The organism is Streptomyces sp. NPDC039465 (genome assembly GCF_055639315.1).
The window spans coordinates 1,020-56,367 of record NZ_JBVKAP010000012.1 but is presented as its reverse complement, the minus strand read 5'-3'; the positions used below and the strand labels follow the sequence as shown (position 1 = coordinate 56,367).

Annotated in this window: 52 protein-coding genes and 1 pseudogene (1 of these 53 running past the window's edge); 15 read left to right on the top strand and 38 right to left on the bottom strand. The window is 73.3% G+C overall.

Annotation, left to right across the window (positions count from 1 at the left end):
• Positions 1 to 557 carry the end of an aa3-type cytochrome oxidase subunit I gene (gene ctaD, locus ACZ7LT_RS30330; RefSeq protein WP_471239437.1) on the top strand. Its footprint begins 1,144 nt before the window's first position, so 557 of the gene's 1,701 nt are visible here — the last part of the coding sequence; its start codon lies off the left edge, out of view; the stop codon is at positions 555 to 557.
• On the opposite strand, the gene ACZ7LT_RS30325 is transcribed toward ctaD, so the two are convergent.
• The 5 genes from ACZ7LT_RS30325 to ACZ7LT_RS30305 all read right to left on the bottom strand — a co-directional run bounded on the left by ACZ7LT_RS30325 (position 514) and on the right by ACZ7LT_RS30305 (position 5,424).
• Entirely contained in the window at positions 514 to 1,476 is a 963-nt protein-coding gene (locus tag ACZ7LT_RS30325; RefSeq protein WP_471239314.1) for a helix-turn-helix transcriptional regulator, read from the bottom strand. The two genes, ctaD and ACZ7LT_RS30325, sit on opposite strands and share 44 nt — an antisense overlap.
• Before the next feature lie 53 nt (positions 1,477 to 1,529).
• Positions 1,530 to 2,267 carry a hypothetical protein gene (locus ACZ7LT_RS30320; RefSeq protein WP_471239313.1) on the bottom strand — a complete coding sequence of 246 codons (738 nt, stop codon included), beginning with the start codon at positions 2,265 to 2,267 and terminating at the stop codon, positions 1,530 to 1,532.
• On the bottom strand, positions 2,264 to 3,547 hold the full coding sequence (locus tag ACZ7LT_RS30315; RefSeq protein ID WP_471239312.1) for a glycosyltransferase family 4 protein: 1,284 nt from the start codon (positions 3,545 to 3,547) through the stop codon (positions 2,264 to 2,266). The genes ACZ7LT_RS30320 and ACZ7LT_RS30315 overlap by 4 nt, the downstream gene beginning before the upstream one ends.
• Positions 3,548 to 3,617: 70 nt before the next feature.
• Positions 3,618 to 4,904, bottom strand: coding sequence for an ABC transporter substrate-binding protein (locus ACZ7LT_RS30310; protein WP_471239311.1), 1,287 nt, complete (start codon positions 4,902 to 4,904; stop codon positions 3,618 to 3,620).
• Positions 4,882 to 5,424, bottom strand: coding sequence for an MTB12 C-terminal domain-containing protein (locus tag ACZ7LT_RS30305; protein ID WP_471239310.1), 543 nt, complete (start codon positions 5,422 to 5,424; stop codon positions 4,882 to 4,884). Before ACZ7LT_RS30305 ends, ACZ7LT_RS30310 begins: the two co-directional genes overlap by 23 nt.
• A gap of 118 nt (positions 5,425 to 5,542) precedes the next feature.
• Here ACZ7LT_RS30305 and ACZ7LT_RS30300 point away from each other — a divergent pair, with 118 nt between their 5' ends.
• Genes ACZ7LT_RS30300 through ACZ7LT_RS30290 form a run of 3 tightly spaced genes read left to right on the top strand, consistent with a single transcriptional unit; the run spans position 5,543 to position 9,479 of the window.
• Positions 5,543 to 5,977: a hypothetical protein gene (locus tag ACZ7LT_RS30300; RefSeq protein WP_471239309.1), complete on the top strand. Its 435-nt coding sequence runs from the start codon at positions 5,543 to 5,545 to the stop codon at positions 5,975 to 5,977.
• A complete protein-coding gene (locus ACZ7LT_RS30295) occupies positions 5,965 to 8,814 on the top strand; it encodes an ABC transporter permease subunit (protein ID WP_471239308.1) in 2,850 nt (949 codons plus the stop codon). Before ACZ7LT_RS30300 ends, ACZ7LT_RS30295 begins: the two co-directional genes overlap by 13 nt.
• Positions 8,811 to 9,479, top strand: coding sequence for an ATP-binding cassette domain-containing protein (locus tag ACZ7LT_RS30290; protein WP_471239307.1), 669 nt, complete (start codon positions 8,811 to 8,813; stop codon positions 9,477 to 9,479). The genes ACZ7LT_RS30295 and ACZ7LT_RS30290 overlap by 4 nt, the downstream gene beginning before the upstream one ends.
• Here ACZ7LT_RS30290 and ACZ7LT_RS30285 read toward each other — a convergent pair whose 3' ends face one another.
• On the bottom strand, positions 9,480 to 10,076 hold the full coding sequence (locus tag ACZ7LT_RS30285) for a LysM peptidoglycan-binding domain-containing protein (protein ID WP_471239306.1): 597 nt from the start codon (positions 10,074 to 10,076) through the stop codon (positions 9,480 to 9,482).
• 211 nt (positions 10,077 to 10,287) lie between these two features.
• Between ACZ7LT_RS30285 and ACZ7LT_RS30280 the strand changes: the two genes are divergently transcribed.
• Together ACZ7LT_RS30280 and ACZ7LT_RS30275 are read left to right on the top strand one after the other, a co-directional pair.
• On the top strand, positions 10,288 to 11,091 hold the full coding sequence (locus ACZ7LT_RS30280; RefSeq protein WP_471239305.1) for a hypothetical protein: 804 nt from the start codon (positions 10,288 to 10,290) through the stop codon (positions 11,089 to 11,091).
• A 179-nt stretch (positions 11,092 to 11,270) separates the two neighbouring features.
• Complete coding sequence (locus ACZ7LT_RS30275; RefSeq protein WP_471239304.1) at positions 11,271 to 11,552, top strand: hypothetical protein; 282 nt, start codon at positions 11,271 to 11,273, stop codon at positions 11,550 to 11,552.
• A gap of 68 nt (positions 11,553 to 11,620) precedes the next feature.
• On the opposite strand, the gene der is transcribed toward ACZ7LT_RS30275, so the two are convergent.
• The 5 genes from der to aroH all read right to left on the bottom strand — a co-directional run bounded on the left by der (position 11,621) and on the right by aroH (position 16,520).
• Positions 11,621 to 13,072, bottom strand: a complete 1,452-nt coding sequence (gene der, locus ACZ7LT_RS30270; RefSeq protein ID WP_471239303.1) for a ribosome biogenesis GTPase Der — start codon at positions 13,070 to 13,072, stop codon at positions 11,621 to 11,623.
• Between the two features lie 82 nt (positions 13,073 to 13,154).
• On the bottom strand, positions 13,155 to 13,847 hold the full coding sequence (locus tag ACZ7LT_RS30265; RefSeq protein ID WP_471239302.1) for a lysophospholipid acyltransferase family protein: 693 nt from the start codon (positions 13,845 to 13,847) through the stop codon (positions 13,155 to 13,157).
• The gene (gene cmk, locus ACZ7LT_RS30260; protein ID WP_471239301.1) at positions 13,805 to 14,488 is read right to left on the bottom strand and encodes a (d)CMP kinase; all 684 of its coding nucleotides are present in this window, start codon (positions 14,486 to 14,488) and stop codon (positions 13,805 to 13,807) included. The genes ACZ7LT_RS30265 and cmk overlap by 43 nt, the downstream gene beginning before the upstream one ends.
• A 584-nt stretch (positions 14,489 to 15,072) precedes the next feature.
• The gene (locus tag ACZ7LT_RS30255; protein ID WP_471239300.1) at positions 15,073 to 16,161 is read right to left on the bottom strand and encodes a prephenate dehydrogenase; all 1,089 of its coding nucleotides are present in this window, start codon (positions 16,159 to 16,161) and stop codon (positions 15,073 to 15,075) included.
• Positions 16,158 to 16,520, bottom strand: coding sequence for a chorismate mutase (gene aroH, locus ACZ7LT_RS30250; RefSeq protein WP_471239299.1), 363 nt, complete (start codon positions 16,518 to 16,520; stop codon positions 16,158 to 16,160). Before aroH ends, ACZ7LT_RS30255 begins: the two co-directional genes overlap by 4 nt.
• A gap of 105 nt (positions 16,521 to 16,625) precedes the next feature.
• Here aroH and ACZ7LT_RS30245 point away from each other — a divergent pair, with 105 nt between their 5' ends.
• The 3 genes from ACZ7LT_RS30245 to ACZ7LT_RS30235 are packed head-to-tail and all read left to right on the top strand — an operon-like array spanning position 16,626 to position 18,224.
• Positions 16,626 to 16,961, top strand: a complete 336-nt coding sequence (locus ACZ7LT_RS30245; protein ID WP_471239298.1) for a DUF952 domain-containing protein — start codon at positions 16,626 to 16,628, stop codon at positions 16,959 to 16,961.
• A gap of 47 nt (positions 16,962 to 17,008) precedes the next feature.
• Complete coding sequence (locus ACZ7LT_RS30240) at positions 17,009 to 17,476, top strand: Rieske (2Fe-2S) protein (RefSeq protein WP_471239297.1); 468 nt, start codon at positions 17,009 to 17,011, stop codon at positions 17,474 to 17,476.
• A 10-nt stretch (positions 17,477 to 17,486) separates the two neighbouring features.
• Positions 17,487 to 18,224, top strand: a complete 738-nt coding sequence (locus ACZ7LT_RS30235) for a nucleotidyltransferase domain-containing protein (protein WP_471239296.1) — start codon at positions 17,487 to 17,489, stop codon at positions 18,222 to 18,224.
• Here the strand turns inward: ACZ7LT_RS30235 and ACZ7LT_RS30230 are convergent.
• The 13 genes from ACZ7LT_RS30230 to ACZ7LT_RS30170 form a co-directional block, all read right to left on the bottom strand.
• Positions 18,156 to 18,329 carry a hypothetical protein gene (locus tag ACZ7LT_RS30230; RefSeq protein ID WP_471239295.1) on the bottom strand — a complete coding sequence of 58 codons (174 nt, stop codon included), beginning with the start codon at positions 18,327 to 18,329 and terminating at the stop codon, positions 18,156 to 18,158. The two genes, ACZ7LT_RS30235 and ACZ7LT_RS30230, sit on opposite strands and share 69 nt — an antisense overlap.
• A gap of 41 nt (positions 18,330 to 18,370) precedes the next feature.
• A complete protein-coding gene (locus ACZ7LT_RS30225) occupies positions 18,371 to 19,393 on the bottom strand; it encodes an ADP-ribosylglycohydrolase family protein (protein WP_471239294.1) in 1,023 nt (340 codons plus the stop codon).
• Complete coding sequence (locus ACZ7LT_RS30220; protein WP_471239293.1) at positions 19,390 to 20,133, bottom strand: NUDIX hydrolase; 744 nt, start codon at positions 20,131 to 20,133, stop codon at positions 19,390 to 19,392. The genes ACZ7LT_RS30225 and ACZ7LT_RS30220 overlap by 4 nt, the downstream gene beginning before the upstream one ends.
• The gene (locus tag ACZ7LT_RS30215; protein ID WP_471239292.1) at positions 20,130 to 21,086 is read right to left on the bottom strand and encodes an AAA family ATPase; all 957 of its coding nucleotides are present in this window, start codon (positions 21,084 to 21,086) and stop codon (positions 20,130 to 20,132) included. Before ACZ7LT_RS30215 ends, ACZ7LT_RS30220 begins: the two co-directional genes overlap by 4 nt.
• A gap of 133 nt (positions 21,087 to 21,219) precedes the next feature.
• Complete coding sequence (locus ACZ7LT_RS30210) at positions 21,220 to 22,383, bottom strand: pseudouridine synthase (RefSeq protein ID WP_471239291.1); 1,164 nt, start codon at positions 22,381 to 22,383, stop codon at positions 21,220 to 21,222.
• Positions 22,383 to 22,973, bottom strand: a complete 591-nt coding sequence (gene scpB, locus ACZ7LT_RS30205; RefSeq protein WP_471239290.1) for an SMC-Scp complex subunit ScpB — start codon at positions 22,971 to 22,973, stop codon at positions 22,383 to 22,385. Before scpB ends, ACZ7LT_RS30210 begins: the two co-directional genes overlap by 1 nt.
• Positions 22,970 to 24,046, bottom strand: a complete 1,077-nt coding sequence (locus tag ACZ7LT_RS30200) for a segregation and condensation protein A (protein ID WP_471239289.1) — start codon at positions 24,044 to 24,046, stop codon at positions 22,970 to 22,972. Before ACZ7LT_RS30200 ends, scpB begins: the two co-directional genes overlap by 4 nt.
• 47 nt (positions 24,047 to 24,093) lie before the next feature.
• On the bottom strand, positions 24,094 to 24,636 hold the full coding sequence (locus ACZ7LT_RS30195; protein WP_471239288.1) for a hypothetical protein: 543 nt from the start codon (positions 24,634 to 24,636) through the stop codon (positions 24,094 to 24,096).
• A complete protein-coding gene (locus ACZ7LT_RS30190) occupies positions 24,621 to 25,697 on the bottom strand; it encodes a ParA family protein (protein WP_471239287.1) in 1,077 nt (358 codons plus the stop codon). The genes ACZ7LT_RS30195 and ACZ7LT_RS30190 overlap by 16 nt, the downstream gene beginning before the upstream one ends.
• Before the next feature lie 382 nt (positions 25,698 to 26,079).
• Positions 26,080 to 27,195 (bottom strand): alanine dehydrogenase, encoded by a 1,116-nt coding sequence (ald, locus tag ACZ7LT_RS30185; RefSeq protein WP_471239286.1) that lies wholly within the window; start codon positions 27,193 to 27,195, stop codon positions 26,080 to 26,082.
• Positions 27,196 to 27,342: 147 nt separating this feature from the next.
• The gene (locus tag ACZ7LT_RS30180) at positions 27,343 to 29,334 is read right to left on the bottom strand and encodes a tetratricopeptide repeat protein (RefSeq protein ID WP_471239285.1); all 1,992 of its coding nucleotides are present in this window, start codon (positions 29,332 to 29,334) and stop codon (positions 27,343 to 27,345) included.
• 157 nt (positions 29,335 to 29,491) lie between these two features.
• Complete coding sequence (locus ACZ7LT_RS30175; RefSeq protein WP_471239284.1) at positions 29,492 to 30,121, bottom strand: NUDIX domain-containing protein; 630 nt, start codon at positions 30,119 to 30,121, stop codon at positions 29,492 to 29,494.
• A 70-nt stretch (positions 30,122 to 30,191) separates the two neighbouring features.
• Entirely contained in the window at positions 30,192 to 31,862 is a 1,671-nt protein-coding gene (locus tag ACZ7LT_RS30170; protein WP_471239283.1) for a CTP synthase, read from the bottom strand.
• Positions 31,863 to 32,242: 380 nt separating this feature from the next.
• On the opposite strand from ACZ7LT_RS30170, the gene ACZ7LT_RS30165 reads away from it, so the two are divergent.
• Together ACZ7LT_RS30165 and ACZ7LT_RS30160 are read left to right on the top strand one after the other, a co-directional pair.
• A complete protein-coding gene (locus ACZ7LT_RS30165; RefSeq protein ID WP_471239436.1) occupies positions 32,243 to 34,045 on the top strand; it encodes a glycoside hydrolase family 15 protein in 1,803 nt (600 codons plus the stop codon).
• Positions 34,046 to 34,122: 77 nt separating this feature from the next.
• Positions 34,123 to 35,514 (top strand): FAD-binding oxidoreductase, encoded by a 1,392-nt coding sequence (locus ACZ7LT_RS30160; protein ID WP_471239282.1) that lies wholly within the window; start codon positions 34,123 to 34,125, stop codon positions 35,512 to 35,514.
• A gap of 7 nt (positions 35,515 to 35,521) precedes the next feature.
• Here ACZ7LT_RS30160 and ACZ7LT_RS30155 read toward each other — a convergent pair whose 3' ends face one another.
• Positions 35,522 to 37,147: a flavin monoamine oxidase family protein gene (locus ACZ7LT_RS30155; RefSeq protein WP_471239281.1), complete on the bottom strand. Its 1,626-nt coding sequence runs from the start codon at positions 37,145 to 37,147 to the stop codon at positions 35,522 to 35,524.
• 26 nt (positions 37,148 to 37,173) lie between these two features.
• Positions 37,174 to 38,691: an APC family permease gene (locus tag ACZ7LT_RS30150; RefSeq protein WP_471239280.1), complete on the bottom strand. Its 1,518-nt coding sequence runs from the start codon at positions 38,689 to 38,691 to the stop codon at positions 37,174 to 37,176.
• Positions 38,692 to 38,842: 151 nt separating this feature from the next.
• On the opposite strand from ACZ7LT_RS30150, the gene ACZ7LT_RS30145 reads away from it, so the two are divergent.
• Positions 38,843 to 40,474 (top strand): PucR family transcriptional regulator, encoded by a 1,632-nt coding sequence (locus ACZ7LT_RS30145; RefSeq protein ID WP_471239279.1) that lies wholly within the window; start codon positions 38,843 to 38,845, stop codon positions 40,472 to 40,474.
• Positions 40,475 to 40,750: 276 nt separating this feature from the next.
• On the opposite strand, the gene ACZ7LT_RS30140 is transcribed toward ACZ7LT_RS30145, so the two are convergent.
• The 3 genes from ACZ7LT_RS30140 to recN all read right to left on the bottom strand — a co-directional run bounded on the left by ACZ7LT_RS30140 (position 40,751) and on the right by recN (position 44,451).
• Positions 40,751 to 41,836 carry a glycosyltransferase family 4 protein gene (locus ACZ7LT_RS30140; protein ID WP_471239278.1) on the bottom strand — a complete coding sequence of 362 codons (1,086 nt, stop codon included), beginning with the start codon at positions 41,834 to 41,836 and terminating at the stop codon, positions 40,751 to 40,753.
• A gap of 90 nt (positions 41,837 to 41,926) precedes the next feature.
• The gene (locus ACZ7LT_RS30135) at positions 41,927 to 42,664 is read right to left on the bottom strand and encodes a hypothetical protein (protein ID WP_471239277.1); all 738 of its coding nucleotides are present in this window, start codon (positions 42,662 to 42,664) and stop codon (positions 41,927 to 41,929) included.
• 68 nt (positions 42,665 to 42,732) lie between these two features.
• Positions 42,733 to 44,451 carry a DNA repair protein RecN gene (gene recN, locus ACZ7LT_RS30130; protein ID WP_471239435.1) on the bottom strand — a complete coding sequence of 573 codons (1,719 nt, stop codon included), beginning with the start codon at positions 44,449 to 44,451 and terminating at the stop codon, positions 42,733 to 42,735.
• 184 nt (positions 44,452 to 44,635) lie between these two features.
• Here recN and ACZ7LT_RS30125 point away from each other — a divergent pair, with 184 nt between their 5' ends.
• Positions 44,636 to 45,958, top strand: coding sequence for an FtsX-like permease family protein (locus tag ACZ7LT_RS30125; RefSeq protein WP_471239276.1), 1,323 nt, complete (start codon positions 44,636 to 44,638; stop codon positions 45,956 to 45,958).
• 25 nt (positions 45,959 to 45,983) lie between these two features.
• On the opposite strand, the gene ACZ7LT_RS30120 is transcribed toward ACZ7LT_RS30125, so the two are convergent.
• The 3 genes from ACZ7LT_RS30120 to ACZ7LT_RS30110 are packed head-to-tail and all read right to left on the bottom strand — an operon-like array spanning position 45,984 to position 48,038.
• Positions 45,984 to 46,886 carry an NAD kinase gene (locus ACZ7LT_RS30120; RefSeq protein WP_471239275.1) on the bottom strand — a complete coding sequence of 301 codons (903 nt, stop codon included), beginning with the start codon at positions 46,884 to 46,886 and terminating at the stop codon, positions 45,984 to 45,986.
• Positions 46,883 to 47,698, bottom strand: coding sequence for a TlyA family RNA methyltransferase (locus tag ACZ7LT_RS30115; protein ID WP_471239274.1), 816 nt, complete (start codon positions 47,696 to 47,698; stop codon positions 46,883 to 46,885). The genes ACZ7LT_RS30120 and ACZ7LT_RS30115 overlap by 4 nt, the downstream gene beginning before the upstream one ends.
• A gap of 7 nt (positions 47,699 to 47,705) precedes the next feature.
• The gene (locus ACZ7LT_RS30110; protein WP_471239273.1) at positions 47,706 to 48,038 is read right to left on the bottom strand and encodes a hypothetical protein; all 333 of its coding nucleotides are present in this window, start codon (positions 48,036 to 48,038) and stop codon (positions 47,706 to 47,708) included.
• 42 nt (positions 48,039 to 48,080) lie between these two features.
• Between ACZ7LT_RS30110 and ACZ7LT_RS30105 the strand changes: the two genes are divergently transcribed.
• A complete protein-coding gene (locus ACZ7LT_RS30105) occupies positions 48,081 to 48,428 on the top strand; it encodes an SCP2 sterol-binding domain-containing protein (RefSeq protein ID WP_471239272.1) in 348 nt (115 codons plus the stop codon).
• 51 nt (positions 48,429 to 48,479) lie between these two features.
• Here ACZ7LT_RS30105 and ACZ7LT_RS30100 read toward each other — a convergent pair whose 3' ends face one another.
• The 4 genes from ACZ7LT_RS30100 to ACZ7LT_RS30085 all read right to left on the bottom strand — a co-directional run bounded on the left by ACZ7LT_RS30100 (position 48,480) and on the right by ACZ7LT_RS30085 (position 52,645).
• The gene (locus tag ACZ7LT_RS30100) at positions 48,480 to 49,331 is read right to left on the bottom strand and encodes an ABC transporter ATP-binding protein (protein ID WP_471239434.1); all 852 of its coding nucleotides are present in this window, start codon (positions 49,329 to 49,331) and stop codon (positions 48,480 to 48,482) included.
• Positions 49,332 to 49,390: 59 nt separating this feature from the next.
• On the bottom strand, positions 49,391 to 50,410 hold the full coding sequence (locus ACZ7LT_RS30095; RefSeq protein ID WP_471239433.1) for a FecCD family ABC transporter permease: 1,020 nt from the start codon (positions 50,408 to 50,410) through the stop codon (positions 49,391 to 49,393).
• A gap of 74 nt (positions 50,411 to 50,484) precedes the next feature.
• A complete protein-coding gene (locus ACZ7LT_RS30090) occupies positions 50,485 to 51,537 on the bottom strand; it encodes a FecCD family ABC transporter permease (protein ID WP_471239271.1) in 1,053 nt (350 codons plus the stop codon).
• Positions 51,538 to 51,595: 58 nt separating this feature from the next.
• Entirely contained in the window at positions 51,596 to 52,645 is a 1,050-nt protein-coding gene (locus ACZ7LT_RS30085; protein ID WP_471239270.1) for an HAD-IIA family hydrolase, read from the bottom strand.
• Between the two features lie 72 nt (positions 52,646 to 52,717).
• On the opposite strand from ACZ7LT_RS30085, the gene ACZ7LT_RS30080 reads away from it, so the two are divergent.
• Positions 52,718 to 53,998, top strand: a complete 1,281-nt coding sequence (locus tag ACZ7LT_RS30080) for a DUF1015 domain-containing protein (RefSeq protein WP_471239269.1) — start codon at positions 52,718 to 52,720, stop codon at positions 53,996 to 53,998.
• A 67-nt stretch (positions 53,999 to 54,065) separates the two neighbouring features.
• On the opposite strand, the gene ACZ7LT_RS30075 is transcribed toward ACZ7LT_RS30080, so the two are convergent.
• Both ACZ7LT_RS30075 and ACZ7LT_RS30070 read right to left on the bottom strand, forming a co-directional pair.
• Complete coding sequence (locus ACZ7LT_RS30075) at positions 54,066 to 54,839, bottom strand: tetratricopeptide repeat protein (RefSeq protein WP_471239268.1); 774 nt, start codon at positions 54,837 to 54,839, stop codon at positions 54,066 to 54,068.
• Positions 54,821 to 55,348: pseudogene (locus ACZ7LT_RS30070) on the bottom strand (hypothetical protein); the annotation flags it as partial. The pseudogene ACZ7LT_RS30070 and the gene ACZ7LT_RS30075, both read right to left, overlap by 19 nt.

The window sequence follows — 55,348 nt, the reverse complement described above, 5'->3', positions numbered from 1 at the left end:
CCGACACGTACTTCGTGGTCGCCCATTTCCACTACACGGTCTTCGGCACGGTCGTCTTCGCGACTTTCGCCGGGTTCTACTTCTGGTGGCCCAAGTTCACCGGCAAGATGCTCGACGAACGCCTCGGCAAGATCCACTTCTGGACGCTGTTCGCCGGGTTCCAGATCACCTTCCTGGTGCAGCACTGGCTGGGCGCCGAGGGCATGCCCCGGCGGTACTCCGACTATCTGGCGGCCGACGGCTTCACCGCGCTCAACTCCGTCTCCAGCGTGGGTGCGTTCCTGCTCGGCATCTCCACGCTGCCGTTCCTCTACAACGTCTGGAAGACCAGCCGGTACGGCGTCAAGGTCGAGGTGGACGACCCGTGGGGGTACGGGCGGTCGCTGGAGTGGGCGACCTCCTGCCCGCCGCCCCGCCACAACTTCGTGACCATCCCGAGGGTCCGCTCGGAGGCGCCCGCCTTCGATCTGCACCACCCCGAGTACGCCACCTTGGAGGACGTACGCGCCAAGGTCACTCTCCAAGAGCTCGAGAAAGACGGTCCCGGACCTTCCTGATGTGCTCCTCGAGCGAGACCGGCTCGATCACCTCGAACTCGAAGCCCATCAGCACCACATGGATGACCAGCACATCCAGACTCGTCCCACCGGTGCGCAGCACACACGTCGTGGCGGTCTCGGCCTCCAGGACCCCGTCGGACGGCCCGACGGTCAGGGCCGCCTCCTCCACCGGTACGTGGAGGCGGAACACGGCGCTCGCCGCGTACGCCGCCGTGGAGACCCCCTTGGACACATAGGCGGCCAGATCCTCGGCGGGCGGCTGCCGGGGCGGGAAACGGGGGCCGTGCGGCGGCTTGGGCACGATCCGGTCGGCCCGGAAGGTCCGCCAGTCCGCGCGCTCCATGTCCCAGGCGACGAGGTACCAGCGCCGTTCGGTGCACACCAGCCGGTGCGGCTCGACGGTGCGGCGGGTCGCCGAACCGCCGTGGTCGCGGTACTCGAAGCGCAGCCGTTCGCTGTCGCGGCAGGCGTTGGCGAGCTCGGTGAGCACCGACGGGTCGAGGGCCTGCGGCTGGGGGGCGCGCAGCATCGGCACGGTGAAGGTGTTCAGGGCGGAGACCCGGCGGCGCAGCCGCCCGGGGAGCACCTGCTCCAGTTTGGCCAGAGCCCGTACGGAGGTCTCGCCGATGCCCTCGATGCCCTGGCCGGCGGCGGTGCGCAGGCCCACGGCGACCGCGACGGCCTCCTCGTCGTCCAGGAGCAGCGGCGGCAGTTCGGCGCCCGCGCCGAGCTGGTAGCCGCCGCCCGTCCCGGGGCTGGCGTTGACCGGATAGCCGAGCGCGCGGAGCCGATCGACGTCACGCCGTACGGTGCGCGGGGTGACGCCGAGCCGCTCCGCGAGGTCGGGGCCGGACCATTCGCGGTGGGCCTGCAGCAGTGAGAGCAGGCGGAGCAGTCGTGCCGAGGTCTCCAGCATGCGGCGATTCTCGCAGCCCTCGCGGACAGCTTCTGTCCGCGAGGGGGCCGCGGTCAGGGGGTGACGCGGACGCAGAGGTCGTTGTCGGCGGTGTAACAAGGGGCGGCCCGGTGGTCGCCGACCGCAGTGACCGGATAGACGAAAACGTTCCTACGGTCCCAGAGGTCGTCCAGGATCCGGGAGATCCGCACCGGCTCGGCGTCCTCGGCCGGGCGTAGCCACAGCTCCCACAGCCGCTCACGTTCGAGCGGCTCCTCGACGAGCGGCCCGTAGGGCAGGGTGAAGGAGAAGACCCCGTCGATACAGGTGGCCTCGACCCGGTGGACCCGGCCGTCGAGGCGGGCCTCGGCGACCGCGCCGGGGCCGGACACGGTCCCGTACAGGCGCCCCTCGACGGTGCAGCCGCCCTCGGTGAAGGTCAGGTCACCGGCTTCGGCGTGCGGGGCGCGCAGCCAGGCGCGTACGGCGAGCCGGCCCTCGGCGGTCGGGTACGGGATGCGGACGGCGACCCGGTCGCCGGAGCCGGGGCGCCGGTCCACCAGCTCGCGTACGTCGCGGATGCCGGCCTCGACGGGCAGCTCGTCGGCGAAGAGGTCCCAGCGGCCTTCGGCGAGCTCGGTGCCGGCGGGCAGGACGGCGGTGCCGCCGGGCCCGGTCTCCAGCCGCAGCTCGTCGTCGCCGCCGCGCAGCTTCAGCACAAGCGCGGTGGCGCCGTCGGTGAGGGTGAAGCTGATCTCTCCGGTGGCCCGGGCGGTGCAGTCGGCCCGCACGCCGGTGGTGGTCGTGGTCACTTCCGCTTTCCCTTCCGCAGCACGTCGGCCGCCTTGTAGCGCAGGGCGTAGGCGGCGTCCAGGACGGCGCCACGCGCGCGGTGGAGCCCGTCGCGCAGGCCCCCGCGGGAGCGGGCGTTGGCGCCCTGGGCGACCAGCTCGGCGAAGAGCGCCTCATGGCGCTCGGCGATCCGCGCCGGGTCGAAGCGCTCCGAGGCGGCGAGCGCCGCCTGGCCGGTCTTGCGGCGCAGTTCGTCGTCGTTGATGAGGGCAAGCAGCGCGGCCGCGACCGCGTCCGCGTCGCCGACCGGCACGAGCCGTCCGTCGACCCCGTCCTCGATGATCTCGCGGGGACCGTGCGGGCAGTCGGTGGAGACCACCGGCACTCCGCAGCGCATGGCCTCCACAATGGTCATGCCGAAGGACTCGATCCGGGAGGTGACGGCGGCGATCGAGCCCTTCACCCACTCCGGCTCCAGCGGGTTGGCCGGTCCCATCAGGAAGACGTGGTTGTGCAGCCGGTGCAGTTCGATCAGGGCGCGCAGGGCGTTCTTCTCGTTGCCGGTGGCGTCCCCGGAGCCGTAGATCCGCAGCCGCCAGTCCGGCCGTTCGGCGACGACCTGGGCGAACGCCTTCACCAGCAGGTCGTACCGCTTGACGTTGGTGAGCCGGCCGGCGGCGACGACCCACTTGGCGGTGGAGTCGGCGGGCGGCACGGTCGGGGCGGGCACGCTGTTGGGGACCGCGTCGATCCGTACGCCGGGCAGCTTGAGCCGGGTCCGGTAGGAGCGGGCGTCGGCCTCGGTGACGGTGGTGACGGCGTCCAGGAGGGCGTAGCGGTGCCCTATTTCGCGGCGCAGGCGGTAGCCGTGGCTGTCCAGGGTCAGGTGTTCCTGGCCGATGCGGACCGGGCCGCGCCGGGCCTGGCGGGCGATGTGGACGTTGAGACCCGGGCGGGTGCCGACGACGACATCGGCCTGAAGGTTCTTCAGATGCGCGCCGAGGCGGGCGTCGGTGAGGCGGCTGTACTGCTTCCAGCGGCCGTCGCCGCGCGGGAAGACCCGGGCCGGCTTCTTGTAGTCGGGGTGGTCGCCGTCGTAATCGGGGCTGTTCTTGCGCAGGTCGACCAGATGCCGCATGGTCACGCCGGGCGGGGCGCCGAGGGTCGGCTCCTCGCGGTGGCGGAAGACGGAGACGATCTCGACGTCGTGCCGCTCGGCCAGGACCTGGGCGAGGTTGAACGTCGTGCGAATCGTGCCGCCAATGCCGTAGGCGTTGTGGAGCAGGAATGAGATGCGCATCGGGCCGCCGTGTCTCCCCCGGTCTTCATGGTCGTCAAGGGTGGACTGTACTTTGCCGCCATGACACCTCTCAGGGCCGGTAGGCCAGCTGGGGCACGGTGGCGCAGTTGTCGTTCATGTCGCCGCCCTGGGTGACCCAGCCGCGGCCGTCCTGCCAGCGGGCCACCGACAGGCAGGTGTGGCGCTCCTTCGGCGGCTCGGCGAGCCGCTCGAAGCGGACGGGCAGCAGCAGCCCGTCGGCGGTGTACGGCTCGGGCCGGTTCAGGTACCGCTCGACGCACGCGCGTGTGAGGGCGTCCCCGCATGAGCGGGCCGCGTCGGTGAACCACATGGCGGCGGCCCAGCCCTCCAGCTGCCATTGGGACACCTCCTTGCCTCGCATGGCGTCACGGAACGCCTTGACCGCCGGATGGCCGGTGTCCTCGTAGTTGCGGCTGGCGCCGGTGACCCAGAGGGTGTTGCGGCACACGCTTGCGTTGGCGAACTCCTCCGGCACGGCCGACGACCAGTTCTGCACATTGGTCACCTTGGCCGTGACCCGCAGGCCGACCGCGTCCATGGCCTCGCAGAGCCGGGCGTTGCCATGGCTGTCCAGGGCGTCGAAGACGAGGTCGGCGCCCTGCTCGCGCAGGTCGGCGGCGACCGCGCGGAAGTTGGGGAGCGCGAAGTCGACCTGCTCGGACACGACGCGGTAGCCCTCCGCCTTCAGCCCTTCGGTGACGAGGCGGGCGTAGGCGGCGGACGAGGCCTGGTTGTAGGCGACGACACCGGCCGTACGGGCGCCTTGGGCGTGCTTGAAGAAGCGGTAGACCTCGGTGCCGCCGTAGAGCGTCCCGCCCCAGCCGGGGGCCTTGCCGGTGCGCGGGGCGATGCTGCCGTAGATCGAGTACAGATGCGGATAGGTGTCGTAGGCGGGGCCGATGGGCTGGCCGCCGACGTCGGGGACGCCGGCCTCGGCGACCCGCGGGGCGCCCGCGTAGTCGAGGGCGGTGGTGGCGACGAGCGCGAAGACCTTCTCCTCGTCGACGAGGCGGTGGACGCATTCGTTGTTGCCGACGCCGCTGCCGCCGTCGTCGCAGGTGACGACCTCGACCCGGCGGCCGTCGAGGCCGCCGCGCGCGTTGAGGGCGTCGAAGTAGGCGCGGGCGCCGTCGCCGGGGCCGGTGAAGGCGGCGCCGCCGACCGGGCTGGTGGCGCTGGAGATCACGCCGATCCGGATCGGCTCCGCGCCGGGTGCGCTGGACCGCTCGGGCCGCCGTCCGGGGAAGTCGCTCTCCGGCAGGCGGCTGCCGCACGCGGCGGAGCCGCACAGCAGCACCGCCAGGAGCAGGACTTCAGCAGCCCGGAACGGCCGCATTGCCGCTGAGCTTGACCAGGCCGCAGAGCGTCTTCACGGACACCTTCCAGGTGTCGTCCTGGAGGACCGCGGTGCCCTTGGAGTCCGACAGGGCGGGGTTTCCGCCGACCAGCAGGTCGTACGTCACGTTCGCCTCGGTGGCCGAGGTGAAGGTGACGTCGGTGACCTTCGCGGAGGACTGCGCGGCGTTGGGGTCGGCGGCGAACGCCATCAGGACCGGCCGCATCCGCTCGCCGTTCTCGAGCACCTTGACCTTCTCGTCCGTCGAGGCCTTCGGGTCGAAGAAGGTCGCCCAGTTCTTCTCGATCTCCGCCCGGGCCAGGGCCGGATCGGCCGGGCCCGCCGGCCGGCCGTCGGTGGGCGGTGCGACGGGCTGCGTCACGGTCGGGCTCTGGTTCGTCTCCCCACCGCCGCCGTTGTCGCCGCAGGCCACGGCGGCCGGTGTGACGACGAGAACCGCGGCCGCCGCAAGTGCCGCGGTACGTCTGCGCGGGTGTCCGTCGCGTCTGCTGAGGCCCATCTGGCTCACCACCGGGTGTCCGAGCAGGCCATGCGGCCTGATGCTTCCAGGGTCGGGCCGTTCCGGAGATAGCGCAAAAGACGGCCGGCGGACCGGCCGGGCACGGAAGGGGCGCACCATGCCGGCAACGCGGCTGCTGTGGTGGGGCGGTCTCGTCGCGGCCGTCGCCGGGGCCGTGCTGTGCGCGGTGGGGTGGTACGGCGTGTCGGGGGAACGGTTCGCCGAACGGCAGATCCCCTACCTGGCGTCCTGCACGGTGCCGGGGGGCGCGCTGCTGGTGGCCGGGGCGGTGCTGTGGGCCGCGGCGGTACGGGCAGGATCCGCGCCGCGGGCCGGCCATGAGCCCGCCGAGTCCGCCGAGCCCTCCGAGCTGTCCGGGCCCGAGGCGGCCGGCGGGTCGCCGCCGTCGTCCGACGAGCCGCCGCTGCGCGTCCCCGGCGGCACCCTGGCCCACCGCCCCGACTGCCCGCTCGTGGTGGGCAAACCGGAGGCGGTGCCGGTCGGCGACGCGGAGCTGGCGCCCTGCCCGGTGTGTGAGCCGTGGCGTCGCTGACGTACGAACTCACCCTCGCCGGCCTCGCGATCGGCAGCGCGGCCGCCCTCACCGGAATCGGACTGATCGTCACCTACCGAGCGACCGGGGCGCTGAACCTGGCGCACGGCGCCATCGCGATGGTCAGCGCGTACGTCCTGCGCCAGTGCGTGGTCGAGTGGGGCTGGCCGCTGCCTCTGGCCGCGTGTCTGACGCTGCTCGTCGTGGCACCCGGCATCGGACTCGCCCTGGAGAGGGCAGTCTTCCGGCCGCTGTCGGTCCTCGGCTCCGATCCGGCGCGCACGCTGGTCGCCTCGATCGGTGTGTTCGTCCTGCTGGTCGGCGGGGCGGCGCTGGTGTGGGGCGGCGGGGCGCGGGCGGACGCGCCCGTACTGCTCTCGGACGACCCCTGGCTCCAGCTCACGGCCGCCCTGCTGATCGCGGCGGCCGTGGGGGCGGCGACCCGCTGGACGCGCCTGGGGCGGGAGTTGCGGGCGGTCGTCGACAACCGGGAGCTGGCCGCGCTCGGCGGGATCGACGCGGACCGGGTCGCGGCGGCCGGGTGGGCGTTCGGCTCGTTCACGGCCGGTCTGACGGGGGTGCTGCTCGCCCCGTACGTACGACTGGACCCGTACGGGCTGCCGCTGCTCGTCGTCGAGGTGATCGCGGTCGCCGTGGTGGCCCGGATGCGGAGCCTGCCCGTCGCCGTGGCGAGCGCGCTGGCCATCGGGGTCGCGCAGGCCCAGATGACCCGGCTGCACCCCTCGGGGTGGGCGGGCCCGCTGGTCCAGGCAGTCGGCGCGAACCTGTTCGTGGTCGCCCTGCTGGTCGCGGCGCTTGCCCTGCCGGGGGTGGGCACGCGCGACGCGCTGCCGCGCGCGGCCACGGCGGGGGTGCGGGTCCCGCCTGGCCTGTGGCTGGTGACCGGGGTCCTCTTCCTGCTGCCGCTCGGTTTCGCGGGCGCGGACCTGCACACGTCCGTCCAGGTCCCGGCGCTGGCGCTGATCCTGCTGTCGCTGGTGGTGGTGACCGGCCGGGGCGGACAGATCTCGCTCGGCCAGGCCGCCTACGCGGGCCTGGGCGCGCTCTTCACGGCCCTCCTCGCGGCGGGCCGCTTCCCGGGGCTGCCGCAGCTGCCGGAGCTGGTGGCGCTGCTGGTGGCGGTGGTGCTGGTGGCCCCGCTGGGGCTGCTGACCGGCTGGCCGGCGATCGGCCGGCGCGGTCTGGCGCTCGCCCTGGCGACGCTGGCGGTGGGTGTCGCGGTCAGCCGGTTCGTCTTCGCCCAGCCCTACGCCACGGCCGGCCTGGAGCTCGGCCGCCCGGCGGGCCTGGACGACGACCGCGTGTACTACCTCGTGGAGCTCCTCCTGCTGGCCTGCGCCCTGGCCGGGGTCGCCGCGCTACGCCGGGGCCGTACGGGCAGGGCCCTGGCGGCCCTGCGGGACCACGAGGCCGGCGCGGCGGCGGCCGGGGTGCCCGTGCCGTCCCTGAAGCTGCTGGCATTCGTGACCGGCGCGGCGCTGGCGGCCCTGGGCGGCGGCCTGCTGGGCATGGGCCTGCGCGCCTTCGACCCGGAGGCGTACGACCCGGTGCGCGGCCTGCTCTGGTTCGCCGCGATCGTGGTCCTCGGCGCGGACAGCCTCCTGTCCCCCCTGGCCGCCGCCGCCCTCCTGGTGGGCCTCGACGCGGGCACCCGCGGCGGCGTGGCAGCGGCCACGATCGGCCTCCTCGCGGCCCTGACGGGCCGGGTCCCCCCACTGACCTCCCTCCTGTCCCACCTCTCGGCAGCCCTCCCGGGCGGCGGGGGCGGATCACCGGCCCTGCGGCAACGCCGGCGCTGGCCGGCGCCAGGCCGGCTCGGCCGCCGTCCGGCGACGACCGCGGGCCGCGGAAGGGTGACACGCACCGCGTTCCCGGCACGGCTACGCCCACCGTGGCCCGGTCACCGTCGTGAGGCCGGTGACGCCACCCCGGGCCCAGCGGCCGACGCACGCGCGCGTGGCGCCCCGGGCGGCGCGGGCAGGCCGACGAACCTGCGCAAACCCCTGGGCGACCTGCGGCCCTTCCGCCGTCCGACGACGGCGGAAGGCCCTCCGGCCACCGGGATCCTGGCCCGGCTGCGCCGGCCGCGGCCGAGCCACGGCCGCGAAGAAGGCACCGCCGGGCACGTCGCCCCCCGCCCGGCGGCCGGCGCACACGCGCGTGGCGCACCGGCGGCGCGGCTGTGGGCCGAGGGGCTTGTGGTGCGGTACGCGGGGGTCACCGCGCTCGACGGGGTGGGGCTCGACGTGGTCCAGGGGCGGGTGACCGCGCTGGTGGGGCCCAACGGGGCCGGGAAGAGCACCCTCTTCCACTGTCTGGCCGGGACCCTCCGCCCCGACGTGGGCCGGGTCGTGCTCGACGGCGCCGACGTCACCGCCCGGCCCGCATACGCGCGGACCCGGCTCGGCGTCGCCCGGACGTTCCAGCAGCTCGCCGTGTTCCCGTCGCTGACCGTCGAGGAGAACGTCCGCGTAGGGGCCGAGCAGGGGCGCGTGCGCGACCCGGAGGCCGTCGAGCAGGCCCTGCGGCTGCTCGCCCTGGACGGGTCCGTACGGCACCGCCAAGCCGCCGCGCTGTCCACCGGAACCCTGCGCCGCGTCGAGCTTGCCCGCGCGCTCGCCGGACGGCCGCACACCCTGCTCCTCGACGAACCGGCCGCCGGTCTGGACGCCGCCGAGACCGCCGCGCTCGCCCGGGTGCTGCGGGCGCTCGCCGCGGACGGGCTCGCCGTGCTCGTCGTCGAGCACGACCCCGACCTCGTCGCGGGGATCGCCGACGCCGTCCACGTGATGGAGGCGGGGCGGATCGTGTCATGAGCGTCGAGATGGAGCTGCGGGCAGCCCGGGTGCGCTACGGCCCCCTGGAGGCCCTGCACGGCATCGACCTGCCCGTCCCGGCCGGCACCCTCACCGTCCTGCTCGGCCGCAACGGCGCTGGACGCACCACCGCCCTGCGGGCCCTCGCCGGGACCGTCCCCCTCTCGGCGGGGCGGGTCCTGTGGCGGGGGCGGGACGTGACCGGGCTCCGCGCCCACGACCGGGCGCGCCGCGGCCTGTGCTTCGTACCGGACCTGCGGGCCGTCTACGCCGGACTCACCGTCGCCGAGAATCTCGAACTGGCGTCCCCGAAGGGGACGTACGACTCCGCCCTCGGCGTCTACCCGGAGCTGCGCCCGCTGCTGGCCAGACGCGCGGGCACGCTCTCGGGCGGCGAGCGGCGGATGCTCGCCCTCGCACGGGCCGCTCTCGCCCCGGCGCGGGTCGTCCTCGTCGACGAGCCGTGCCTGGGCATGGCGCCGGCCGTCGCCGCCCGTACGTACGCCCTGCTCGCCTCACTCGACGCGGCGGTCGTCGTGGCGGAGCAGCGGCTCCCGGCCGGGCTGCCGGCCGGGAGCCTCGTGCATGAACTGCGGCGCGGCCGCGTCGCGTTCAGCGGAGAGAGCGGGGAGAGTGCGGAGCGTGCGCCAGGGGCTTCCCCGTAGTCAGCGGGGAGCGCGCGCCAGGGGCTTCCCGACAGTCAGCATCATGCCGACCTTCAGCCGGTTCGGGTCCGCGCCGATCAGCGTCTTGTTCGTGGCGTAGAGCGCCGGCCAGCCGCCCTTGATCTTGAAGCGGCGGGCGATCGAGGTGAGCGTGTCCCCCGGCTGGACGGTGTGCACCCGGCCGCTGAGCCCGTACCGCTTGGAGCAGGTCGGCCACGCCTCCCAGCCCTGGGTGCGCAGCACCTCCTCGGCGACCTTGATCTGCTGCTGCCGGGTGGCGAGGTCGGCGCGCCGGGCGTAGCGCAGCCCGCCGTGGTCCTCCCAGGTCGGCTGCCAGAACTGCAGGCCGCCGTAGAAGCCGTTGCCGGTGTTGAGGTTCCAGCGGCCGCTGCTCTCGCAGGCGGCGACGCAGCCCCAGGGCCACTGGTCGGTGGCGCACGCGGGGGCGGCGCGTCGGGGGACGTCAGGGGCCAGGGCGGGAGCCGGCGCGGGGGCGGCTTGGGGGACGTCAGGGGCCAGGGCGGAAGCCGGCGCGGGGACGAGCGCGAGCAGCGCGGCGGTCAGGACGCCCGCCGTACACCATCTGATCTTTGACATCGGGTCACGCTAGGCGCGGCCGCCCGGACGGGGCGGCGCGCCGCGCCTGGCGGCGCCCCCGGCCCACCCGGTCGGCGGTCCGCCGCGCCCCGGTGCGGCCGATTCCGTTGCTCCCCACGCGTGACCCCGGACCTGACTCCCCCGTTGAACGCTTCATGAGACGAGCCGGGATCCGCCCGCCTCGCACGTACGGATTTCCGAGGAGCCACCCGTGCCGCGCATGCTCGACGTCAGCGAGGACGTACGCGCCGAGATCGGCGATGAAGAGGCCGAACGGCTGCTCGCCGGCGAGAACGCCCCGGGCAGCTACGACTGCACCTCCTGCCGCACCCCGGGCGACTCCGAGCAGGAGCGCACCAGCACGGTGCTGTTCGTCGGCGAGGAGACCGCCGTGCTGGCGTTCGCCCACGCCAGCTGCATCCCCTCGCAGGTCGTGCAGGTCGAGGAGGCCCAGCTGCAGGGCGCCGTCCAGTCGATCACCGGTGGCGCCGCTCCCGCCCCCTCCCCCATCACGGTCCCGCCGATCGTGCCGGGCTCGCCCGAGCAGGCCGTGCTCGGGATCACCAGCGGTCTCGTGCTGATCCAGGGCGAGCTGCACCCGGCGCTGGTGGTGGAGCCGACCGCGCCGGTCGTGCGCCCCGGCTCGGCCGGTACCACCGACGAGTTCCTGGAGCTCCTGATCGAGCAGGGCTTCCGGGCCACGAGCGACCTGGAGAGCGTCCCGTCGACGCTGCCCGGCTGGTCGGTACTGGTGGCCATGGGCCAGCTGCACTCCGTGCTCCAGCCCGGTACGGGCGGCAGCGGGCAGGTCGCCTGGTGGCAGGCGCACCAGCCGCTCCAGGTGACCGACGGCTGGCGGGCCGCGGCGAACAAGTCGCACACGGTGCTGGTGTACGCAGCCCCGGCCGGGTTCATCGGCCAGCAGCCGCGTGAGGACCTGCTGCGGGACGCCCTGGAGAAGGCCGCGGCCAACGGCCGTCTGGTGGCGGCCGCGATGCCGCTGGCCGGCACCTGATGGACGATGCCCGTCCGGGTATAGGACCGGCGTATTTCCGGGGGGTACCCGCCGTTCCGCGCCCGCGGCGGGCTCCTCTTTCCGAGACCCGCCCGCATCCGACGGACGGCGGGGTCGTTGGCACCTACGTGCACGCATACGACCCCACCCGCCAGCCCCACCCGTCCCCGATCCCCTCGATGCGCCCGGCGCACGACACGTCGGCCGGCGCGGGCCAGTCGGCGACGCCGATCTACGACGCGCTGTACTCGGAGTACCGCCGGGCCTTCCGGGCCCTGCCGGGAGACCGCAGCGGTGAGGAGGACCTGGGGTTCCAGGGCTTCGGATCCCGGGCCGGGTACGGGTACTCGTCCGGGTCGTCATCGTCGTCCTCGTACACGCCGTACGTCGGCCGGTGGCGACCGTACTCGCCTCCCCACGCCCCGGCGGCGCTGCCGCCGGCCCCGCGCCGGGGGTTGTGAACCTCCTCGTACGACGGCTGAGGGCCGGGGCGATCGCCCCGGCCCTCAGCCGTACAACAGCACATGCCTCAGCTCTTGCGGCCGCGCTTCTCGCGCACCCGCACCGAGATGTGGATCGGGGTGCCCTCGAAGCCGAACTCCTCACGCAGCCGGCGCTCGACGAAGCGGCGGTAGCCGTGCTCCAGGAAGCCGGAGGCGAAGAGGACGAACCGGGGCGGCTTCGTGCCCGCCTGCGTACCGAAGAGGATGCGGGGCTGCTTGCCGCCGCGGATCGGGTGCGGGTGGGCGGCGACGAGCTCGCCGAGGAAGGCGTTCAGCCTGCCGGTGGGGACCCGGGTCTCCCAGCCCGCCAGGGCGGTCTCGATCGCCGGGACGAGCTTCTCCATGTGGCGGCCGGTCAGCGCGGAGACATTGACCCGCGGGGCCCAGGAGACCTGCCGCATCTCGGTCTCGATCTCGCGCTCCAGGTAGTAGCGGCGCTCCTCGTCGAGGGTGTCCCACTTGTTGTACGCGATGACGAGAGCGCGGCCCGCCTCCACGGCCATGGTGAGGATGCGCTGGTCCTGGACGCTGATCGACTCGCTGGCGTCGATCAGGACGACCGCGACCTCGGCCTTCTCGACGGCGGCGGCCGTGCGCAGCGAGGCGTAGTAGTCGGCGCCCTGCTGGAGGTGGACGCGCTTGCGGATACCGGCGGTGTCGACGAACTTCCAGGTGACGCCGCCGAGTTCGATCAGCTCGTCGACCGGGTCGCGGGTGGTGCCGGCCAGCTCGTTGACGACCACACGCTCCTCCCGGGCCACCTTGTTGAGCAGGGAGGACTTGCCGACGTTCGGGCGGCCGATGAGGGCGATCCGGCGCGGGCCGCCGACGCCACCGGCGCCGAAGGTCTGGGCGGGGGCCTCGGGCAGCGCCTTGAGGACCTCGTCGAGCATGTCGCCGGTGCCGCGGCCGTGCAGGGCGGAGACGGGCATCGGCTCGCCCAGACCCAGCGACCACAGCGCGGCCGCGTCGGCCTCGCCGGAGGGGCCGTCGACCTTGTTGGCGCAGAGCACGACGGGCTTGCCGGCGCGGCGCAGCAGCTTGACGACGGCCTCGTCGGTGTCGGTGGCGCCGACGGTGGCGTCCACCACGAAGACGACGGCGTCGGCGGCCTCGATGGCGTACTCGGCCTGGGCGGCGACGGAGGCGTCGATGCCGAGAACGTCCTGCTCCCAGCCGCCGGTGTCGACGACCTTGAAGCGGCGGCCGGCCCACTCGGCCTCGTAGGTGACGCGGTCGCGGGTGACGCCCGGCTTGTCCTCGACGACGGCCTCGCGGCGGCCGATGATGCGGTTCACCAGGGTCGACTTGCCGACATTCGGGCGGCCGACGACGGCGAGGACGGGGAGCGGGCCGTGCCCGGCCTCCTCGATCGCGCCCTCGACCTCTTCGATGTCGAAGCCCTCTTCGGCGGCGAGCTCCATGAACTCCGCGTACTCGGCGTCGCCAAGTGCCCCGTGGTCGTGCTGGTCGTTCATGAAGTCCGTTCCTCGTTCATTCATCGTGGTCGGTGACCCTCGGGGCCCGGGTGGGCCGGGAGGTTCACTACTCAAGTCTCGCCTAGCGCCCGGTGAGGCGCCTGGCGTTTTCCAGGTGGCCGGTGAGCCGCTGCTGGATCCGTACGGTGGCGTCGTCCAGCGCCTTACGGGTCCGGCGGCCGGAGCCGTCGCCCGCCTCGAAAGGGTCGCCGAAGACGACGTCGACGCGGCTGCGCAGCGGAGGCAGCGCCGGTATCAACCGTCCGCGGCGCTCGGAGCTTCCCAGCACGGCGACCGGGACGATCGGGGCGCCGCTGCGGACGGCGAAGTAGGCGAGCCCGCCGCGGATGGCGGCGAAGTCGCCCTCGCCGCGGGTGCCCTCGGGGAAGATCCCGAGGACGCCGCCGTCGGCGAGGACGCCGAGCGCCCGGGTGACGGCGGTGCGGTCCGTGCTCGTACGGTCCACCTTCAGCTGGCCGATCCCCTCCAGGAACGGCCCGAGAGGCCCGATGAAGGCCTCCTGCTTGATCAGGAAGTGGACCGGGCGGGGCGCGGTGCCCATGAGCATGGGGCCGTCGATATTGTGCGCGTGGTTGACGGCCATGATCACCGGGCCGGTGGCCGGGACGCGCCAGGCGCCCAGCACGCGCGGCTTCCACAGCCCGTACATCAGGCCGATGCCGATGGACCGGCCGACGGCGGCGCCCCGCGCAGCCGGCTGGGAGGGGTTGGTCACGCCGAGGCCCGCTTCTCCTCGACGAGGGTGACGACGCACTCGATGACCTGCTCCAGGGTGAGCTCGGTGGTGTCCACCTCGACGGCGTCGTCGGCCTTGGCGAGCGGGGAGGTCTTACGGCTGGAGTCGGCCGCGTCCCGCTTGATCAGGGCCTGCTGGGTGGTGGCCACGTCGGCGCCCTTGAGCTCACCGGAGCGGCGGGCGGCGCGGGCCTCCGGGGAAGCGGTCAGGAAGATCTTGAGGTCGGCGTCGGGCAGGACGGTCGTGCCGATGTCCCGGCCTTCGACGACGATGCCGAGCGGGGCGTCGGCGGCGATGGACCGCTGCAGCTCGGTGATCCGCTCGCGCACCTCGGGGACCGCGCTGACCGCGCTGACCTTGGAGGTGACCTCTTCGGTACGGATCGGACCGGCGGCGTCAACACCGTCGACGGTGATCGTGGGGCGGGCGGGGTCCGTCCCGGAGACGATGACGGGCTTGCCGGCGGCATCGGCGACGGCGACGGCGTCCTGCACGTCGATGCCGTTGCTGATCATCCACCAGGTGATCGCACGGTACTGCGCCCCGGTGTCCAGATAGCTGAGCCCCAGCTTGGCGGCGACCGCCTTGGAGGTGCTCGACTTGCCCGTGCCGGAGGGGCCGTCGATGGCGACGATCACGGATTCCACGGTGGAGGACACCTTCCTGATGCACGACGAGGGCCCGGCGGACTGCCGAGGGCCCCGCCCCAAGGTTACCGATTCCCGGCGGCCCCCCGCGCGTGGCCCTTGGGCGGGCGGCCGAGGGGGGCGCGTGGGCGTCCGTCAGGGCGGGGTTACGCGGGCCGCCCGGCGTGGGGTGGCGGGGCCCAGCCCGGTCCGGGCCCCGGGGCCGAATCACGCGGCGCGCAAGCTGCCGTGGCCTTGCGGGCGGCGGGGCCGCCCCCGCGGGGCCGGGTCGCCGCGTGGGTGGCGGGCCCGGCCCGGTCCGGCGTTCCGACCCGGATCAACCGTCTCGGAGCCGCCATGCCCCCGCGGGTGGGGGCCGAGGGGCCCGCCCGGGGCCGGGGTTCCGCGGCGCGGCCCGCGCCTGGAACCGTACGGGCGCGGGCGGGGCTTCCGCACTCCCCCGCCGCTCCCCGCCGCAGCCGGGGGTTGGGGCGCGGCCTCGGTCCCGTCAGGGGGAAATCGGGCTTGGCGTCCCCCGCAGGCGCGGGACCCGACAGCTCCGTCCGGCGCATTCGGGGGTACGGGGCCTAGCCCCAGCCCCCCGTCGCGGAATCCGCTCACCCCGTCCGCAGGGCCCAGCCGCGTTCCCGGAGGGCCGTGTTCAGGGCGGGGGCCGCCGAGGGCTCGACCATGAGCTGGACCAGGCCCGCCTGCTGGCCCGTCGCGTGTTCGATGCGGACGTCCTCGATGTTGACGCCCGCCCGGCCCGCGTCCGCGAAGATGCGGGCCAGTTCGCCGGGCTGGTCGCTGATCAGGACCGCGACGGTCTCGTAGGCCGTCGGCGCCGCGCCGTGCTTGCCGGGGACGCGGGCGCGGCCCGCGTTGCCGCGGCGCAGGACGTCCTCGACGCCCGTCGCGCCGCCGCGGCGCTTGTCCTCGTCGGAGGACTGGAGCGCCCGCAGCGCCTGGACCGTCTCGTCGAGGTCCGCCGCCACCCCGGCGAGGACGTCGGCCACGGGACCAGGGTTGGCGGAGAGGATCTCGATCCACATCCGGGGGTCGGACGCGGCGATCCGGGTCACGTCCCGGATCCCCTGCCCGCACAGCCGTACGGCCGTCTCGTCGGCCTCCTCCAGCCGGGCCGCGACCATCGAGGAGATCAGCTGCGGGGTGTGCGAGACGAGGGCGACGGCCCGGTCGTGGGCGTCGGCGTCCATGACGACGGGCACGGCGCGGCAGAGCGCGACCAGCTCCAGGGCGAGGTTCAGGACCTCGGTGTCGGTGTCGCGGGTGGGGGTGAGCACCCACGGCCGGCCCTCGAAGAGGTCGGCGGTGGCCGCGAGGGGGCCGGAGCGCTCCTTGCCGGACATGGGGTGCGTACCGATGTACGCGGTGAGGTCGAGGCCCAGCTGTTCCAGCTCCCGCTTGGGGCCGCCCTTGACGCTGGCGACGTCGAGGTAGCCGCGGGCGATGCCGCCGCGCATCGCCTCGGCGAGGGTGGTGGCGACATGCGCCGGCGGTACGGCGACGATCGCGAGGTCCACCGGGCCCTCGGGCGGCTCGTCCGTGCCGGCGCCCAGCGCCGCCGCGGTCCTGGCCCGGGCCGGGTCGTGGTCGGTGAGGTGGACCGTGACGCCCCGGCCGGCCAGGGCGAGGGCGGCGGACGTGCCGATGAGGCCCGTCCCGATGACGACGGCGGTCCTCACTGGGCGATGTCCTTGCGCAGGGCCGCCGCGGCGCCGAGGTAGACGTGCGCGATGCGGGACTTGGGCAGGTCGGACTCGATGTGCGCGAGGAGGCGGACGACCCGGGGCATGGCACCCTCGATGTCGAGCTCCTGGGCGCAGATGAGGGGCACGTCCACGATGCCCAGCTTGCGCGCCGCCGCGGCGGGGAAGTCGCTGTGCAGATCGGGGGTGGCCGTGAACCAGACGCTGATCAGGTCGTCCGCGGTGAGGCCGTTGCGCTCCAGTACGGCGGTCAGCAGCTCTTCGACCTGCTCATGCATGTGTACGGCGTCGTCCCGCTCCAGCTGGACGGCTCCCCGGACCGCTCGTACCGCCACGTCGTGCTCCTTCACCTGTGCGAGTGCTGCCGTCTCCAGCCTAGTCAGCCCCTCGGACACACCGCCGCGGCGACCACCTCCCGGGTGTGCGCTACAACTGTCGGCATGCTGTTTCATGTCGTGCCCCAGGACGAATGGACCGCGGATCCGGGCGACCCGTACGCCCCCGCGTCGCTGGCCTCCGAGGGCTTCGTGCACTGTTCGCCGGACGAGTCCGCGGCGCTGGCGATCGCCGATGCCCACTACCGGGATGTGCCGGGCCCGCTGCTGGTGCTGGTCCTCGACGAGGAGCGGCTGAGCGGCGAGGTCCGCTGGGAGGGCTCGGCGGAGCAGCTGTTCCCGCATGTGTACGGGGCGATCGAGCGGGCGGCCGTGAGCGCCGTGCTGGAGGTCCGCCGGGACGCGGACGGCCGTGCGAGGGAGCTGGCGCCCTGGTCGTAGGCGTGTTTGCGGGGCGCGGGAGGGGCGGGCCCAGCAAGCTGGGCGACATGAGTACTGATGCCACGCCCCGTCGTACCGTGCTGCTGGCCGGTGCGGGCTCCGTCGCCGTGCTGGCGACCGGCTGCGCCGACGAGTCCCCGGAGACCGCCCCGCAGCCGGACACCCCGACGTCCGCGCCGGCCACCGCCGACGTACCCGCCCCGTCGGAGACCGTGTCCGCGTCCCCCGGGCAGACGCTCGCGAAGACGTCCGAGATCCCGGTCGGCGGAGGGACGGTCTTCAAGGAGCAGAAGGTGGTGGTGACGCAGCCCGAGGCGGGCCAGTTCAAGGCCTTCTCGGCGATCTGCACGCATCAGGGGTGCACGGTCAACAAGGTGGCTGACGGCACCATCAACTGCCCCTGCCATGCCTCCCGGTTCAGCATCACGGACGGCTCGGTGGCCGGCGGACCGGCGCGGCGGCCGCTGCCGGAGGAGGAGATCACCGTCTCGGGGGACGACATCAGCCTCGCGTAGCCTGGCGCGCATGACCCCGGAAGAGCTGGTGCGCGACCACACGATCTACTCCTGTGTCATGGGGTCGCGTGCCTTCGGTCTGGCGACCGAGGGCAGCGACACCGACCGCCGGGGGGTGTTCCTCGCCCCGACCCCGCTCTTCTGGCGCTTCGACAAGCCGCCGACGCATGTGGACGGTCCTGCGGAGGAGCAGTTCAGCTGGGAACTGGAACGCTTCTGCGAACTCGCGCTTCGGGCCAACCCGAACATCCTGGAGTGCCTCCACTCCCCCGTCGTCGAACACATCGACGACACGGGCAGTGAACTGCTCTCCCTGCGGGAGGCGTTCCTCTCCCGCCAGGTCCACCAGACCTTCGTCCGCTACGCGGTGGGCCAGCGCAAGAAGCTCGACGCGGACATCCGCCAATACGGAGCGCCCCGCTGGAAGCACGCGATGCACCTGCTGCGCCTGCTGACGAGCTGCCGCGACCTGCTGCGCACGGGCCGCCTGACCCTGGACGTCGGCCCGGAGCGCGCCCGCCTGCTCGCGGTCAAGCGCGGCGAGGTCTCCTGGCCGGAGGTCGACTCCTGGATGACCCGCCTCTCCGCCGAAGCGGACCGCGCGGCCCTGACCACCCCGCTCCCCTCCACCCCGGACCACCCCCGCGTCGAAGCCTTCCTCCTGCGCACCCGCCGCGCGTCAGCCCTGAAGTCGCGCGCGGACGACGAAGTCGTGCAGGGCGTCGTACGCGGTGGGGGCATCGGGTAGCGGCGATTCCTCCTGCGACACGTCCAGGGCGGCGTGCAGGGCGTAGCCGTTGCGCCGCAGCATCAGCCGGACGAACTTGCGGAGATCGTGCGTGACGAGATCCATCTCCACGCCGTTCCGGTCGGGGCGAGGGGGTTCGTCATGGATCAAGCGTCCCAGAGCGCCCCCAGCGTCAGCAGCTCGCTGCGGTACTCGATCCTTTCCGCCCATTCCTTCGGCCACGCGCCCGCCCCCAGGTGCGCCCCCGCGAACGCGCCCGTCAGGCAGGCGATGGAGTCCGAGTCGCCCTTCGTGCAGGCCGCGCGGCGCAGGGCCGTGAGGGGGGATTCGGGGAAGAGGAGGAAGCAGAGCAGGCCGGTGGTGAGGGCCTCCTCGGCGATCCAGCCGTCGCCGGTGTAGAGGCACGGGTCGACCTCGGGGCTCGCCGTGCGCAGGGCGGAGGCGAGGACCTCCAGGGCTGCCAGGCATTCGTCCCAGCCGCGTTCGATGAAGGCGGCGGGGCTCGCGTCCTGGGAGTACGTCCACAGGTCGCCGAGCCACGTGTGGTGGTAGCGCGAGCGGTTCTCGTAGGCGTACGAGCGCAGCTGGCCGACGAGGCCGAGCGGTTCCGCGCCCTGGGCCAGGAGGTGGACGGCACGGGCGGTCAGGTCGGAGGCGGCCAGCGCCGTGGGGTGGCCGTGGGTGAGTGCCGACTGGAGCTGGGCCGCGCCCGCGCGCTGTTCCGCGCTCAGGCCCGGGACCAGGCCGATCGGCGCGACCCGCATGTTGGCGCCGCAGCCCTTCGAGCCGATCTGGCTGGCCTGCTGCCAGGGCCGGTCGCTGTCGAGCGCCGCGCAGGCGACCATGCACGTGCGGCCGGGCGCCCGGTTGTTCTCCGGCGAGTGGTACCAGTCGACGAACTCCTCCCGCACGGGCCGGGTCAGCCGCAGCGGGGCCAGCACGCCCCGGTCCATCGCGGTCCGTATGCCGCGCGCGAGGGCGAGCGTCATCTGGGTGTCGTCCGTGACGATCGCCGGCGTGGGCAGGCTCATCTCCCGCCAGGGCCCGCACTTGGCGAGGATGGAGGGCACGTCGTTGAACTCGGTGGGGAAGCCAAGCGCGTCCCCGAGGGCCAGTCCGACGAGCGCCCCCGTCGCGGCCTGCTTGGTGATGGTCCGTGCGGCGATCACGAGGTACGTCCTTCCGGTCGCAGAAGTGGCGGGTGCAGCGCGCTCGCCGCGCCCGCCCGGTAGAGAGCGGCCGGTTTCCCCCGTCCGCCGGTGCGGCGCGGCGGTCCTTCCACGGCCTCGACGAAGCCGGGTGTGGTGAGGACCTTGCGCCGGAAGTTGGGGCGGTCGAGCGCGACGCCCCAGACGGTCTCGTACACCTGCCGCAGCTCGCCGAGGGTGAACTCGGGCGGGCAGAAGGCGGTGGCGAGACAGGTGTATTCGAGCTTGGCGCCGACACGCTCGTGGGCGTCGGCGAGGATCCGCTCGTGGTCGAAGGCGAGCGGCCCGTCGGTGCCGTAGGGCGTCCACCGCGCGCGTGCCGCGTCTCCGCCGCCGCGCGGTTCGGGCAGATCGGGCACGAGCGCGGTGTACGCGACGGAGACCACCCGCATCCTGGGGTCGCGGTCCGGGTCGCTGTACGTACGCAGCTGTTCCAGGTGGAGACCGGCCACGGTCCGCGGCAGGAGCCCGGTCTCCTCGGCCAGTTCACGCCGGGCGGCCTGTTCGGCGGACTCCTGGGGCAGGACGAAGCCACCAGGCAGCGCCCAGGCCCCCCGGAAGGGCTCCTGGCCGCGTTCGACGAGCAGGACGTGCAGCTGTTCCTCGCGGACGGTGAAGACGGCGAGGTCGACGGTGACGGCGAAGGGCTCGAAGGCGTACGGGTCGTAGCCCTCGGGCCGCCCGGCGGCAGGCGTGGTCATCGGGCCTCCGGTACGGGCGTGAGGTGCGGGGCCTCGGCGAGCAGGGCGTCCACGGCGGCGACGGCCTTCCCCATCCGCACCTCGTGCGGTCCGGTCAGCAGGACGGTCCGGCGCCCGGTGTGGGCGAGCTGGGTGCGCAGGCGCGCGGTGGTCCAGGCCCGCAGGGGGTCCTCGTGGGCGAGGGGCACGTCCCGGTGGTCGGTGAGCAGCCACAGATGGTGCCTGCCGCGGGCCGCGATCCGCGCGGTCTCGGCGCTGGCGGAGCCCACGTACCGCTCGTGCCAGATGGTGGCGGCGAAGGCGTCGCCGTCGCAGAAGAGGACGGGCGATCCGGTCCGGGCGGCCGCCTCCTCGCGCTCGCCGCGGCGCAGCGCGATCAGCGGGAAGTCCTCGCCGGTGAGGGCCGCTCCGGAGGCGGGGCGGTACTCGGGTACGTACCGCGTCGTGCTCCAGACGCCGCCGCGCCGCCGGTAGTGCTCGGCGAGCGCCCTGGCCATCGTGGTGGCGCCGGAGGACTCCGCGCCGAGGACGACGACCCGCCGGGCGAGGGCGGCCCGTACGGGCGGCTCCAGGTAGTCCCAGCAGGCGACGGGGTCCTTGCGGACGGCGGCGGCCGAGACCGGGAAGACGGTGTGGCCGGGGTCGACGCACACGCTCCGCGCGCCCAGGCGCCGGGCGAGCGCGTCGGCGTAGGCGCCCGGGCCGGCGTCGGCGCCGAAGACGGCGTCGACGGGCCCCGCGATGTCGTCGAGACGGCCGGCGACCTGGACGCGGGGGTGGATCTCGCGCATCCACTCGACCCGGTCGCCGTGCGGCAGGGGATCGTCGGCGCCGGCCCGTACGAGCACGGTCAGCCGCCGGCAGCGGTCCTCGGCGGTGCGGACCAGGTGGTGGTGGCCGGCGTGCGGGGGGCAGAACCTGCCGGGGACCAGCCCGTGTCCGTAGCGCGTCATGTCCGCACCTCCTCACCCTCCGAGCGCATTCTTTAGAGTCATTCTGACTATAAAGCAGGGGGCGCGGTCCGACAAGCCGAAAAGCCCGCGGCTGGTGGCCGCGGGCTTTCCGCACAAGGGTGGGGCGAGGGGCCTACAGGCCGACTTCCTTCATCAGCATGCCGACCTCGGTGTTGGTCAGACGGCGCAGCCAGCCCGACTTCTGGTCGCCCAGCGCGATCGGACCGAAGGCGGTCCGGACGAGCTTCTCGACCGGGAAGCCCGCCTCGGCCAGCAGGCGGCGCACGATGTGCTTGCGGCCCTCGTGCAGCTGCACCTCGACCAGGTAGTTCTTGCCGGTCTGCTCGACGACCCGGAAGTGGTCGGCGCGGGCGTAGCCGTCCTCCAGCTGGATGCCCTCCTTGAGCCGCTTGCCGACCTCGCGCGGCAGCGGGCCCTTGATGGCGGCCAGGTAGGTCTTCTTCACGCCGTACTTCGGGTGGGTGAGGCGGTGGGCCAGCTCGCCGTGGTTGGTGAGCAGGATGATGCCCTCGGTCTCGGTGTCCAGCCGGCCGACGTGGAAGAGCCGCGTCTCGCGGTTCGTCACGTAGTCGCCGAGGCACTGGCGGCCGTCCGGGTCCTCCATGGTGGAGACGACACCGGCGGGCTTGTTCAGGGCGAAGAAGAGATACGACTGGGTGGCGACGGTCAGGCCGTCCACCTTGATCTCGTCCTTCTCCGGGTCGACGCGCTTGCCCTGCTCCAGGACGATCTCGCCGTTGACCTCGACGCGGGCCTGCTCGATCAGCTCCTCGCAGGCGCGCCGCGAGCCCATCCCCGCGCGGGCCAGCACCTTCTGCAGCCGCTCGCCCTCCTGCTCGGCGCCCGGGAAGGTCTTCGGGGTCTTCACCTCGGGCCGGTCCGCGTACCGGTCGCGGTTGCGCTGCTCGATCTTGGCGTCGAGCTCGCGCGAGCGGGCCGGGGCCTGCCGCTGCCCGTGCGGACCGCGACGGGGCGGGGTGCCGCCCTGCGGCGTCTTCGGGCCACCCTTGGCGCCCCCGCGGGCCGCCGCGCCGCGGCCCTTCTTCGGGCCCTCGGACCCGGCGCCGACGTCGTAGCGGCGCTCCTCGGGGCGCGGGTTGCGCGGCCGGCCGCCGCCCTGGCCCTGCCGGTCGTCGCGGCCGGCGCCGCCACCGGAGCCCCGGTAACCGCCACCGCCGCCGGCGCGGCCGCCACTGCTTCCGCCGCGGCCGCCGCTGTTGCCACCACGGCTCCCGCCGTTGTTTCCGCTGCTGTTCCTGCCGCTGCTGCTTCGCATCAATCTTCCGTCGTCTTGTCGTCTGCGTCCGGGTCGAACGACGGGACCCCTTCCAGCGTCTCCGCCTCGATCGCGTCCGCCTCGGGGAGGAAGGGCGCGAGCTCCGGGAGCTCGTCCAGGCCGCGCAGGCCCATCCGCTCCAGAAAGTAGTTCGTCGTCCTGTACAGGATCGCACCTGTTTCGGGTTCCGCGCCCGCCTCCTCGACCAGACCGCGCTGGAGGAGGGTCCGCATGACGCCGTCGCAGTTCACCCCGCGCACCGCGGAGACCCGGGAACGGCTGACCGGCTGGCGGTACGCGACGACGGCGAGGGTCTCAAGGGCCGCCTGGGTGAGCCGGGCCTGCTGGCCGTCGAGGACGAACCGCTCGACGGCGTCGGCGTGCTCGGGGCGGGTGTAGAAACGCCAGCCGCCGGCCACCAGCCGCAGTTCGAAGCCGCGGCCCTGGGCGGTGTACTCGTCGGCGAGTTCGCGCAGCGCGTCCGCGACCTCCCGGCGGGGGGTGTCGAGGACCTTGGCGAGGTGCTCCTCGGTGGCCGGCTCGTCGACGACCATGAGGACGGCCTCAAGGGCGGGCTTGAGCGCGGTCATGCCTTCTCCTGGGTGGGTGCGGGCTGGTCGAATTCGTCGGTCACGGTGACGTCCCCGTCGCCGTGCCCGGTCCAGGTGACGGTGAGGTCGCCGAGGGCGTCCTCCTGGTCGAGGGCGACGGCCTTCTCGCGGTAGAGCTCCAGCAGCGCGAGGAACCGGGCGACGACGGTGAGCGTGTCGTCGGCCCCCTCGGTGATCTCGCGGAAGCTGACCGCGCCCCGCTCCCGCAACAGCGCGACGACCAGGGCGGCCTGCTCCTGGACGCTGACCAGGGGGGCGTGGATGTGGTCGACGTACACCTGGGGCTTGGCCCGGGGCTGCATCGCCTTCACGGCGAGCTTGGCGAAGCCCTCGGCGCCGATGCTGATGACCACCTCTGGGAGCAACTCGGCGTGGTGCGGCTCCAGGCCGACGGTACGGGGATGGCGCCGGCCCTCCGCCTCCCACCGGTCCTCGAAGATCTCGGCGATCCGCTTGTACGCGCGGTACTGAAGGAGTCGGGCGAAGAGCAGGTCGCGCGCCTCCAGAAGGGCGAGGTCGGCCTCGTCCTCCACCTCGGCGGCGGGCAGGAGCCGGGCGGCCTTGAGGTCGAGCAGGGTGGCGGCGACGACGAGGAACTCGGTGGTCTGGTCGAGGTCCCAGTCGGGGCCCATGGCGCGGATGTGGGCCATGAACTCGTCGGTGACCTTGGAGAGGGCGACCTCGGTGACGTCCAGCTTGTGTTTGGAGATCAGCTGGAGGAGGAGGTCGAAGGGCCCCTCGAAGTTGGCGAGCCGCACGGTGAAGCGCCCGTCACCGGCCTCGGGTGCCTCGGGCGCTTCGGCCTCGGGTGCTTCGAGAGCCTCGGGTGCTTCAGGCACCTCGGCCCCCTCGGGAACCTCGGCGGCCTCAGGGAGCTCAGGGACCGCAGGGAGCGCCGCCACGGGCTCCACGGGCGCCGCGGGCTCAGACTCGACCGGCTCAGACTCCACCGGCTCGGGCTCGACCGGTACCGGCGGCGCGGCCGTCCCCGGCCCCCGCCCCAGGGCACGGCGGCGTACGGGACGGGCGGCGGGGTCGTCGGTCGGGGGCAAGGGCGGTCCAGACGGGAGCAGGGGCGCGGCAGCCCGCAAGGCTACCGTCAGCGCCCGCGCAGCCGCCGTACGAGGATGCTCGCGTCGCCGCGGGACTCCAGGTCCGCCAGGACCACGGCGACGGCCTCACGGACGATCCGGCCGCGGTCGACGGCGAGGCCGTGCTCGCCGCGCAGGACGAGACGGGCGTGTTCGAGGTCCATGAGCTCCTCGGCGGAGACGTAGACCGTGATCTTCTCGTCGTGGCGCTCGCGGCCGCTGGGCCGCCGGTTCGCCGCGCGGCCCCGGCGGCGAACCGGTTCGCCGGATGCCTGTGCGGCTCGTCGCGGTGGATCGGCGGGGGCGGGCTCCGGGGTGCGGGTGCGCGGCTCGGCGGCCTCCTCGTCGGCGGAGGAGTGCTCCTCCGCCGACGACGCGGCCGAGGGCGCGGCCGGGGACGCCGCCGCGGCCTCCGAGTCGCTCTCGCCCGCCGGCGGCGGTACCCGTGGTTCCCCGTTGGCGGATCTCCGGGGGGACGAGGCCTGCAGCGCCATCCCCCCGGTCGTACGGAACAGCTCGTCGGCCCCGGGCAGACTCACTCGGCGTGACACCGGGCGAGCACCTCCCTGGCGAGCTGGCGGTAGGCGGCGGCACCGACGGAGTTCGAGGCGTACGTGGTGATCGGCTCACCGGCAACCGTGGTCTCCGGGAAGCGCACGGTCCGGCCGATCACGGTGTGGTAGACGTGATCGTCGAAGGCCTCGACCACGCGGGCGAGGACCTCGCGGCTGTGCACGGTCCGCGAGTCGTACATCGTGGCGAGGATGCCGTCGAGCTCCAGGTCGGGGTTGAGTCGCTCCTGGACCTTCTCGATCGTCTCGGTGAGCAGGGCGACGCCGCGCAGCGCGAAGAACTCGCATTCCAGCGGCACGATCACCTTGTGAGCCGCCGTCAGGGCGTTCACGGTCAGCAGGCCGAGCGAGGGCTGACAGTCGATCACGATGTAGTCGTAGTCGTTCAGCAGCGGCTTGAGGGCGCGCTGGAGCGTGGACTCGCGCGCGACCTCGCTGACCAGCTGGACCTCGGCGGCCGAGAGGTCGATGTTGCTGGGCAGCAGGTCCATGTTGGGAACGGCCGTCTTGAGCAGCACCTCGTCCGCCGACATGCCCCGCTCCATGAGCAGGTTGTAGACGGTGAGGTCGAGCTCCATCGGGTTCACGCCGAGGCCGACGGAGAGGGCGCCCTGCGGGTCGAAGTCGACGAGCAGGACGCGGCGTCCGTACTCCGCGAGCGCGGCGCCCAGGTTGATGGTCGACGTGGTCTTGCCGACGCCGCCCTTCTGGTTGCACATCGCGATGATCTTCGCGGGGCCGTGCTCGGCCAGCGGGCCCGGGATCGGGAAGTACGGCAGCGGCCGTCCGGTCGGACCGATCCGCTCGCGGCGCTGCCGGGCGGCGTCGGGGGCGAGCGTGGCCGCGTACTCGGGGTCGGGCTCGTACTCGGCGTCAGGGTCGTAGAAGTGCCCCTCGGGCACCTCGTCATAGGCGGCGAAGTGGGTGGACTCTCGGCCACTCTCGTTGCCGGCCGTGGCGTTCACGTGTAGGCCGTCCATCATCTTCATCGTGTGGGCTGTCGTCGGGTGCTGGTGGGTCGTGTTGCCCCTCGCAGCCATTCCTGGTTGCCCGCCCCCGGGAGTAATTGTCGACTCATTCACAAGTCGTCTTACCTCCTTGGACGTGACCAGGAAACTTATCGATTCGTCAGCGTGGCACCATGCCGACGGTTGGCGACTCTATGGCGTGTCACCGCTCCGCAGCAACACAATCCGCCGGACCCGGCCCGATGTGTCGGCAACGGAACACCCCGATGTCAAGGGTGCACGGCCATGGATCGCCACGTTTCGGGGGTGTGCGAAACGGTTAAAGGGTTACGTTCGAGGCGAGTTGATCGAGGCTCGCAAAGTGGCCCGACACACATCCGGCCGGACCTTGGTCGACAAGGTCCGGCCGGATGCGTGACGTTGACGGCGGGCATTGACGCCGCCCGTCGGAAGGTCAGCCGAGAAGGGTGCTCAGCTCGACGTGGTCGAGGTCGTGCGCCTCGGCGACCTCCTTGTAAATCACCTTGCCGTCATGGGTGTTGAGGCCCTTGGCGAGCGCGGCGTCGCGGCGCAGCGCCTCGGCCCAGCCGTTGTTGGCCAGCGACACGATGTAGGGCAGCGTGGCGTTGGTGAGGGCGTAGGTGGAGGTGTTCGGCACCGCGCCCGGCATGTTGGCGACGCAGTAGAAGACCGAGTTGTGGACGGTGAACGTCGGCTCGGCGTGGGTGGTGGGACGGGAGTCCTCGAAGCAGCCGCCCTGGTCGATCGCGATGTCGACAAGGACACTTCCGGGCTTCATCTTGGCGACAAGCTCGTTGGTGACCAGCTTCGGGGCCTTGGCGCCCGGGATGAGGACGGCGCCGATGACGAGGTCGGCCTCGACGACGGCCTTCTCCAGCTCGAAGGCGTTGGAGACGATCGTCTTCACCTTGGTGCCGAAGATCCGGTCGGCCTCGCGCAGCTTGTTGATGTCACGGTCGAGCAGGGTCACGTGGAAGCCCATGCCGACGGCGATCTGGGTGGCGTTCCAGCCGGAGACGCCGCCGCCGATGACGACGCACTCGCCGGCGTGGGTGCCGGGCACGCCGCCGGGGAGGACGCCACGGCCGCCGACCGAGCGCATCAGGTGGTAGGCGCCGACCTGCGGGGCCAGCCGGCCCGCGACCTCGGACATCGGGGCGAGCAGCGGCAGGGCGCGGTTCGCGGTCTCGACGGTCTCGTACGCGATGGCGGTGGTGCCGGACTCGATCAGGGCGTCCGTGCACTCGCGGGACGCGGCGAGGTGCAGGTAGGTGAAGAGGGTCTGGTCCTTGCGGAGGCGGTGGTACTCCTCCGCGATGGGCTCCTTGACCTTCAGCAGCAGGTCGGCGGTGGCCCAGACCTCGTCGGCGGTGGGCAGGATCTGCGCACCGGCGGAGACGAACTCGTCGTCCGTGATCGAGGAGCCGACACCGGCGTTCTGCTCGATGAAGACCTGGTGACCGTTGCGGACGAGCTCGTGGACACCGGCGGGGGTGATGGCCACGCGGAACTCGTTGTTCTTGACCTCGCGGGGGATGCCGACCTTCATCGTCGATCACGGTCCTTGAATCAGGGGGATAACGGGGTGCACTGCGATACATACCCGGATGCAACGGAGCACACCGGGGCAGACCGCGATCGAACGCGGCGCACCCAGTCTAATGAAGGAGTTCCCCGTGTCTAGCCTTGCAAAGCATTAATCTTCGACGGAAGCACTACGGATTTCGCAGGCGGAAGGCTCGCCTCCAAGGAGCCTTTCGGCCGCGGACCGGTGCAAACGGGCCGCGGCCGGGTCGCCGAGCCGGTCGAGGGTGTCGGCCAGCCTGAGCTGCAGCGCCGCCTGGAGCCGTACGTCCCCGGCCCGGCGCGCCCACTCCACCGCCTCCTCGCAGGTGCGCAGGCACTCCTCGGGCCGGCCCGCGTACTCCTGGACCCGGGCCGCCTCGCTCAACGCCCGTGCGTAGGCTGGGAGATCGGCGAGCCGGCGGTGAGCGGAGGCGGCCGCGCGCCAGTTACGCAGGGCCTCGCCGTAGCGGCCCGCGTAGGTGTTCACGGCGCCGAGGCGTCCGTACAGCCGCGCCTGGTCGGCGCGCTCGTCCCGGGCCAGGCGGTGGGCGAGGGCCCGGCCGTACCAGTCGGCGGCGCGCAGCCAGTCCCCCAGTTCCTGGTAGGAACCGCCTACGGATTCCATCGCCCTGCCGATCGCGTACGGGTCGCCGGCGGCCCGGCCGGCGTCCAGGGCCGCGCGGTAACGGGCGAGGGCGTCCTGCGTACGGCCGGTCCCGGCGTCGAGATCGGCCAGATTCAGCAGGGCCGCGGCCCGCTCGCGGTGGAGACCGCGCCGCTCGGCGACGTCGAGCACCAGGCGGTGCAGCCCGTACAGCTCGGGCGCGGCGGCCTCGGTGCCCCGGTGCGCGGCGAGCGCCCGTACCAGCGCCGCGACCAGCCGCCGGGCCAGGGTGTCCAGCTCGCCGTCCGCGACGGCGAGCCGCGCGCAGGCCAGCAGCACGGGCCGGCGGGCCCCCAGCCACTCGTCGGCCGACCGGGGGGTGGCGAAGCGCAGGGCCCGGGGCAGTCCGGCGAGCCGGCGCCGGGCGGGTGACCCTTCGGGTTCGGTGACGGCCCGGCACGACTGGAGCAGCCGTACGGTCCGCTCCAGCATCCGGGCCCGGGCGAGCTGCACCTCGGCGGGCCGCTCCAGCTCTTCCACCAGCTGCCGCAGCAGCGGGACGAGGTGGCCGGGCACCTCGTATTCACCGTTCTCCGCGGTGCGCAGCAGCCCCAGGGCGGCGAAGTCGTCCAGGGCCGACTGGGCGGCCGAGACGGAGCAGCCGGCCAGCGCCGAGGCGGTGTGGGCGTCGGCGAGGCCGAGCGGGGCGAGGGAGAGCAGGCGGAGGATCCTGGCCGAGGGCTGCGGCAGCGAGTCGTGGACGAGGCGGAAGGCCCGGGCGAGCGGTTCGCCGGACTGGCCGCGCAGCCGCTTGGCGAGGTCGGCGACGGACGCCTTGGGCCGGGCTCCGAGCCAGGCCCCGGCCAGGACCAGGGCGGCGGGCTGGCCGCCGCAGACCTCGGCGAGCGTTTCGGCGGCCTGGGGGTCGACGGTGATCCGTACGGAGCCGGTGTGGCTCTGGAGCAGTTCGATCGCGGACTTGGGGTCGAGGCCGCCGAGGGTGCAGGGCCGTACGTCGGGGATGCCGGTGAGCGGGCCCCGGGCGACGGCGACGACCAGGCAGTCGGGGTTCTCCGGCAGGAGGGGGTCGACCTGTGCGGCGTCGACGGCGTCGTCGAGGAGCAGCAGCACGCACCGTACGGCGAGCGCCTCGCGCACCATCTCGGCGAGCTCGTCGCCGTCGGCGCCGGCCGGGCCGGCGATGTCCAGGGCTTCGAGCAGCTCGCGGGCGGTGCGCTCGGTGGGGACGGGGGTCCCGCCGGGCTCGGTCAGCCGGGCGCGCAGCACCCCGTCCGGGTAGTTCCCGGCGAGGGAGGCGACGAGCTCCTCGGCGAGCGCGGTCCGTCCGGAACCGGGCCGTCCGGCGATCAGCAGGACGCGGGCGCGGGGGGCCTTGCGGCCCGAGAGCGTGTCGAGGCCGGCGCGCTCGATGTCGGCCCGCAGGGCCTTCAACTCGCGCTGTCGCCCGAAGAACTGTCCCGCACCCGCCACAGGCCGGTCCACCACCTGATCCGCCACGGGGCCACACTCCCGTCCGCCTGCCGCACCGCCGAGCCCGCCGGGTCTCCGGACGGGCGATCCCGAGCGTAGTTCAGGGTGACGGACGTTCAGGCCGGGGCGTGGCGGGGGGATCCCCCGATCGGATCAGCGGATCTTCATACCCCAGGCGGGGGTCCTACGAGGCGAACGGCCGGGCCGGCCACGGCGCCTCCGCCGGGCGCAGCGCGTCCATGCCGCCCTCCAGGGACCGGGCGGTGAGCAGCGAGAGGACACCGACCACGAGGCAGTTGTTGTGCAGTTCACCCGCGAGGACTCCCCGGGCCAGCTCCTCCAGCGGGATCCGGGCGAGCTCCATGTCGGCCTCCTCCTCGGCGACCTCGAAGCGGTCGCCGTCCGCCTCCGACAGATCGCGGGCGAGGAAGATCCGTACGGCCTCGTCGCAGCCGCCGGGCGTGGTGTAGACGTCGGTCAGCACCCGCCAGTCCTCGGCCTTGACGTGGGCCTCCTCGTACAGCTCGCGCTGGGCGGCGTGCAGGGGGTTCTCGCCGGGGACGTCGAGCAGTCCGGCCGGGATCTCCCAGAGCTTGTGGCGTACGGGGTGGCGGTACTGACGCAGGACCAGGACCCGGTCCTCACCGTCGAGGGCGAGGACGGCCACCGAGCCGGGGTGGACCTGGTAGTCGCGCCGGGCGACCGTCCCGTCCGGCATGACCACGTCGTCCGCGCGGACACTCGTCTTGTTCCCCCGGAACGGCGTCGCCGACTCGGTGACCCGCCACTCCTCGGGGGTGTCCTTGATGGTCATGTCGTCCTCCCTCATACGAAAACCGGGGTACGGAACGCGTCCGTACCCCGGTCAACCGTAACGCTACGGGCTACTTGCCCTTGCGGGTGGCCTGCTGGCGCTCGACGGCGGCCTTGACCAGGCCGGCGAAGAGCGGGTGCGGGCGGGTCGGGCGGGAGCGCAGCTCCGGGTGGGCCTGGGTGGCGACCAGGTAGGGGTGGACCTCGCGCGGGTACTCGACGTACTCGACGAGCTTGTTGTCCGGGGAGGTGCCCGAGAAGACGATGCCCGCCTTCTTCTCCAGCTCCGCGCGGTAGGCGTTGTTCACCTCGTAGCGGTGGCGGTGGCGCTCCTCGACGTACGGCTGGTCGCCGTAGACCTCGCGGACGATGGAGCCCTCGGCCAGCTTGGCCGGGTACAGGCCCAGGCGCATCGTTCCGCCCAGGTCGCCGGCGCCCTCCACGTAGGCGAGCTGCTCCTCCATCGTGGAGACGACGGGGTGCGCGGTGGCGGAGTCGAACTCGGTGGAGTTGGCCTCGGGGATGCCGGCCAGGTTCCGCGCCGCCTCGATCACGATGCACTGCAGGCCGAGGCAGAGGCCGAGCAGCGGCACCTTGTTCTCACGGGCGTACTGGATGGCGCCGACCTTGCCGCTCACACCGCGGTCGCCGAAGCCGCCGGGGATGAGGACCGCGTCGACGTCGCCGAGCTGCTTCTTGGCGCCGGCCGGGGTCTTGCAGTCGTCGGAGGTGACCCACTTGACCTTGACCCGGGCCTTGTTGGCGAAACCGCCGGCGCGCATGGCCTCGGTCACCGACAGGTAGGCGTCGGGCAGGTCGATGTACTTGCCGACGAGCGCGACGGTGACCTCGTGCTCGGGGTTGTGGACCCGGTCGAGCAGGTCGTCCCAGGTGGTCCAGTCGACGTCGCGGAACGGCAGGTCCAGCTTGCGCACGACGTAGGCGTCCAGGCCCTCGGTGTGCAGGACCTTCGGGATGTCGTAGATCGACTTGGCGTCGATGGCGGCGACGACCGCGGCCTCGTCCACGTCGCACATCAGCGAGATCTTGCGCTTGATGGCGGTGGGCACGTCACGGTCGGCGCGCAGCACGATCGCGTCGGGCTGGATACCGATGTTGCGCAGGGCGGCGACCGAGTGCTGGGTCGGCTTGGTCTTCAGCTCGCCGGACGGGCCGATGTACGGCAGCAGCGAGATGTGCACCACGAAGACGTTGTCCCGGCCGACCTCGTGGCGGACCTGGCGGACGGTCTCCAGGAACGGCAGCGACTCGATGTCGCCGACCGTGCCGCCGACCTCGGTGATGACGACGTCGACGTCGTCGGTCGCCATCCGCCGGATGCGGTGCTTGATCTCGTTGGTGATGTGCGGGATGACCTGGACGGTGTCACCGAGGTACTCGCCGCGCCGCTCCTTCGCGATGACCTGGGAGTAGACCTGGCCGGTGGTGACATTGGCCGAGCCGTCGAGGTCGACGTCGAGGAAGCGCTCGTAGTGGCCGATGTCCAGGTCGGTCTCGGCGCCGTCGTTGGTGACGAACACCTCACCGTGCTGGAAGGGGTTCATCGTGCCCGGGTCGACGTTGAGGTACGGGTCGAGCTTCTGCATGGTGACGCGCAGGCCCCGGGCCTTGAGCAGCGCACCCAGGCTGGAGGCGGTCAGGCCCTTGCCGAGGGAGGAGGCGACACCCCCGGTGACGAAGATGTGCTTGGTCGTCGAGGATGACAAGGATCGTGCCGGCATCGCCAAGAGGGGGCTCCCGTGGTCGCGTAGTGATGTGCGTACCGGCTCTCCACCCAGGTTTCGGGGGCGCCGTCGCTGCGGTTCGGGGGTGCCGTTCACATGTGAGGGGCCCACCGGTCCACGGGGTACCAGGGTATCAGCGCCGGGAGGCGACCGCGTCCGGCCACGCGCGGCACACGCGCGTGCGCGTGGCGCGACGGCCGCCCGGGTTCGCCCGGTGTTGTCCCCTGTGTCACCCCTGACGCAGGGGTCAGGCCGCGCCGCGTGGTCGGCACGGTCGCGCGGATCACTACGGTGCGTCGTATCCTGCTCGGACCCCTTGACCGCTGACCTGCAAGTCGCCCTGCGGGGCGAACGTGGCCGTTCGACTGGAGATGCACGTGGCCGGGCGCATCGAGGATTACGCACTCATCGGAGACATGCAGACCGCCGCCCTGGTCTGCCGGGACGGGTCGGTCGACTGGCTCTGCCTCCCACGCTTCGACTCGCACGCCATCTTCGCCGGGCTCCTCGGCACCGAGGACCACGGCTTCTGGCGCGTCGGTCCGGCGTACCCCGGAGGCACCACCCCTCCCCCCGCCGACCGGCGCCGCTACCGGGGCGACTCGCTGATCCTGGAATCCGAGTGGGACACCCCGCGCGGCACCGTCCGGATCACCGACTTCATGCCGCCGCGCGACGGCGCACCTCAGCTCGTGCGCATCGTGGAGGGCGTGAGCGGGCGCGTTCCGATGCGCTCGGCGCTGCGGATGCGCTTCAGTTACGGCCGGGTGGTGCCGTGGGTCCACAAGGTCGACGCGCGCACGGTCGCCGTCGCCGGGCCGGACTCGGTCTGGCTGGACACCGACGCCGACACGTACGGCGAGCATCTGACCACGTACTCCGACTTCACCGTCTCGCCGGGCGAGCGGTTCGCCTTCACGATCAGCTGGCAGCCCTCGCACAAGGAGCAGCCGCCGCTGCCCGACCCGGAGGGCTCGCTGGAGGCGACCGCCGACTTCTGGCGCGAATGGGTCGAGCACTGCACGTACCACGGCCCCTACCGGGAGGCCGTCGTCCGCTCCCTGATCACGCTGAAGGCGCTGACCTACGCCCCCACCGGCGGCATCGTCGCCGCGCCCACCACCTCCCTGCCGGAGGAGATCGGCGGCGTACGCAACTGGGACTACCGCTACACCTGGCTGCGGGACGCCGCGATCACCCTCTCCTCGCTGCTGCGCACCGGCTACCGCGAGGAGGCCCGTGCCTGGCGGGAGTGGCTGCTGCGGGCGGTGGCGGGCGACCCGGAGAACCTCCAGATCATGTACGGCATCGCGGGCGAGCGGGAGCTCGGCGAGACCGAGCTGGACTGGCTGCCGGGGTACGAGGACTCCCAGCCGGTCCGGATCGGCAACGGCGCCGCGCACCAGCTCCAGCTGGACGTCTACGGCGAGGTCACCGAGGCGCTGCACCTGGCGCACATGACCGGACTCGCCCGCAACGACTACGCCTCGCTGCTCCAGCTCAAACTGATCCGCTACCTGGAGACGCACTGGGACCAGCCGGACGAGGGCATCTGGGAGGTGCGCGGGCCGCGTCGGCACTTCGTGCACTCCAAGGTCATGGCGTGGGTCGCCGTCGACCGCACGATCAAGCTGATCGAGTCCGGGGACGCGGACGGGCCGCTGGAGCGCTGGCGCGAGCTGCGCGACGAGATCCACCGGGACGTCTGCGAGAAGGGCTACGACGCGGAACGCAACACCTTCACGCAGTCCTACGGCTCGCAGGAGCTGGACGCCTCGCTGCTGCTGATCCCGCAGATGGGCTTCCTGCCGCCGGACGACAAGCGGGTCATCGGCACGATCGAGGCGATCCAGCGGGAGCTCTCCACGGAGGACGGCTTCGTGCTGCGCTACCCGACGGCCGGCGAGGACGCGGGCGTCGACGGCCTTGAGGGCGACGAGGGCGCGTTCCTGGCGTGCTCGTTCTGGCTCGCGGACGACCTGGCAATGATCGGCCGGGTGGACGAGGCCCGCAAGCTCTTCGAACGGCTGCTGGCCCTCCGCAACGACCTGGGCCTGCTGGCGGAGGAGTGGGACGCGCGCCTGCAGCGGCAGGTCGGCAACTTCCCGCAGGCGTTCAGCCACGTGCCCCTGATCGACACGGCCCTGCGGCTGACGGCGAGCGGGGCGTACGGAGGCTGACCCGGCCGACGCGCAGGGGCCGCCGGGCCGGGGCTACGCTGAGAAAAAGTCCTGTCGCCCCTGGGAAGGGGGGCACCATGACCGCCCCCAGCGTGAAGGCCCCGGCGCTCGCCGGTCTCCGCGAGGACCTGACCGGCGAGGTCCACGTCCCCGGTGATCCGGGCTACGACGAAGCCCGGACGGTCTTCAACAGCATGATCGACCGGCGGCCCGCGGTGATCGCCGGGTGCGCGTCCGAGGAGGACGTGGCCCGGGCGATCCGGTTCGGCCGGGAGAACGACCTGGCGATCGCCGTCCGCGGCGGCGGCCACAGCGTCGCCGGCATGTCCGTGGCCGACGGCGGTCTGGTGGTGGACCTGCGCCGGATGAGGTCCGCGGAGGTCGACACCGAGGTCCGCGCGATACGAGTCGGCGGCGGGGCCACCCAGAGCGACCTGGACCGGGCGGCGCAGCCGCACGGTCTCGCGACCACCGGCGGGCGGGTCTCCACCACCGGGGTGGGCGGCTTCACGCTCGGCGGCGGTTCCGGCTGGCTGGAGCGGCGGTTCGGGCTCGCCTGCGACAACCTCGTCTCCGTCGACCTGGTGACCGCCGACGGCGAGTTCGTCCACGCCAGCGGGGACGAGAACCCCGAGCTGTTCTGGGCGCTGCACGGCGGCGGCGGAAACTTCGGCGTGGCCACGGCGATGACGCTGCGACTGCACCCGCTGCCCTCGTTCTCCTTCGTACTGCTGCTGTTCGCGCCCGAGGCGGGCTTCGAGGTGGTCACGACCTACCGGGACCTGATGGAGTCCGCGCCGGACGAGGCGGGCGGCGGGGCGATCTACCTGACGGGGCCGCCCGAGGAGTTCGTACCCCCGGACCGGGTCGGCACGCTGCTGTGCGGGGCGCTGGTCACGTACGCCGGCACCGAGGCGCAGGCGCGGGCGTTGGCCGCGCCGCTCCTGGACATCCCGCACGTGGGCGAGGTCGTCGCCGAGCTGCCGTACGCCGACTTCCAGTGCATGCTCGACGACCCGCCGGGCATGCGGAACTACTGGTCGGCGGAGTACCTGGAGCTGTTCCCCGACGCGGCCGCCGAGCAGTTCTGCGACCTGGCGTCGTCGATGCCGATGCCGTCGCCGAGCCAGCACGCGCTGCTCCCGATGGGCGGTGCGGTGGCGCGCACGGGCGGGCAGTATCCGGTGCCCTGGCGACAGTCGCCTTGGGGCGTGCACCCCTTCGGGGTCTGGGAGGACCCGGCGGACGACGAACGCGGCCGGCAGTGGGTGCGGGACGTCCGCAAGGGCATCGAGCCGTGGAGGTCCGGCCACGTCTATCTGAACTTCATCGGGCAGGAGGGCCGGGAGCGGGTCGTCGCGGGCTACGGCGCCGGTAACTACCGGCGCCTGGCCGCGGTCAAGGCGGAGTACGACCCCGACAACGTCTTCCGCCTCAACCACAACATCGAGCCCGCCACCGAGAGCTGACGGACCGTCAACCCAGCGCGGCGATCACCTCCCTCGCCGCCCGCTCGCCCTCGGTGGCACCGCCCTCCATGAACCCCTGGAAGTCGTAGGAGCAGTGCTCGCCGCCGATGTGGACGTTGCCCTGCGCGGTGCCCTCGTATCCGGCGTACCGGTGCAGATATCCCACCGGCCAGCAGGAGTACGCGCCCAGCGTGTACGGGTCGCGGTGCCAGGCGGAGAGCTGGGCGCGGCCCGTGTACGCCTTGGAGGTGCCGGGGAAGAAGGCGTCGACGCCCCCCAGGTGGCGGGCGACGAGGTCGCGTACGTAAGGGTCGGACTCGGTGGAGAACGGCCCGGCGGGGCTGAGGGCCCGGGCGAGGCCGCCGCCGCCGTACTGGATGAGGATGCCGCCCGTGCCGCCCTGGATTTTCGTGGTGTCCCAGGTCTGCTGGACCTCGCTGTCGGTGAAGCAGTCACCGGCCGAGACGCCCGGCCAGGGGCCGGTGCCGCGCCAGGGACGGGTGGCGAACTGCATGTTGAGCTTGGTGCAGTACCCCATGCGCGCGTCCCGCAGCAGGTTCTTCATCAGCGGGTCGAAGCCGGCCTGGGTGAGGTCGAGCCGTTGGAGGACCGGCAGCGGCAGGCACAGGACCGTGTGGTCGGCGGTGACGGTGCGGGTGGCGCCGGCCTCGGTGAAGGTCAGCGTCTGGGTGCCGTCGGCGTTGGCGCGTACGGCGGTGAGCGACCAGCCTCTGCGCAGGGTGCCGGGGGCGAGGGCGCCCGCGATGGCGTTGGGGAGCCGGTCGTTGCCGCCGGTGATGTGGTACCGCTCGTTGGACAGCCCCCAGACGTTGAAGTGGCCGGGATTGGTCTGGTAGCCCATGAGCAGCACCAGGGCGAGGGAGGACTGCTCGGTGGTGTCCGCGCCGTACTCGACGGCGTACGCGACGTCGATGAACGTGCCGAGCGGCGAGGCGTGCCCGCCGGGGACCCGGGACTCGATCCATTCATATACCGACATGTTGTCGAGTGCGGTGCCGGTGGCGGTGGTCTGGTTCCACTTCACCTCCCCCGCCTCGGAGAGGTCGCGGCGCAGGGACTGATAGACGGCCTTGAAGTCCTCGTCGGCCTGGTGGCGCGGGTAGTAGGCGCCGCCGAACCAGAGGACTTCCTCGGCGCCGCTGGGTCCGCCGCCGAGGAAGTCCTCGACGGGCAGGTCGAAGCGGCGGCAGAGGGAGAGGATCTTCTTGTGGCCGGTGTCGATCAGCTCACCGCCGATCTCCGAGGTCTGGCCGTACGCCCAGTGGCCGCGCTGGGTCCACATGCGCCCGCCGACCCGGGAGGGGTTGGCCTCGTAGAGGGCCGGGGTCAGGCCGGCGTCCTGGAGGGTGAGGGCCGCGGTCAGGCCGGAGATCCCGGCGCCGACGACGGCCACGCGGGCGGGGGTGGCCGCCCGCGCCACGGCGGGGCGGGAGGCGGCCGCGGCGGCCGTGACGGCGATCCCGGCCGCGGCGGCGTACTTCAGCAGGGACCGCCGGCCGACGGCGTCGGCCCTCATGTCCCGCAGCTCGGCGACGGGGAGGCCCAGCCGTCGGGCGTCGGCGTGCTCGGCGGCCAGCTTCTTCAGGAGGTGCATCGGGTTGGTGCGTGCCATGGGGGCGCTCCTGGGGAGGGGAGGGGTCAGGCCTGGGTGACGGCGGCGGGCGCGGACGGCTCGGGTGCGTCGGTGCGTTCGACCGCGTCCTCCAGGACGATCCGGCCGATGACGGCGTACCGCTCGGGCGCTCTGGCCTTGAGGTAGAGGCCGAGTCCCAGGCCGCCGAAGAAGACGAGCCCGACGATCCAGGGGATCGCCGTGAAGAAGAGGGAGTCGGCGGCGAGCCCGGCCGCGGTCTTCATGTTCATGACCAGCAGGACGACGACGGCGATCATGCCGACGCCGCCGAGGAGCGGGGCGGTGAAGGTCTTGAACCAGTGCCGGTCCTCGGGGTGGTTCTTGCGGAAGTAGCCGATGACGGCGAACGAGCAGAGCGTCTGGACGATGAGGATCGCCATCGTGCCGAGGATCGCGAGCAGGGTGTACAGATGGATGTACGGGTCCTGGCCTGTGAGCCAGAAGGCGCCGACGAGGGCGACCGCGATGGCCGACTGGACGTAGGAGGCGATGTACGGGGAGCCGTGCACCGGGTGCGTGCGGCCGAGCGCCGGGTGGAGGAAGCCCTCGCGGCCGATGGCGTACAGATAGCGCGAGGCGCACTGGTGGAAGGCCATGCCGCAGGCGAAGGAGCCGGTGAGCAGCAGCCACTGGAAGGCGTCGACGGCCCAGGCGCCGATGAAGGACTGGGTCGGGGCGAAGAACAGGTCGAGCGGGGTCGCGGAGCCGGCGAGCTTGACGGAGCCGCTCAGGCCGTTGCCCGCGATGGTCATCCAGGAGACGTAGATGTAGAAGACTCCGACGCCGATGACGGAGATCAGGGTCGCCTTGGGGATGACCCTCTTGGGGTCCCGGGACTCCTCCCCGTACATCGCCGTCGATTCGAAGCCGACCCAGGACCAGAAGGCGAAGAAGAGGCCGAGGCCGGCGGAGGTGCCGGTGAAGGCGTTGACGGGGTTGACCGGCTCGACCGGTATGCCGTCGGGGCCGCCGCCGCTCAGCAGGACGGCCGTCGCCACGGCGAACAGCACGGCGATCTCGGCGACGAGCATCACGCCGAGGGCCTTGGCGGTGAGGTTGATGTCGAAGTACGCGAGGACGGCGGTGACCGCGAGCATGCCCGCGGCGTAGACGATCCACGGCAGGTCCACCCCGAGCTGATCGGCGACCGTGGTCTTGGTGAAGTACGCGAAGACGCCGACGATCGAGGCCTCGAAGACGATGTAGGCGAGGACGGCGAGCATGCCGGAGGCCATGCCCGCGATCCGGCCCAGGCCGTGGGAGATGTAGCCGTAGAAGGCGCCCGCCGCGGTGATCCGTTTCGCCATGGCGACGTAACCGACCGAGAAGACGGTCAGCACGAGGGTCGCGAAGAGATAGCCGGCGGGGGCGCCGGTGCCGTTGCCGAAGCCGACGGCGATGGGGAGGTTTCCGGTCATCGCCGTGATGGGAGCGGCGGTCGCGACGGCCATGAAGACCACGCCGACGAGCCCGACCGAGTTCGCCTTGAGCCGCTGCACCTGTGAGGTGGGGTTCTCTGCCATGGCGCGACACCATCCTCCGCAGTGACGTAGACCACAATCGACAGGAGGTCGCGCAATTGAGCCATGGGCGCGACGAGTTGTCGCCGCGCGGGCGGGCTCGTCACGGCGGGGGATGTTGCGCAAACACCTACCGCGGGTAGCGTCCGGCCCCATGGACAATCAGGGCGGGATCACCGTGCAGCGGGCGCTTGAGCTGCCCGGACTCCGCGGCGGGCTCCCGGAAGTGGTCGCCGGCGCCGACCGGCTGCACCGCACCGTGCGCTGGGTGCACGCGGGCGAGGTGCCGAACATCGCGTCGCTGCTCAAGGGCGGCGAGCTGCTGCTCACCACCGGGCTCGGCCTGGGCACCCGCCCGGCCGAGCAGCGGGCGTTCGTCCGCCGGCTGGCGGACCGGGGGATCGCGGCGCTGGTCGTGGAGCTGGGCCCGCGGTTCAGCAGGCTGCCGGCCACGATCGTGGAGACGGCGCGGGCGGCGGGCCTGCCGCTGGTGCAGCTGCACCGCGAGGTGCCGTTCGTCTCGGTGACGGAGGAGGTCCACACCGAGATCGTCAACGGCCATTACGCGCTGCTGCGGCAGGCCGAGGAGGTGCACCGGCAGTGCACGGAGGCGCTGCTCGGCGGCGGCGGGGTGCCGCAGGTGCTGCGGATCCTCTCCGACTTCACGGCGAACCCGGTGTTCCTGGAGACCGCGGACGGGCAGCTGCTGTACGCGGCGGGCACGGAGAGCGGGCCGGCGGACCCGCTCCAGGTCTGGGACGGGCTGCGCGGTCAGCGGGCGGCGAGGGAGTCGGGGCCGCCGACGGGCTCGGTGCTGGTGGACGTCCCGGGCGGCGGCCCGGGCTCGGGCAGTGTGCGCGCCCGCCTGGTGCTGCTGTCCGTGGCGGGCCCGCTCTCACCGGTGCACCGGATGGCGGCGGAGCGGGCGGCGGGGATCCTGGCGGTCGTCCTGATGCAGGCGCGCCAGGAGGAGGAGCTCGCGGCCCGTGGCCGCGGCGACTTCCTCACGGACCTCGCGGAGGGCCGCATCACGGCGGAGGACGCGCCGGCGCAGGCGCGGGTGCTCGGCTTCAAGCCCGGCGAGGGCCCGCTGCTTCCCGTGGTGATGCGCCTCGCCTCCGAACTCTCCCCCTCGGGCAACTGGGCGCTGCTGGCCCGGGCGGTCCTGGAGGAGCTGTCGTCCGTGGGTGTGCCGGTGCTGCTGGGCGTACGTCCGGTGGAGGGCCGGGTCCCGCTGCTGCTGGGCCTGCGGTCGGAATCGGAGCGGACGGCGGTCGCGGACCGGGTCGCGGCGGCGCTGCGGGCGGGCGTCGAACGGGCGGGCCTGTCCCGGGCGGGCGCGGGCACGCACCCGCCGGTCGTGGTGGTCGGCGTCGCGGGCGGCTGGGCGGCGGCCTCGGCGAGCCTGCGCCACGCGGCGGAGACCGCGACGGCGGCCCAGGGCCTCTCGGACCGCCCCTGGTACGACGCCCGCCGCCTCGACATCGACCTGCTCCTGTGGCGCCTGCGGGACCACCCGGACCTGGCGGCCTTCGTCGACCGCGCGATCGGCCCCCTCCGCGACCACGACCGCACGTCCCGCCCCCCACTCCTCCCCACCCTTCAGACGTACCTGGCCCACGCGGGCCGCAAAGCGGAAACGGCCCGCGAACTCCACCTCAACCGCCAAACCCTCTACAACCGCCTGGCCCGCATCTCCGACCTCCTCGGCACGGACCTGGACGACCCGCAGACAGTCCTGGCGCTGTCGTTGGCACTGCGGGCGCGGCGACATACGGCGGGGTAGGGGCGGCCGCCAGGCGGTTGTGGGCAGCCGTTCCGCGGTGGGGGCCCCAGGAACGAAGTCCTAGGGGGAGGAACGGGTGGTCACAACCGCCCACCGGCCCACAGCCGCCCCTCAACGGCCGCGCCCGCCGCGCCGCGGGCGAAGCCGCGGGGCGGGGCAGCGCGCCTCGCGGGCCGGGCGTCGACCCCCGCGTGCCAGGGCTCGCCACCCACCACCCGCCCCCGGCAGGGTTTTCGGGAAGGGGCGGGGTGGGGGAACAACCCCCCGCCGACACCCCTACGCGCCCGCCAGCTCGTCGTACACGCTCAGCACCTGCGCGATCGTCTCGTCCTCCGTCGGCCACGTCGCCGCCTGCGCCCGGCCCGCCGCGGCCAGGGCGTCGCGGCGGGGGCGGTCCGCCAAGAGGGACGTGACCGCCGCGGCGAGGGCGGGGGCGTCGCCGTAGGGGACCAGTTCCGCCGCGTCGCCGACGAGTTCGGGGACGCCGCCCACCGCCGTGGCCACCAGCGGCACGCCGAGGCGCAGCGCCTCCTGGGCGAGCAGGGAGCGGGCCTCCCAGCGGCTGGGGAGGACCGCGAGGTCCGCCGAGGCGAGCAGCTCGGTGACGTCGTCGCGGCGGCCGATCAGCCGCACCGGCAGCCGCTCCCCCTCGATCCGCCGCTGGAGCGCCCCCCGCTCCCGGCCCTCCCCCGCGATCGCCAGCAGCGGCTGCGGATCGAGGTCCCGCCACTCCCGCGCCGCGTCGAGGAGCGTCCCGTACCCCCGGTGCGGCTCCAGACTGCCGACCGCCATCAGCAACGGCCGCCCCACCGCGCCCAGTTCGGCCCTCGCCTTGGCCTCGTCCCCGCCCGCCTCGGCCGCCGGCACCCGCCCGGCCGGGATGGTGATCGGCGCGAGGCGGGCGTCCCGCGCGCCCCGCCGCCGCGCCCGGTCGACGAGTTCGGAGGAGGTCGCGAGGACCACCGCCGCCGCCCGTACCGTCCTGCGCTCCAGCAGCCGCAGCAGACCCCCGCGCGCCCCGTCGGCGTGGCTGCGCGTGTGCCAGGTGACGACGAACGGGGTCGACCCGCCGCCGAGGGCGAGACCGGTGCGTACGGCGGCGTGCAGGCCGTGCGCGTGCACGATGTCCGCGCCGGCGCACGCCACTCGCAACGCCCCGACCGTCGCGGGGTCGTTGCGCCGCGGCACGGGTACGAAGTGCGCCCCGGCGCCAAGGAAGTCGTAGACACGGTCGAGTTCGGGCGGGGCGCACACGGTCACCCGCACCCCTCTCGCCACCAGCCCCGCGGCGAGTGATCTGACGTGTGCGCTGCTGCCCGCGCTGCCGCCGCCCAGCACTTGGACCGTACGCAGCTGTGTCACGCGCCCAAGGATGCCAGCCCGTACGCACGTTCCGGCACCGATGCGCCGTCCTTCCCGTGTCGCCGCTGGCAACTCCCGTCCGCGTATCACTCACATGGGTGAGCGCGCGAGGTCGCCGTACACGGCCGCGGCGACGAGGCCCGCCGCGTGGGCGGCGAGACCGAGGCGTCCGTTCCCGGCGGCGACGGCGGTACCGAGGGCCGCGCCGAGCGCGTGGGCGCCGGTGTCGCCGAGCATGGTGCGCTCGCCGAGGTCGTCAACGAGGACGGCGGCCGCGGCGCCCATGGGGGCGGCGGCGACGGAGCCACGGAGCAGCCCGGGGGCGCCGAGGGCGAGGACGGTGAGCGCCGCCCGCCCGGGGCGTACGTCCACGAGGTTGACGAGGTGCGCGGTGCCGGCGACGACGACTCCGGCGAGGAGCCTGTCCAGGGGCCGTTCCTTGAGCAGGGCCCCGGCGACGAGCCCGGCGGCTCCGATGCCGACGAGTTTGACGGTCCCGCTGGTGATCTCGCCGTCGCGCAGCGCCGTCAGATGGGCCCGGAAGCCGCGCCGCTCGTCGCCGTTCAGGTCGTCGTAGCGCCCGCACGCCCCGGCCACCAGCGTCGCCAGCGCGGCGGGAACGCTGCCGGCCGCAAGGGAGCTGCCTGCGGCGACGGCGGGCCCGGCGAAGAGGTCGACGGTCCGTCCGGCGTAGTTCCGCCGGTGCCATGAGGTGTCCCCGTACGACGTGTCACCGCGGCGCCGCAGCCCCGCGTGCACCGCGCGCGTGACCCCCGCGGCGACGGCGAACGTACCGATCCTGCCGGCCCTGCTCAACGATCCGATCATATGAAGCACCCTATGAGGGCGCCTTGGAGCTCTCGCAGGCGCGCCTGGCCCCGCCCGCGCTCCGTCGCCTACGCGTCCGCCCGCGCCGTCGCCAGCAGTTCCTCCGCGTGCGCCCGCGCCGTCTCCGAGTCCTCCTGCCCGGCCAGCATCCGGGACAGCTCCCGCACCCGGTCCTCGCCCTCCAGGACCGTGACCCCGGACCGCGTCACGGACCCGTCGTTGGTCTTCTCGACCAGCAGCTGCCGGTCCGCGAAGGCCGCCACCTGCGGAAGGTGGGTGACGACGACGACCTGCGCGGACTTGGCGAGCTTGGCCAGACGGCGGCCGATCTCCACCGCCGCCTTGCCGCCGACACCCGCGTCGACCTCGTCGAAGAGATACGTCGGCACCGGGTCCGTACCGGCGAAGACGACCTCCACGGCCAGCATCACACGGGACAGCTCACCGCCCGACGCGCCCTTGGCGATCGGCCGCGGCGGGGCTCCCGGGTGCGGGGCGAGGAGGAGTTCGACCTCGTCGGCGCCGGTAGGTCCGTAGGCGACCGTACGGCCGCCGACCTCGACGCCCTCCGGGTCCTCCAGCTGGCGGATGTCGAAGGACACGCGCGCGTGGGGCATGGCGAGCGAGGCGAGCTCGGCGGTGACGGCGTCGGCGAACCGCGCCGCCGCCTCCGTGCGGGCGTCGGTCAACGCCTGAGCGAGCCCGGACAGTTCCGTCCGCAGCGTGTCCCGCTCGGCGGTCAGCTCGCCGATCCGGTCATCGTCGCCGTCCAGTTCGGTGAGCCGGGCGGCGCTCTCCTCGGCCCAGGCGAGGACGGCGGCGATGTTCTCGCCGTACTTACGGGTCAGGCCGGTGAGCGCGGCGCGGCGCTCCTCGACGGCGGCGAGCCGCCGCGGGTCGGCGTCCAGGTTGTCGGCGTACCCGGCCAGCTCCCCGGCCACGTCCGCCAGCAGGATGGCGATCTCGCCCATCCGGTCGGCGAGCGCGGCGAGCGCCGGATCGTGGGCGCGTACGGCTTCCAGGGCCCGGCCCGCGCCGCCGACGAGGGTCGTCGCGTCGACGGCCTCCGGGTCCTCGGGGTTGCCGGCGAGGGCGCCGTGCGCGAGGGCCGCGGCGGAGGCCAGTGCCTCGGCGTGGCCGAGCCGTTCGGCCTCGGCGGCCAGCTCCACGTCCTCGCCCGGCAGCGGTTCCACGGCCTCGACCTCGGCGAGCCCGAAGCGCAGCAGATCCGCCTCCTGCGCCCGCTCCCGGGCGCGCGTGGTCAGTTCGTCGAGTTCGGCGGTGACGGCCCGCAGACGGCGGTACGCCTCGCCGTACGCGGCCAGCGGGCGGGCGACGGCGTCGCCCGCGTACCGGTCCAGCGCCCCGCGCTGCCGCGCGGGCTTGAGCAGGCCCTGCTGGTCGGTCTGGCCGTGGACGGCGACCAGCTCGTCGGCCAGCTCGGCGAGCAGGCCCACGGGCACCGCGCGCCCGCCCAGGTGCGCCCTGGAGCGTCCCTCGGCCGAGATCGTGCGGCTGACGAGCAGCGCGCCCTCGTCGAGTTCGGCGCCGGCCTCCTCGGCCCGTGCGGCCACGGAGGCGCCCGCGGGCAGGCTGATCCGGCCCTCGACGACGGCGGAGCCCGCGCCGATCCGCACCAGGGCGGGGTCGGCGCGCCCGCCGAGCAGCAGCCCCAGGCTGGTCACGACCATGGTCTTGCCCGCACCGGTCTCACCGGTCACCGCGGTGAAACCGGGTGACAGCTCGACGACCGCGTCGTCGATGACTCCGAGCGACCGTATCCGCATCTCCTCCAACACGGTGAAGACCTTACGAGGTCGGGGGGCGTGTGTGCGACGGCCCCCGCCCCGCGCCGGCGAAGGCGCAGGTCGTGGCGGGCCTTCGTCACCCGCCGGGGTAGGGATTTCCCCCCTGCGATCCGGGTGCCCGCCGCATGTCGCCGGCGCCCCGCCCCGCCGCACCATGATCAACATGACGACGACACGACTGGCGCTCGCCGCGCTGCGCGCCCACCGGCCCGCCTTCGCCGGAACGGCGGTGGCGGCCCTCTTCGCCTCGGCGGTGATGAGCGCGTCGACCACGATGCTAGGGGTGACGAGCGGGGTCCGCACGGAGGGCGTGGGCGAGATGGCGCTCGTCCTGCTCATCGGATCCATCTACATGTCGATTTTCGTGGTCGTCTCGACGATGGGGACGGCGGTCACGCAGCAGCACCGCGAACTGGCGCTGGTACGGGCCGTGGGCGCCCGGAGCGGTCAGGTCCGCCGCGCGGTCGCCGTCCAGGCGCTCGCGGCGTCGGTACCGGCGGCGCTGCTGGGCTGCGCGGGCGGCTGCGCGCTGGCGCGGGTGTGGTTCGACGGCATGGTGGGGCACGGCCTGATCCCGACCGGGACGGCCTTCTCCCTGACCTGGCTCGCCCTGCCCCTGTCCGTGGGCGTGACGGCGGTGACGTCGACGCTCGCGGCCGTCCTGTCGGTGCTGCGCTTCTCGCTGCTGCGCCCGGCGCGTGCCCTGGAGGAGGCGGCGAGCGGGCGGCGGACGCTGGGCCTGGTCCGCACCCCGCTGGGCCTGGCGGCCGTGGCGGGCGGCGTGGCCCTGTCGGTGCTGCTGTCCCGCGAGCCGGCCGAGAAGGCGGGTGAGGCGTCCTTCCTGGTCCTGATCCTCTTCTGCGTCGGAACGGGCCTCCTCGGCCCGCGGCTCATCGGACCGGCGGCCTGGCTGGTGTCCGCGCTCGTGGGCCGCTTCGGCAGCAGCGCACGGCTGGCGATGCTCAACGTCCGTACCCAGCCGAGGCGTTTCGCGGCCGCGGTGGTGCCGCTCGTGCTGGTCGTCGGCTTCGGCCTCACCAAGATCGCGATCCATACGACGGCGGAGCACCGCACCGGATCGGCCGGCGCCCGCGGCGAGGTGTGGCTGGACTACTTCGGTACGGGGCTGTACGCCGGGTTCGCGGCGATCGCCGCCGCCAACACCCTGGCCATGATCTCCTTCGAGCGCCGCCGGGACGTCGCGCTGCTGCGGGTCGTGGGGAGCCAGCGCCGCCAGGTGCGGGCCATGGCGGCCTGGGAGGCGGCCGTGGTCGCCCTGACGTCCCTGCTGCTCGGCACGGCGATCGCGCTGGCCACCCTCGCCCCGCTCCTCGACACGGCCTTCGGCTCGCCGCTGCCGTACCTGCCCTGGCCCGTCGCCGCCTCGATCGCCGCCGCCACGCTGCTGCTGACCCTGCTCGCCACCGGCCTGCCGGTCCGCGCGGTGCTGCGGAGCCGGGCCATCCATGTGGTGCAGGCGGCCTAGGACGACCCAGGACGGCCTACGGGCGCTAGTGCGGCGCCCCCCGCCAGCCCGAGACGGGCAGCGCGAACTTGGCGACCAGACGGTCCGTGAAGGAGGCGTGGTGGAGCCGGGCCAGCCGGACCGGGACCACACCGCGGCGCACCTCCACGCGCGCGCCGGCCGGCAGTTCGACCGTACGGCGGCCGTCGCACCACAGGACGCCGTTCGGCGTGTGCGGCTCGACCTCGACGGCGAGGACCGAATCGGGCGTGGTCACCAGCGGCTTGGCGAACAGCGCGTGCGCCCCGATCGGCACCATCAGCAGCGCCTCCACCTCGGGCCAGATCACCGGCCCGCCCGCCGAGAAGGCGTACGCCGTCGACCCGGTCGGCGTCGCGCAGATCACGCCGTCGCAGCCGAAGCCGGTCACCGGCCGCCCGTCGATCGCGAGCACGACCTCCATCATCCGCTCGGGCGACACCTTCTGCACGGCCGCCTCGTTCAGCGCCCAGTCGGAGTGGAGCAGATCGCCGTTCTGGTACACGGAGACGTCGAGGGTCATCCGCTCCTCGACCTCGTACGCGCGCGTGACGACCCGGTCGACGACCTTGTCCAGGTCGTCGCGCTCGGCCTCGGCGAGGAAGCCGACCCGCCCCAGGTTGACGCCGAGCATCGGCACCCCCGAGGCGCGGGCGAACTCCGCACCGCGCAGCAGCGTCCCGTCGCCGCCGAGCACGATCAGCAGCTCGCAGCCCTCAAGGACGTCCGAGCAGGCCTCCGGGACGGTCTCGACCTCCGGCGGCAGCGGCAGATCGGCCGCCTCCGCCGCCAGGACGCGTACGCCCAGGCCGCTGCGGAGCAGCCCCTGCACGACGAGTTCGGCGCTGCGGACGGCGGCCGGCCGGCCGGTGTGCAGGAGCAGGAAGACAGTACGGGGTGTTGAACTCAACGAGGTCCCTCCGCCACGGCGCGGTCCACATCCGCCGGATCGAGCGCGGGCGCCCCGGCCCGCAGCCACAGAAAGTACTCGACGTTGCCGGAGGGGCCGGGCAGCGGGCTGGCGGTCACGCCCAGCACCCCGAGCCCGAGCCCGGCCGCCTGCCGCGCCACGTTCCGTACCGCGTCCGCGCGCAGCTCGGCACTGCGGACGACACCACCGCTGCCGAGCCGCTCCTTGCCCACCTCGAACTGCGGCTTGACCATCAGCACCAGGTCGGCGTCGGGCGCGGTGCAGCGCACCAGCGCGGGCAGCACGAGCCCGAGCGGGATGAACGACAGATCCCCGACGACCAGGTCGACGGGCTGGTCGTCGATGAGTTCGAGCGTCAACTCACGGACGTTCGTACGGTCCTTGACGGTGACCCGCTCGTCGCTCTGGAGGGACCAGGCGAGCTGGCCGTAGCCGACGTCCACGGCGACCACGTGGGCGGCTCCGGCGCGCAGCAGCACATCGGTGAACCCGCCGGTGGACGCGCCCGCGTCCAGCGCGCGCCGGCCCTCGACCTTCAGCCCCCGGGGGACGAAGGCGGCCAGCGCCCCGGCCAGCTTGTGGCCGCCGCGCGAGACGTAGTCGGGGTCGCTGTCGTCCTGGGTGACGACGATCGCCGCGGCGGTCTCCACCTGCGTGGCGGGCTTGGTCGCGAGGGTCTTGCCGACGGTGACCCGTCCCGCGGCGATCAGCTGGCTCGCGTGCTCGCGCGAGCGGGCGAGCTTACGACGGACCAGCTCGGCGTCGAGGCGGCGGCGTGCCACTCCTGCCACGTTCGGTTCAGCTCCTGTTGTCGTGGGACGGCCTGTACGGCGATACGGGCTCGGGGCGGGCGTCCAGCGCGGTCAGCGCGTCACGCAAGCCCCGGTGTACATCCTCGTACACGTCCAGGTGTCCGTCCGCCGGGAGGTGGTCCGCATCGGCGAGACGCTCCAGACGGGCGTCGATGCAGGGGTGCCCGGTGGGGGTGCGGGCCACGCCGAGGGGCGCGGGGGCGGCGGGCTCGTACGCCTCCTCGGGCTCGGCGTCGGGCCGGGGGTCCAGGCGCGGGTCGGCCTCGGCCTCGGTCTGGCCGTCGCCGGGGGCCTGCGTCGGTTCGGGCGCTTCGCTCATGCCCAGACGCTACCGCGAAGCCCTGGGGTACGGTCGGTCACGATGGCAACGACGGAGGAGTGCCGCAGCGCACTCGACACACTCTCTGACAACCTGGCGCGGGCGAACGGCGACGTCCGCGGCGCGGCCGCGCTCGACCGTACGGTCAGCTGCCACATCACCGACCTCGACCTCACCTTCGTGGGACGGCTGCGGGGTGGCCGGATCGAGGTCGACGACACCTTGCCCGGGCCGCCGCCCGGCAAGGCCCAGATCCGGCTGGCGATGAAGGGCGACGACCTCGTCGCGATGGTGAACGGCGACCTGAACTTCGCCAAGGCCTGGGCCTCGGGCCGAGTCCGCCTGGAGGCGGGCTTCGGCGACCTGCTGCGCCTGCGGAACCTGCTCTAGGTCCTGGCCGGCGGAGGCTGGTACGTCCGCGGGACCACCCACCGCCCCGCGTCAGTCGCTCAGCGCCTGCGCCCGCTCCGGCGCCCGTACGGCGGCCGCCTTGGACCGGGCCTCGCGGGCCGCCGGGACCACCAGGGGGGTGCCCGTCTCCGGGTCGTCGATGACCTGGCAGCGCAGACCGAAGACCCGCTCGACCAGCTCCGCGGTGACGACCTCGGACGGCGGACCCTCGGCGACGATCTCGCCGCCCCGGACCGCGATCAGGTGCGTGGCGTAGCGCGCGGCGTGGTTCAGGTCGTGCAGCACGGCGACCAGGGTCCGGCCCTGGGTCTCGTGCAGCTCGGCGCACAGGTCGAGGACGTCGATCTGGTGCTGGATGTCGAGGAAGGTCGTCGGCTCGTCGAGCAGCAGCAGCGGCGTCTGCTGCGCGAGGGCCATCGCGATCCAGACCCGCTGGCGCTGACCGCCGGAGAGCTCGTCGACGTACCGCTCCCCCAGCTCGCCGACCCCGGTCGCGGCCATCGACTCCTGGACGATCCGCTCGTCCTCGGGCGACCACTGCCGCAGCAGCCCCTGGTGCGGGTAGCGGCCCCGGGCGACGAGGTCGGCGACGGTGATGCCGTCGGGCGCGATGGACGACTGCGGGAGCAGCCCGAGCGTCTTGGCGACCTTCTTCGCGGGCATGGTGTGGATGGCCTGGCCGTCGAGGAGGACCTGGCCCTGGGACGGCTTGAGCATCCGGGACAGCGCGCGCAGCAGGGTCGACTTGCCGCAGGCGTTCGGGCCGACGATCACCGTGAAGGAGTTGTCGGGGATCTCCACCGACAGGTCGCGGGCGATGACCCGCTGATCGTAGGAGAGGGTGACCGATTCCGCGCTGAGGCGCTGACGCCGGCTCTGCATGGACGTACTCCTGGACTTCTTCTCGGAGGTGTCGGAGGTGGGGGTCGACGGCGTCGGGGTCATATCCGGCCTGCCTTGCGTTCGGTGACCAGCAGCCAGAGCAGGTAGACACCGCCGACGACGCCGGTGACGACACCGACCGGCAGCTGCCGCTCGCCGAAGGCGTTGCTCGCGGTCCAGTCGGCGACGAGCAGCAGGGCGGCGCCCATCAGGGCGGACGCGCCGAGGCCGGGGCCGGGCGAGCGGGTGAGGCGGCGGGCCAGCTGGGGGGCGCTGAGCGCGACGAAGGTGATGGGTCCGGCGGCCGCCGCGGCGACGGAGACCAGCACGACGGCGGAGGCCATGAGGACGATCCGGGTCCGCTCGACCCGTACCCCGAGCGCATACGCCGCGTCGTCGCCCATTTCCAGCATCCGCAGCGGTCGGCCGAGGGCCAGCACCAGCGGGATCAGGACGGCGCACACGGCGAGCAGCGGCCAGAACTCGGCCCAGTCGCGGCCGTCGAGCGAGCCGGTCATCCAGACCACGGCGCGGGTCGCGTCCACCAGCTGCGCCAAGGTGAGCAGGTAGTGGATGACGGCCGTGAGGATGGCGGCGACGCCGATGCCGATGAGGACGAGCCGGAAGCCGTGCACCCCGCGCTTCCAGGCCAGCAGGTACACGGCGGCGCCGGTGACCAGGCCGCCGACGACCGCGCCGACCGCGACGGCGGCGGCGCTGCCGTGGAAGAGCACGATCACGGTCAGCGCGCCGACGGTGGCGCCCTGCCCGAAGCCGATGACGTCCGGGCTGCCCAGCGGGTTGCGGGAGACGGACTGGAAGACGGCGCCGCCGGTGCCGAGCGCGGCGCCGACGAGGACGGCGACGAGGACCCGCGGCAGCCGCAGGTCCTGGACGACGAACTCCTGGGCGGTGGTGCCGTTGCCGAGCAGGGTGGCGACGACGTCGGCGGGCGCGATGGGGAAGTCTCCGCTGCCGATGAGGACGACGGAGACGGCGAGGATCACGGCGAGCAACAGCAGCGCGGAGAGCGCCGCCCGGGGCTCGATCCGCAGGGAGAGCCCGCCGGCGGTGCGGATGGCCTTGACCGTACGGGTGGAGGGCGCTGACCGCCGCGCGGGGGCCTCCGGCGCGGGGGACGGCTGGGTCGCGGTCACAGCTGGGCCATCCTCTTGCGGCGTACGAGGTGGATGAAGACGGGCCCGCCGACGAGGGCGGTGACGATGCCGACCTGGAGCTCGGAAGGCCGGGTGACGACCCGGCCGAGCACGTCGGAGCCGAGCAGCAGGACGGGCGAGAGGACGGCCGCGTACGGCAGGATCCACCGCATGTCGGGCCCGGTGATGGCGCGTACGAGGTACGGCACCATCAGGCCGATGAAGACGATCGGGCCGCAGGCGGCGGTCGCCGCTCCGCAGAGCAGGGTGACGGCCAGCATGGCGAGGACTCGGGTGCGGTTGAGGTCGGCGCCGAGCGCGCGGGCGGTGTCCTCGCCCAGCTCCATCGCGTTGAGGGGGCGGCAGATCAGCAGGGCGAGGACGACTCCGGCCACGATGAACGGCGTGACGTTGCGGACCGTCTCCATGTTCGCGGTGGCGAGCGAGCCGACGGTCCAGAACCGGATCCGGTCCAGCGCGGCCGAGTCGAGGAGCTGGACGGCGTTGACGTAGCCGTAGAGCGCGGCGGTGGCGGCGGTGCCGGCGAGGGCGAGCCGTACGGGCGTGGCGCCGCGGCTCCCGCCGAGCACGTACACGACCACGGAGACGACGGCCGCGCCGAAGAAGGCGAACCACACATATCCGGTGATCGAGGTGACCCCGAAGAAGCTGATCGCGGTGACGACGGCGGCGGACGCGCCCGCGTTCACGCCCAACAGGCCCGGTTCGGCGAGCGGGTTGCGGGTGAGAGCCTGCATGACGGCGCCGGAGAGGCCGAGGGCGATGCCGACCAGGAGCCCGAGCAGGGTCCGCGGCACCCGCAGGTCCTTGATGATCACGTCGTTGCCGGTGCCGTCGTTCTGGAACAGTCCGTGCCACACCTCGCCGAGCGGCACCGCTTTGGCGCCGACCATGATGCTCAGAACACAGATCAGCAGCAGGACACCGACGGCGACGAACAGCCCGAGCGCGCGTATGGAGTTGCGCCGGGACGGCTGGGCAGCGGCTATCGGCTCCGCGCTCGTTTGAGGGGGACTCTCGACCAACACTCGGTTAGGTTAGCCTACCCAACTATGGGGTCGGCCGAGAGCTCCGCCCAAGATCACCTCACCACCCGAGCCGGGCCAGCGCCTTTCCGGAGTCGAGGCCGCACGAGCCGTCCCCGGCGTGGGTCCAGGCGGCCGCGCACAGCGCCCGCAGCCCGTCCAGCGGCGTCCCCTCCCCGTCGAGCGCGAGCGCGTCGCCGCGTACCTCCGCCGTCCAGCCCCCGCAGCTGAAGCCGCCCTCGGCCCCGGCCACCTCCGTGACGTCCGGCTGCCCGGTCAGCAAGCCCCGCAGATCGGCGTCGACATACGTCGGCCGGTGCCGCGGCACGGCGGCCAGCAGCTGCGCCGCGTCGGTCACCCCGGTCAGGACGAGCAGCGAGTCCACACCCCCGTTGAACGCGCCCTCGATGTCCGTGTCCAGCCGGTCCCCGACCACCAGCGGCCGCTCGGCCCCGGTCCGCAGGATCGTTTCGCGGTGCATCGGCGGCAGCGGCTTGCCCGCCACCTGCGGCTCGGCGCCCGTCGCAATCCGTACGACCTCCACGGCCGCGCCGTTGCCCGGCCCGATCCCCCGGCGGCCGGGAATCGTCAGGTCCGTGTTGGACGCGAACCACGGCACCCCGCGCGCCACGGCGTAGCACGCCTCCGCGAACCGCCCCCAGGGCAGCTCCGGCCCGCCGTAGCCCTGCACCACCGCCGCCGGATCGTCGTCCGCCGACTCCACCGGCTCCAGACCACGCTCGCGCAGCGCGACCCGCAGCCCCTCGCCGCCGATCACCAGCACCCGCGCCCCGGCCGGCACCTGCTCGGCGATCAGCCGCGCCACGGCCTGCGCCGAGGTGATCACGTCACCGGCCTCGGCCGGCACACCGAGCTCGGTCAGATGCCGGGCCACCGCGTCCGGGGTACGCAGCGCGTTGTTGGTGACGTACGCGAGGTGCATCCCGCCGTCCCGGGCCGCCGTGAGCGACTCCACCGCATACGCGATGGCCTCCCCGCCCGCGTACACCACACCGTCGAGATCCAGCAGCGCCGTGTCGTACGCCTCGCTGAGCGCGGTCGCACTCCCCCGCGGCCTTCCGTCCGGCCGATTCCTGCCGTGCTGCCCCATAGATCCCTACTCCTCGCTGGTTGCCACTCCCCCGATCATCGCTCATCGTCGTCACCCACTTACGATGACGGGATGAACAACGGTCCCGCGGCCAACGACGGTCTGCAGCTGGTCCCGTTCCGAGGACTTCGCTATGTCCCCGAACGGGTCGGCAGCCTGGCCGCGGTGACCTCCCCGCCGTACGACGTCGTCGTCCGGCCGGACGGCCTCGACCACCTCGAGTCGGCGGACCCGTACAACATCGTCCGCCTCATCCTGCCGCAGGCCGACACCGCCGCCGAACGCCACCGCCAGGCCGCCAAGACCCTGGACCGCTGGCTCTCCGACGGCGTCCTCGCCCCCGATCCCGAGCCCGCGCTCTACGTCTACGAGCAGCGCAGCGGCGACATCCTCCAGCGCGGCATCATCGGCGCGCTGAAGCTCTCCACCGCCGAGGAGGGCGTGGTGATGCCGCACGAGGACGTCATGCCGCACGTCGTCGAGGACCGCGCCGCGCTGATGCGGACGACCGCCGCCAATCTGGAGCCCCTGCTCCTCACCTACCGCGGCGACGGCGACCCGAACGGCGCGACCGCCGTCATCGAACGCGCCATCCAGCACCCCCCGCTGCTCTCCACGACCACCGAGGACGGCTTCCAGCACCAGCTGTGGTCGGTCACGGACCCGGACGACCTCGCCGCGATCACCCGCGATCTGACGCACCACCAGGCCCTCATCGCCGACGGCCACCACCGCTGCGCCGCCTACCTGCGGCTGCGCGAGGAGCACCCCGGCGCCTCCGGCCCGTGGGACTACGGCCTGGTCCTGCTCATCGACACCGCCCGCTACCCGCTGCGGGTACGCGCCATCCACCGCCTCCTCAACCGCCTCCCGGTCGCCGACGCGCTCACCGCCCTGGAGGGCAGCTTCCGCGTACGGCCGGTCGACGGCCCGCTGCCGCACGCCCTGGAGGTCCTCGCGACCGCCGCGGCCGACGGCAACGCGTTCCTGCTCGCCGGGGACGGCGCCTTCCACCTGGTCGACCGCCCGGACGAGGACCTGCTGGCCCGCACGATCCGCACGGACCGCCCGCGGGCCTGGCGGACCCTGGACGCGACCGTGCTGCACTCGACGATGCTCGACCACCTGTGGCGCATCCCGGACGCCCCGGAAGACATCGCCTACCTCCACGACACGGAGGCGGCGATCTCCCTCGCGGAACGCCGGGGCGGCACGGCGGTGCTCATGCATCCGGTACGGGAGGAGGTCGTCCGCGACCTCGCCCGCCAGGGCGTCACGATGCCGCGCAAGTCCACGTCGTTCGGCCCGAAGCCGGCGACGGGCCTGGTGCTGCGCAGCCTGAACCTGGACTGAGCCGGCCTACGGACATGAAAAAGGGCGGCGCCCCCGAGGGGGTGCCGCCCTTTTCCGTGCCTATGGCTCAGGCCTTGTCGCCGTCCTCGGCGTCGTCAGCGTCCTCGCCGTCCTCCGCCTCGTCGGCCCCGGCGGACTCCTCCGAGTCCTCCGGCTCCTCCGGCTCCTCGATGAAGCCGGCCTCGGCGTCGGCGTCCACATCGCTCTCGTCGGCCGCGTCGACGAACTCGATGCCGTCCATCTCGGCGAGCCGGTCGGAGGCGTTGGTCGCGCCGTCCTTGTCGGCCTCGACCGTCTTGGCGAACCACTCACGCGCCTCGTCCTCACGGCCGGCCGCGAGGAGCGCATCGGCGTACGCGTACCGCAGGCGCGCGGTCCACGGCTGCACGGAGCTGGAGGCCAGCTCCGGGCTCTGCAGGGTGACGATGGCGGCGTCGAGCTGCCCCAGGTCCCGGCGGGCGCCGGCGGCGACGAGCCGCATCTCGACCTGCCCGGCCTTGTCCAGCTTCTGCACCTCGGGCTCACCGGCCATGGCGAGGGCCCGCTCGGGACGGCCCATGCCGCGCTCACAGTCGGCCATGACGGGCCAGAACTCCACGCTGCCGGTCATCCGCTTGGCGGCCCGGAACTCGGCCAGGGCCTCGGAGTACTTCTGGTTCGCGTACGCGGCGAAGCCGGCGGCCTCACGCACGGCGGCGACACGAGAGGCGAGCCGCAGGGCGACGCGGGAGTAGGCGTACGCCTTCTCCGGGTCCTCGTCGATGAGCTGAGCGACCATCACGAGGTTACGAGCCACGTCCTCGGCGAGGGTCTTGGGCAGGCTCATGAGCTCCTGGCGCACGTCCTGGTCGATCTCGTCACCGGTGACGTCCTGCGGGATCGGCAGCCGCTTGATCGGCTCCCGCTCGCGGTCACGGTCCCGGTCGTCCCGACGCCCGTACCCACCACGGCGGTCGTCTCGCCGATCGTCGCGCCGGTCGTCACGGCGCCCGTACCCGCCACCACGGTCGTCGCGACGGGGGCCACGGTCGTCACGGGGACGCTCGTCACGACGGTCGTCCCGACGGAACGAAGGACGGTCGTCACGGCGGTCGTCACGGGGGCGATCGTCACGGCGGAAACCGCCACCACGGTCATCGCGACGGGGGCCGCGATCGTCACGAGGACGCTCGTCACGACGGTCGTCCCGACGGAACGGGGGACGGTCATCGCGCCGGTCGTCACGGGGGCGATCGTCACGGCGGAAGCCGCCACCACGGTCGTCGCGACGGGGGCCACGGTCGTCACGAGGACGCTCGTCACGACGGTCATCGCGCCGGAAGGCCGGCCGGTCGTCACGGCGGCCGTAGC

Excerpts from the sequence above, each read along its gene's own strand:
- ACZ7LT_RS30310 (WP_471239311.1), bottom strand. The coding sequence starts at position 4,904 with ATGCGGCCGTTCCGGGCTGCTGAAGTCCTGCTCCTGGCGGTGCTGCTG.
- ACZ7LT_RS30300 (WP_471239309.1), top strand. The coding sequence starts at position 5,543 with ATGCCGGCAACGCGGCTGCTGTGGTGGGGCGGTCTCGTCGCGGCCGTC.
- ACZ7LT_RS30190 (WP_471239287.1), bottom strand. The coding sequence starts at position 25,697 with ATGGCTGCGAGGGGCAACACGACCCACCAGCACCCGACGACAGCCCAC.
- ACZ7LT_RS30175 (WP_471239284.1), bottom strand. The coding sequence starts at position 30,121 with ATGACCATCAAGGACACCCCCGAGGAGTGGCGGGTCACCGAGTCGGCG.
- ACZ7LT_RS30220 (WP_471239293.1), bottom strand. The coding sequence starts at position 20,133 with ATGACCACGCCTGCCGCCGGGCGGCCCGAGGGCTACGACCCGTACGCC.
- ACZ7LT_RS30325 (WP_471239314.1), bottom strand. The coding sequence starts at position 1,476 with ATGCTGGAGACCTCGGCACGACTGCTCCGCCTGCTCTCACTGCTGCAG.
- ACZ7LT_RS30125 (WP_471239276.1), top strand. The coding sequence starts at position 44,636 with ATGACGACGACACGACTGGCGCTCGCCGCGCTGCGCGCCCACCGGCCC.
- recN (WP_471239435.1), bottom strand. The coding sequence starts at position 44,451 with ATGCGGATACGGTCGCTCGGAGTCATCGACGACGCGGTCGTCGAGCTG.
- ACZ7LT_RS30080 (WP_471239269.1), top strand. The coding sequence starts at position 52,718 with ATGAACAACGGTCCCGCGGCCAACGACGGTCTGCAGCTGGTCCCGTTC.
- ACZ7LT_RS30105 (WP_471239272.1), top strand. The coding sequence starts at position 48,081 with ATGGCAACGACGGAGGAGTGCCGCAGCGCACTCGACACACTCTCTGAC.
- ACZ7LT_RS30215 (WP_471239292.1), bottom strand. The coding sequence starts at position 21,086 with ATGACGCGCTACGGACACGGGCTGGTCCCCGGCAGGTTCTGCCCCCCG.
- ACZ7LT_RS30150 (WP_471239280.1), bottom strand. The coding sequence starts at position 38,691 with ATGGCAGAGAACCCCACCTCACAGGTGCAGCGGCTCAAGGCGAACTCG.
- ACZ7LT_RS30305 (WP_471239310.1), bottom strand. The coding sequence starts at position 5,424 with ATGGGCCTCAGCAGACGCGACGGACACCCGCGCAGACGTACCGCGGCA.
- ACZ7LT_RS30110 (WP_471239273.1), bottom strand. The coding sequence starts at position 48,038 with ATGAGCGAAGCGCCCGAACCGACGCAGGCCCCCGGCGACGGCCAGACC.
- der (WP_471239303.1), bottom strand. The coding sequence starts at position 13,072 with ATGAACGACCAGCACGACCACGGGGCACTTGGCGACGCCGAGTACGCG.
- ald (WP_471239286.1), bottom strand. The coding sequence starts at position 27,195 with ATGAAGGTCGGCATCCCCCGCGAGGTCAAGAACAACGAGTTCCGCGTG.
- ACZ7LT_RS30135 (WP_471239277.1), bottom strand. The coding sequence starts at position 42,664 with ATGATCGGATCGTTGAGCAGGGCCGGCAGGATCGGTACGTTCGCCGTC.
- ACZ7LT_RS30240 (WP_471239297.1), top strand. The coding sequence starts at position 17,009 with ATGAGTACTGATGCCACGCCCCGTCGTACCGTGCTGCTGGCCGGTGCG.
- ACZ7LT_RS30210 (WP_471239291.1), bottom strand. The coding sequence starts at position 22,383 with ATGCGAAGCAGCAGCGGCAGGAACAGCAGCGGAAACAACGGCGGGAGC.
- ACZ7LT_RS30230 (WP_471239295.1), bottom strand. The coding sequence starts at position 18,329 with ATGGATCTCGTCACGCACGATCTCCGCAAGTTCGTCCGGCTGATGCTG.
- ACZ7LT_RS30245 (WP_471239298.1), top strand. The coding sequence starts at position 16,626 with ATGCTGTTTCATGTCGTGCCCCAGGACGAATGGACCGCGGATCCGGGC.
- ACZ7LT_RS30275 (WP_471239304.1), top strand. The coding sequence starts at position 11,271 with ATGCGCCCGGCGCACGACACGTCGGCCGGCGCGGGCCAGTCGGCGACG.
- ACZ7LT_RS30235 (WP_471239296.1), top strand. The coding sequence starts at position 17,487 with ATGACCCCGGAAGAGCTGGTGCGCGACCACACGATCTACTCCTGTGTC.
- ACZ7LT_RS30160 (WP_471239282.1), top strand. The coding sequence starts at position 34,123 with ATGACCGCCCCCAGCGTGAAGGCCCCGGCGCTCGCCGGTCTCCGCGAG.
- ACZ7LT_RS30145 (WP_471239279.1), top strand. The coding sequence starts at position 38,843 with ATGGACAATCAGGGCGGGATCACCGTGCAGCGGGCGCTTGAGCTGCCC.
- ACZ7LT_RS30170 (WP_471239283.1), bottom strand. The coding sequence starts at position 31,862 with ATGCCGGCACGATCCTTGTCATCCTCGACGACCAAGCACATCTTCGTC.
- ACZ7LT_RS30285 (WP_471239306.1), bottom strand. The coding sequence starts at position 10,076 with ATGTCAAAGATCAGATGGTGTACGGCGGGCGTCCTGACCGCCGCGCTG.
- ACZ7LT_RS30100 (WP_471239434.1), bottom strand. The coding sequence starts at position 49,331 with ATGCAGAGCCGGCGTCAGCGCCTCAGCGCGGAATCGGTCACCCTCTCC.
- ACZ7LT_RS30315 (WP_471239312.1), bottom strand. The coding sequence starts at position 3,547 with ATGCGCATCTCATTCCTGCTCCACAACGCCTACGGCATTGGCGGCACG.
- ACZ7LT_RS30290 (WP_471239307.1), top strand. The coding sequence starts at position 8,811 with ATGAGCGTCGAGATGGAGCTGCGGGCAGCCCGGGTGCGCTACGGCCCC.
- scpB (WP_471239290.1), bottom strand. The coding sequence starts at position 22,973 with ATGACCGCGCTCAAGCCCGCCCTTGAGGCCGTCCTCATGGTCGTCGAC.
- ACZ7LT_RS30155 (WP_471239281.1), bottom strand. The coding sequence starts at position 37,147 with ATGGCACGCACCAACCCGATGCACCTCCTGAAGAAGCTGGCCGCCGAG.
- ACZ7LT_RS30085 (WP_471239270.1), bottom strand. The coding sequence starts at position 52,645 with ATGGGGCAGCACGGCAGGAATCGGCCGGACGGAAGGCCGCGGGGGAGT.